This window comes from Klebsiella sp. 1SOBk10mer (assembly GCF_046602535.1).
Taxonomy (GTDB): Bacteria; Pseudomonadota; Gammaproteobacteria; order Enterobacterales; family Enterobacteriaceae; genus Klebsiella; species Klebsiella quasipneumoniae.
Genome location: NZ_JBKIUP010000011.1, coordinates 55,537 through 109,882 on the forward strand (window position 1 = coordinate 55,537; position 54,346 = coordinate 109,882).

A 54,346-nucleotide genomic window follows, 5' to 3' on the forward strand; every position below is an offset into this window, starting at 1 on the left:
CGGGGGAAGGGGCCAGGTGTTAGCGCGCGCGGGCAGCGCCAGCGCAGCAACCAGCGCGACCAGCGCCAGCATCAAGGGGAAACGGATTCTCATTACCATAACTCCAAAATATATAAGTGGTTATTTTTATATGAAAAAGGAGATGAGATTATGGCGTGAGTCTGTGTGGGGAAATCCAGGCGGATTGCAAAATGTTTGTAAAGATTGCCAGATATGTGGAAAGGGGGATACGGCGTAACGGCCATATCCCCCCGCGATCAGGCGACGGCGTTCTCTTCCAGCTGGCGCATGAACTGGCGAACCCAGTCCATCCGCGTCTTACGCTCCTCGAGATCCTGCATGAACTTCAGGCGCGTCGGCCCGTCCAGGCGGAAGTGCTGCGGCTGCTTCTGCAGCAGGCCAATTAACCACACCGGATTGACGTTGTTTTTCTCGTTAAATTCGATCACGCCGCCTTTTTCGTTACTTTCCAGTTTACGGATCCCCAGCTTCTGCGCCTGCTGACGTAGACGGGCGATATCCAGCAGGTTGCGGGCGGCGTCGGGCAGGCGACCAAAACGATCGATCAGCTCGACTTTGATCTCCTCCAGATCCTGTTCGTTTTTGGCGCTGGCAATGCGCTTATAGAACGACAGGCGGGTATTGACGTCGGGGATGAAATCGTCAGGCAGCAGGGAAGGCATGCGCAGTTCGACTTCGGTCTGCTGGCTGGTGAGATCCTCCAGCGACGGCTCGCGCCCGGCTTTCAGCGCATCCACCGCATTCTCCAGCAACTCCATATACAGGGAGAAGCCGATGGTCTCCATCTGACCGCTCTGATCTTCGCCCAGCAGTTCCCCGGCACCGCGGATCTCCAGATCGTGGGTGGCTAGCGCAAAGCCGGCACCGAGATCTTCCAGCGAGGCAATGGCTTCGAGGCGCTTTTGCGCATCGGTGGTCATCGCCTTTGGATGCGGCGTCAGCAGCCAGGCATAGGCCTGGTGATGGGAGCGGCCAACGCGGCCGCGCAGCTGGTGCAGCTGGGCGAGGCCAAAATGGTCGGCGCGTTCGATGATGATGGTGTTGGCGGTGGGAATGTCGATCCCGGTTTCGATGATGGTGGTGCACACCAGCACATTGAAGCGCTGGTGATGGAAGTCATTCATCACCCGCTCCAGCTCACGCTCCCGCATCTGACCGTGGCCGATGGCGATCCGCGCCTCAGGCACCAGCTCCGCCAGTTTGTCGGCGGCTTTCTGGATGTTCTCGACGTCATTAAACAGGTAGTAAACCTGGCCGCCGCGCAGCGTTTCACGCAGGATCGCCTCGCGCACCACCAGCGCATCGTATTCGCGAACGAAGGTCTTTACCGCCAGGCGGCGCGCCGGCGGCGTGGCGATGATCGACAGATCCCGCATCCCGCTCATCGCCATGTTCAGCGTTCGCGGGATCGGCGTGGCGGTGAGGGTCAGGATATCGACATCGGCGCGCATCGCTTTGATGCGCTCTTTATGCCGCACGCCAAACCGGTGCTCTTCGTCGACGATCAGCAGCCCCAGATCGCGCAGCTTCACCTCGCTTTGCAGCAGCTTGTGGGTGCCGATCAAGATGTCGATTTTGCCTTCCGCGGCCTGCTCGAGGATCTGCGCCTGCTCCTTAGCGCTGCGGAAACGGGAGAGCATTTCGATGCGTACCGGCCAGTTGGCGAAACGATCGCGGAAGTTGTCATAGTGCTGCTGAGCCAGCAGGGTGGTCGGCACCAGTACCGCCACCTGTTTGTGGTTCTCCACGGCGAGGAAGGCGGCGCGCATGGCCACTTCAGTTTTGCCGAAGCCCACATCGCCACACACCAGGCGGTCCATGGCCAGCGGCTGGCACATATCGCTGAGGACGGCGTTGATCGCCTGCGCCTGATCCGGCGTGGTTTCAAATGGGAAACCGTCGCAGAACAGCTGATACTGTTCGCGGTCGTGTTTAAAGGCAAACCCGGCTTTCGCTGCGCGCTGGGCGTAGATATCCAGCAATTCGGCCGCGACGTCGCGTACCTTCTCGGCCGCTTTTTGCCGCGCCCGGGTCCAGGCATCGCCGCCCAGCTTGTGCAGGGGCGCGTTCTCTTCCGCTCCGCCGGCGTAGCGGCTAATAAGATGCAGGGAGGAGACCGGAACGTATAATTTGGCATCGTTAGCGTAGGTCAGCATCAGGTATTCGCCGGTGATGCCGCCCGCCTCCAGGGTAGTCATGCCTGCGTAGCGGCCCACGCCGTGTTCCAGGTGAACGACCGGCTGGCCGATATGCAGTTCGGCAAGGTTGCGAATGAGTGTGTCAGGGTTAATGGTGCGACGGGAATCCTGACGACGGCGCGCGACGCGCTCGCCGAGCAGGTCGCTCTCGCAAATCAGCGCCAGGCCGCGCTGGCTGTCGATAAACCCGTGCTCGGCGGCGCCAATCATCAGATAGCGGCCGTTGCCGGTGGCTTCCTCCAGACGCAGCACGTGTTTTGGCGCAACTTTAATCCGCGCCAGCATTTCGCTCAGCGCTTCACGGCGACCCTCGCTTTCCACCGAGAAGATCACCGGGCCGGTAAACGCTTCGAGGAAGCGGCGCAGATTATCCAGCGGCGCTTTGTTTTGCGCCTGGACGGCGATGTCCGGCAGCGTCTGGTAGCCCAGATTTGTATTTGCCGCTTTGTCCGCCAGGCGCTCGGTTTTCAGCTGTACGCGCGGCCACTTTTTCAGTTCGCTAAACAGCTCATCGCTGCGCAGCCACAGCAGTTCCGGCGGCAGGAGCGGGCGCATCGGATCGACGCCGCGGTTTTCAAAACGGGCGCGGGCTTCATTCTGGAAACGCTCCGCGCTGGTCTCGAGATCGCCGGTGTTGACGATCAGCGTGCTGGACGGGAAATAGCTGAATAACGGCGGCAGCGGCTCGCTGAAGAACAGCGGCTGCCAGTATTCGATACCGGCAGGCAGCGTCCCTTTACTGACCTGCTGATAGATATGCTCGGCATCGCGTTTCACTTCAAAGCGGTCGCGCCACTGGCTGCGGAACAGCTCGATGGCGGTCTGGTCGGTGGGGAATTCGTGCGCCGGGAGCAGGTTAATGGCCGCCACTTCCTCCAGCGTGCGCTGGCTGTCGACGTCGAACAGGCGCAGGCTGTCGATTTCATCGTCAAAGAAATCGAGGCGGTAGGGCTGGTCGCTGCCCATCGGGAACAGATCGAGCAGCGCGCCGCGGGTAGCATATTCGCCATGCTCCATCACCTGATCGACATGGCGGTAGCCGGCCCCCTCGAGCTGATCGCGCAGCGCATCGCGCGACAGGCGCTGACCCTTTTTCATCACCAGCGCGTGGCCGTGAAGGAAGCTGTGCGGACAGACGCGCTGCATCAGCGTGCTGACCGGGACGATCAGCACGCCGCGCTGCATGGTGGGTAACTGGTAAAGGGTGGCAAGACGGGAGGAGATGATGTCCTGATGCGGTGAGAAGCTGTCATAAGGGAGCGTCTCCCAGTCCGCCAGCCCCATCACCATGCTGTCGGTGAACTGCCTGATCTCGTCGTTCAGACGCAGCGCGTTTTGCATGTCAGGCGCCACCAGCACCACCGGGCCCTTGTGGCGTTCGGCCATCTCCGCCACCAGGGTGGCGCAGGCTGCGCCGGTCAACTCGCCAAGCTGGCGCTGGTCACCGGCTTTCACCGGCAATGAGTATCGATATTGTTCAGGCATAGACGGTTTCATGGTCTCTTAGGGATTCGCTCTGCCGATATGGAGGGCAACTCGCTGATATTCAATAGTGAGATTATCCGCGATTGGTCTGGATTCGCCAACCCGAATTGCCATCGCGTGTTGGGTGAAGAAAGGTCAGCGCTGTCGATAAGCGTAAAGATAAATAAGTAAGTACTTATCTATCCGTTTGTATTTGCTTGGGTTTTAGGATTTTTGCTAATAAAGTCGTCAGGTATCAGTCATTTACGCTGCCCCTAATCGCTTATATACTCGGGAATCGGCTATCAGCAACCAGATGGATGACATGTATCAACCTGCCGCACTCTTTATCGGCCTGCGCTATATGCGTGGGCGAGCAGCCGACCGCTTCGGTCGCTTCGTCTCCTGGCTTTCCACCATCGGTATTACCCTCGGCGTCATGGCGCTGGTGACGGTCCTGTCGGTGATGAACGGCTTTGAACGCGAGCTGCAAAACAACATCCTGGGGCTGATGCCCCAGGCCATACTTAGCGCCAAACAGGGTTCGGTGAATCCCCAACAGCTGCCGGAGCGCGAGGCGAAACTCCAGGGCGTAACCCGGGTGGCGCCGATCACCACCGGCGACGTGGTGCTGCAGAGCGCGCGCAGCGTGGCGGTCGGGGTCATGCTGGGCATCGACCCGGCGCAGAACGATCCCCTGACCCCGTATCTGGTGAACGTCAAACAGAGCGATCTGCAGGCGGGTAAATATAACGTTATTCTCGGCGAGCAGCTGGCGGGTCAGCTGGGGGTTAATCGCGGCGATAAAATTCGCCTGATGGTTCCTTCCGCCAGCCAGTTTACGCCGATGGGCCGCGTGCCGAGCCAGCGCCTGTTTACGGTCATCGGCACCTTCGCTGCCAACAGCGAAGTCGATGGTTATCAGATGCTGACCAACATCGACGACGCTTCCCGTTTGATGCGCTATCCGCTGGGGAATATCACCGGCTGGCGCCTGTGGCTGGATAAACCGCTGCAAGTGGATACCCTCAGCCAGCAGACGCTGCCGCCGGGCACCCAGTGGCAGGACTGGCGCGAGCGCAAGGGTGAACTGTTCCAGGCGGTGCGCATGGAGAAAAATATGATGGGCCTGCTGCTCAGCCTGATCGTCGCCGTCGCGGCCTTCAACATTATTACCTCGCTGGGGATGATGGTGATGGAGAAGCAGGGCGAAGTGGCGATCCTGCAGACCCAGGGGCTGACGCCGCGGCAGATTATGGCCGTCTTCATGGTGCAGGGCGCCAGCGCAGGGATCGTCGGCGCGCTGCTGGGAGCGGTGCTTGGTGCGCTGCTGGCCAGCCAGTTGAATAATTTAATGCCGATCATCGGCGCCTTCCTTGACGGCGCGGCGCTGCCGGTGGCGATTGAGCCGCTGCAGGTCGTCGTTATCGCACTGGTGGCGATGGCGCTGGCATTGTTGTCTACGTTGTACCCTTCCTGGCGCGCTGCCGCCACTCAACCCGCTGAGGCTTTACGTTATGAATAAGATCCTGCTGCAATGCGACAACCTGTGCAAACGCTATCAGGAAGGCAATGTGCAAACCGATGTCCTGCACAATGTCAGCTTCAGCATTGATGAAGGCGAGATGATGGCCATCGTCGGTACCTCCGGCTCCGGCAAAAGTACCCTGCTGCATCTGCTGGGCGGCCTCGATACCCCCACCTCTGGCGACGTGATTTTCTCCGGCCAGCCGATGAGCAAGCTCTCCACCGCCGCGCGCGCCGACCTGCGTAACCGCGAGCTGGGCTTTATCTATCAGTTCCACCATCTGCTGCCGGACTTTAGCGCACTGGAGAACGTGGCGATGCCGCTGCTGATTGGCAAAAAGAAGCCGGCGGACATTGAACGTCAGGCGAAAGCGATGCTGCAGGCGGTCGGGCTTGAACACCGCAGCCATCACCGTCCGTCGGAACTCTCCGGTGGCGAACGCCAGCGGGTGGCGATTGCCCGCGCGCTGGTGAACAAACCGCGACTGGTATTGGCGGATGAGCCGACCGGTAACCTCGACGCTCGCAACGCCGACAGCATCTTCCAGCTGCTGGGCGAACTGAACCTCGCGCAGCGCACCGCGTTTCTGGTGGTGACCCACGACCTGCAGCTGGCGAAGCGGATGAGCCGCCAGCTGGAGATGCGCGATGGCCGCCTGACCGCCGACCTGACCCTGATGGGGGCCGAGTAATGGCCTCTCCGTTATCGTTACTGATTGCATTGCGTTTCAGCCGCGGCCGGCGGCGCGGCGGCATGGTGTCGCTGATCTCGGTGATCTCCACCATCGGTATTGCGCTGGGGGTGGCAGTGCTGATCGTCGGCCTCAGCGCGATGAACGGCTTTGAGCGCGAGCTGAATAACCGCGTGCTGGCGGTGGTGCCGCACGGTGAAATCGAACCCGTGAACCAGCCGTGGAATAACTGGCAGGAGGCGCTGGCTAAGGTGCAGAAAGTGAAGGGGATAGTCGCCGCGGCGCCCTATATTAACTTCACCGGCCTGGTGGAAAGCGGCAGCAATATGCGCGCCATCCAGGTGAAAGGGGTCGACCCGCAGCAGGAAACCCGGCTCAGCGCGCTGCCCACCTTTGTGCAGAATAACGCGTGGGCCGGCTTCAAGGCCGGTGAACAGCAGGTGATTCTGGGTAAAGGCGTCGCTGATGCGCTGCACGTGAAGCAGGGAGACTGGGTGTCGATCATGATCCCTAACGCCGACGCCGACCATCAGCTGCTGCAGCCGAAACGCGTCAGGCTGCATGTGACCGGTATTTTGCAGCTGAGCGGCCAGCTCGATCATAGTTTTGCCATGATCCCGATGCAGGATGCGCAGCAGTACCTGGAGATGGGCGGCAGCGTGACCGGTATCGCCATCAAGGTCACGGACGTTTTCCATGCTAACAAGCTGGTGCGCGACGCCGGCGAGGTGACCAACAGCTACGTCTATATCAAGAGCTGGATCGGCACCTACGGCTATATGTATCGCGATATCCAGATGATCCGCGCCATTATGTACCTGGCAATGGTGCTGGTGATCGGCGTGGCCTGCTTTAACATCGTCTCGACGCTGGTGATGGCGGTCAAAGACAAGAGCGGCGATATTGCGGTGCTGCGCACGCTTGGCGCAAAAGACGGCTTAATTCGCGCGATTTTCGTGTGGTATGGTTTATTAGCCGGATCGGTAGGCAGCCTGTTTGGGGTGGTGATCGGCGTGATCTGCGCGTTGAACCTGACGTCAATCATCAACGGCATCGAATACCTGATTGGGCATAAATTCCTCTCCGGCGACATCTATTTTATTGACTTCCTGCCGTCAGAACTGCACTGGCTGGACGTCTTTTATGTGCTGGTGACAGCACTGTTGCTGAGTTTGCTGGCCAGCTGGTATCCCGCCCGCCGCGCCAGCCGTATCGACCCGGCGAGGGTGCTGAGTGGCCAGTAATTTATCGTCATCGTCGGCCTGGCTGACGACACAAGAGGAATTGCTGAAATGTACTATGGATTTGACATTGGCGGCAGCAAGATAGCGCTGGGCGTATTTAATCAGGAGCGGCGGCTGCAGTGGGAAAAACGCGTCGCCACGCCGAAAAGCAGTTATGAGGATTTTCTCCAGGCGGTAGAGGCGCTGGTCCGCGAGGCCGATGAGCGCTTCGACCAGCAGGGGTCGGTTGGGATCGGTATCCCGGGGATGCCGGAAACGGCGGACGGCACGCTGTATGCCGCTAACGTGCCTGCCGCCAGCGGCCGGCCGCTGCGCGCCGACCTCAGCGCGCGGCTGGGGCGCGATGTGCGCCTCGATAATGACGCCAACTGCTTCGCGCTGTCGGAAGCGTGGGACGATGAGTTTACGCAATACCCGCTGGTGATGGGGCTGATCCTCGGCACCGGCGTGGGCGGCGGCCTGGTGTTGAACGGTAAATCGATTACCGGACATAGCTATATCACCGGCGAGTTTGGTCATATTCGTCTGCCGGTGGATGCCCTGGAGGTGGTCGGGCGTGATTTTCCGCTGCTTCGCTGCGGCTGCGGCCAGCTGGGCTGCATTGAAAATTATCTCTCCGGCCGCGGTTTTGCCTGGCTGTATGAACATTTTTATCAGCAACCGCTCACCTCGCCGGAGATTGTGGCGCAGTGGCAGCAGCACGATCCGCGCGCCCAGGCGCACGTAGAGCGCTATCTCGATCTGCTGGCGGTGTGTCTGGGGAATATACTGACCATTGTCGACCCGGATTTGCTGGTGCTCGGCGGTGGATTATCTAACTTTACGGCCATTAGCGAAGGGCTGGCGCAGCGATTACCGCGCCATCTTCTGCCGGTCGCCAGGGTACCGCGCATTGAGCGCGCGCGCCACGGCGATGCCGGGGGAATGCGCGGTGCGGCCTTCCTTCATCTGACTCATTAATCACAGAGGTAGCTATGCAGTCGCGCCGTTTACATCGATTGAGCCGTTTTCGTCGCAATAAACGTCAGTTGCGTGACCGTCTGCGTCAGCGGATTTTCTTTAGGGAGGACAGGATGAAGCCTGAAGCGATGGCCAAACCGAGAGTGGTGGTGTTAACCGGCGCGGGCATATCGGCGGAGTCGGGGATCAAAACTTTCCGCGCGGCCGATGGCCTGTGGGAAGAGCATCGGGTGGAAGATGTGGCGACGCCGGAAGGCTTCGCCCGCGACCCGGCGCTGGTGCAGGCGTTCTACAACGCCCGCCGTCGTCAGCTGCAGAGTCCGGAGATCGCGCCGAACGCGGCGCATCTGGCGCTGGCGCGTCTGGAGGATCTGCTGGGCGACCATTTTCTGCTGGTCACCCAGAATATCGATAATCTGCACGAACGCGCCGGCAACCGCCGGGTGATCCATATGCACGGCGAGCTGCTGAAGGTGCGCTGTTCGTGGAGTGGCCAGGTACTGGAGTGGACCGGCGACATCACCGCAGAGGACAAGTGCCACTGCTGCCAGTTCCCGGCGGCGCTGCGTCCCCACGTGGTCTGGTTTGGCGAAATGCCGCTGGGGATGGACGAGATCTACAGCGCGCTGGCCGAAGCGGATATCTTTATCGCCATCGGCACCTCCGGCCACGTTTATCCGGCGGCCGGCTTTGTGCACGAGGCGCGGCTGCACGGCGCCCACACCGTTGAACTGAACCTGGAGCCCAGCCAGGTGGGCAGTGAGTTTGCCGAAAAGCACTACGGACTGGCGAGCGAAGTGGTGCCCGCCTTTATCGATAAGCTGCTGCAGGAAAACGCGCTGTAAACTGAAGCAGCCTGCCGGGGACGAGGGCGACGCCCGCCGCCTCCGGCAGCGCTGCTGACAAGGGTGATACGTCATGACAGGAGTCAGACCATGCATAATCCCCTGGTCATTGAATCGATCGCCTTGATCGCGGCCATTCTCGTTGGCGTCTGGAGCCAGCGTGCTTTACCGCTACACGCCGACAGCCGACCGATCCTCTTCCTGCTGTGTCTGTTCGTCGGCACCGGCAGCGCATTGTGCCTGCTGCTGGATGGTTTAGCCCTGTTGCTAACCGGCCAGATAGCGACCGGCGGTGTGCGAATATACGGCCCGTTGCTGCTGCTGGTGGCGCTGTGGAAACCCCTCAACGGGGTTGTCGGCATCATGGAGGGTGTTTTGCAGCGGCGAGCCGCAAAAGGGAAGGGCAAAGGCCAGCGCGACGGCGGACGACGCTGATCCGCTTCCCCCTGAGACGCGCATAACTTTCTCCTGGCTACCGTCAGCCCCCGGCGGTCGCTCTGACGATATCGCCCGGACCGGCGCCGGGCAATGACCTCCATCCTGCCATTCTCGGCTTCTCCTTTCTGAGCGATTTCCTACTCTATTTTGTGCGTGACCGCTGATTTCTGTACGTTTTTTTGTGCATACCGGCAAATGTAGACCAGATTCAATAGGCGTCCGCACGTTCGCGCCGCGACCCTGTTCCCCCGCCCGGAAGTCTGCAAAGGAGACCCCGCCATGCCGTCACCGATGATTTATCAGGATCTCACCACCACCGCGCTGCTCAGCCATGCGGCGCAATACCACAGCGAGACCGAGATCGTCTCGGTGAGCGCTGGCGGTGAGAAGGAGCGCAGCAGCTGGGGGGAGGTGGCCTGCCGAGCTCAGCGGCTGGCGTCGGCGCTGGCATCATTGGGGCTGCCACCGGGCGCCCGCTGCGCCACCCTCGCATGGAACAACCGTCGCCACCTGGAGATCTATTTTGCCGTCGCCTCCGGCGGCTGGGTAACGCATACCGTCAATCCGCGGCTGTCGGTTGACCATCTACTGTATATCCTCAACGACGCTGCCGACGAAGTGCTGTTCTTTGATCAGACCTTTTTGCCGCTGGTAGCGCAGCTGCTGGCGCAGCTGCCGACGGTGAAACACGTCGTGCTGATGGAGCCGCGCAGCGAAGCGGCGCTCAGCCAGCTGCCCTCATTGCTGTTTTATGACGATCTGTTGCAGCAGGGGACAGTAGACTACCGCTGGCCGCAGTTGAATGAACTGACGCCGGCCTCGCTCTGCTATACCTCGGGAACCACTGGCCGGCCGAAAGGGGTGTTGAATACCCATCGTTCGCTGGTCCTGCACGCTTTGAGCGGCAATCAGCCGGACGCCGCCGGGATATCGGCCAGGGACAGCCTGTTGCCGGTGGTGCCGATGTTCCATGTCAACGCGTGGGGGACGCCGTTTATCGCCGCCATGGTCGGGGCGCGGCTGGTGCTGCCGGGGCCGCACCTCGATGGCGACAGCCTGCTGCAGCTGCTGGCTGCCGAGAAAGTAACCGTGGGGTTTGGCGTGCCGGTGATCTGGGCCGGCTTGCTGGCGGCGATGCGTCGGACAGACGTGAGAATGCCTGAATTCAAACGTGCGCTGGTTGGTGGCTCCGCGCTGCCGCCGTCGATGGCCGAGGCCTTTCAGCGCGATTACGGCATTGCGCTGACCCACGCCTGGGGAATGACCGAAACATCGCCTATCGGCACCATCAACACGCTGTTGAGCAAACATGACGCCCTCCCGGCACAGGAGCAGCAAAAGCAGCGTACCGGTCAGGGGCGGCCTATTTTTGGCATCGAGCTGCAGGTGGTCGACGTGGATGGCGAACCGTTGCCCCGGGATGGTCAAAGTCAGGGGTATCTGCAGGTGAGGGGGCACTGGGTGGTAGAGCAATACTATGGTCAGGACGACAGCGCCCTGACCGCGGCAGGCTGGTTTGATACCGGCGATATCGGTACGCTCGACGCCAATGGTTATCTGGTGATCAGCGATCGGGCAAAGGATATTATCAAGTCCGGTGGCGAGTGGATCTCCACCGTTGAGCTGGAGAATATTGCCATCGCGCATCCGGCGGTACGCAGCGCGGCGGCCATCGCCGCCCGCCACCCGCGCTGGGACGAACGGCCGGTGCTGCTGTGCGTCCGCGCGGAAGGGGGGGAAGTGGAGGAGAGCGATCTGCTGGCCTGGTTTGAGAAACGGGTGCCTAAATGGCAGATCCCGGACCGGGTGATATTTGTCGATGCGCTGCCGGTCAGCGCCACGGGTAAGGTGCTTAAAAACCAGCTGCGCCAGGCCTACGGGGAAATTTTAATGAGTGAGGGACAATGAGCCACGCGCGACCCGGTCTGACGACCTGCTCTCAGTATGACGCAGCGCTGCACGCCTTGTCGGCGGCGCGCCAGCGCTGGGCGGAAACCTCAGTGAACCGTCGTCTGGCGCTCCTGCGCCAGATCAAGGATGCCCTGGCCAGCATAGCGCCGGCGTGGGTGGAGGCGGCGGCGAGGGCTAAAGGGCTGCCGGCGGGGGATCCGCTGACGGGCGAAGAATGGCTGGCGGGCCCCTGCGCGCTAATGGTCGGCTGCAACGGGCTTATCGCCACCCTGGAGCAACTGGAGGAGAAAACCTTTCTGCGGCGGATCCCGCTGAGGACGCTGGCGGACGGCCGGCTGGCGCTGCGGGTGGTGCCCGGCACGCTCTGGGATCGGCTGCTGCTCTCCGGTATTCGCGCTGAAATTTGGATGCAGCCGGGAGTCACCCGGGCCAATCTCGATCGCTGCGCGGCAGCCGCATACGACATCCCGCCGGCCGCGCGGCAGGGCAAGCTGGCGCTGGTGCTCGGCGCCGGAAATGTGGCCTCTATCGCGCCGCTGGACGTGTTACACAAGCTGTTTATTGAAAATCAGGTCTGCCTGCTGAAGCTCAACCCGGTGAATGATTATCTGCACGATCTGCTGGCTCAGGCTCTGGCGCCGCTGATCGCCATGGATGCGCTCCGCATCGTCACCGGCGACGCTCGGGCGGGGGCGTGGCTGACCACCCATCCCGCTGTCGATGAGATCCATATCACCGGATCGCGGGAGAGCCATGACGCCATCGTCTGGGGCGACGGGGAGGCCGCTCGCCAGCGTCGGGCCGCCGGGATGCCGCTGAACCCGCGCCGGGTGACCTCAGAGCTGGGCGGGGTCAGCCCCACCATTATCGTCCCCGGGCCATGGAGCGAGGCGGATATCGCTTTTCAGGCGCAGCAGCTGGCGACGCAGAAAATGAACAACGGCGGGTTTAACTGCGTGGCCAGCCAGGTGCTGATCCTGCAGCAGGGCTGGGAGCCGGCGTCGGCCCTGCTTAACCAGCTGTACCGGCTGATCGCCGCCAATACCCGCCAGGACTATTACCCCGGTGCGGAAAACCGGTTGACTAACTTTCGCCTGCGCGCCCGCCAGCCGCTGGAGATAGCGCGCGGCGATGCGCTGCCGTTGATTGTGGCGAACACCGAGGATGACCCCGACTTCTGCCAGCAGGAGGTCTTTGGTCCGGGGCTGTCGATCACCCGCCTTGAGGCCGACAGCGCGGAAAGCTTTCTGCGTCAGGCGATCGGCTATGCCAATCAGCGGCTGCAGGGCACGCTGGGGGCCAATATTGTGATCCACCCGCGCACCCGTAAAGCGATAGGGCGTAAGCGTTTTAACGCGCTGATCGCCGAGCTGCGCTACGGCACGGTGGCGATCAACTGCTGGAGCGGGGTAGCCTTCCTGTTAGCCCCTTGCCCGTGGGGGGCGTTTCCTGGCCATACGCTCGACGATATTCAGAGCGGGCGGGGCAAGGTGCATAACAGCTTTATGCTGGAGAAAGCCGAGCGCACGGTGATTGAGGCGCCGTTTCGGCCGTTTCCGCGCAGTCTGTGGCATGGCGAACTGACGCTGATGCCTTTGCCGCCCTGGTTTATTACCCACCGGGGGCAGGAAGCGGTGGCGCAGCGGCTGGTGGATTTTTACCATCGGCCGCGCTGGCGCAAGCTGCCGGCGATCCTCTGGCGCGCGCTGAGAGGCTAAACTGAGGGGGAAAAAAAGGGCGGAACCGCGGTTCCGCCCTGCGGGATTAGCGGCCCGCTTTCAGCTTCTGGTAATACTCTTCATAAATGGCGCTGGCGCTGCCGACGTCATTCTGCCATTCGCCTTTTTCGATGGTGGCGGCGTCCGGATAGAGCGATTTATCGTTGGCCACTGCCGGGCTGAGCATTTTGCGCGCCGCCAGGTTTGGCGTGGGGTAGCCGATGGTTTCCGCGACCTGTTTGGCGACATCCGGGCGCAGCAGGAAGTTAATCAGCTTCAGCGCGCCGTCGACGTTCTTAGCATTTGCCGGAATCGACAGGCTGTCCATCCAGAAGATGCCGCCTTCTTTCGGCCAGATCACTTCCAGCGGAGTACCGGCCTGGCGTGCGACGTAAGCCGAGCCGTTCCATACCATCCCGAGGTTCACTTCGCCTTCCATATACGGGTTCGCCGGGTTATCGGAGTTAAACGCCGCGACGTTGGGCATCAGTTTTTTCAGCTCGTTATAGGCGGCTTCAATCTCTTTCGGGTCGGTCGTGTTGCCGGAATAACCCAGCTTACGCAGCGCCATCTGGAACACTTCGCGTGCGTCGTCGGTCAGCAGCAGGCTGCTTTTGTATTCCGGTTTCCACAGGTCGGCCCAGCTGGTGACGGTTTTCGGATCGATAGCGTCGCTGTTGACGCCGATGGCCGTCGCCCCCCAGATGTAGGGGATGGAGTAGTCGTTATTCGGGTCGAACGGTTTGTTCAGCATCTGCGGATCGAGGTTGCTGAAGTTAGTCAGCTTGCTCTTATCGATCTTCTGCAGCATGCCTTCTTTGCGCATCTTGTCGACGAAGTAGGTCGACGGGACGACCAGATCGTACGCTCCGTCTTTATAGGTCTTGAGCTTGGCGTACATGGTTTCGTTCGACTCGTAGGTCGAGTAAATAACCTTGATGCCGGTCTCTTTGGTGAACTGCTCCAGCAGGCCCGGCGGCACATATTCGGTCCAGTTGTAGAAGTAGAGTGTTTTGCTGTCGTCCGCGTGGGCAGCGCTCATGCCGATTGCCAGAGCGCCCGCCGCGAGCAGGTGGCGTGACCATTTTTTCATTTTAACGTCCCCTGAGTTTTATCACGTGCAATTAACTGACTGGCGATGACCATCACCAGCGACAGAACCAACAGTATCGTTGCCAGGGCGTTCACCTCTGGCGAAACGCCGACCTTCACCATCGAATAGATCTTCAGCGGCAGGATTTCATACCCCGGACCGGTGACGAACGAGGAGACCACCACGTCATCCATCGACAGCGTGAAGCTCAGCAGCCACCCGGCGGCCACCGCCGGCAGGGCCAGCGGTAGGATGATTTTACGCAGGATGGTCATCTCGCTGGCGCCCAGATCTTTCGCCGCCTCCAGCATCCGCACGTCAAAGCCTTTCAGCCGGGAGTATACGGTGACCACCACAAACGGCAGGCAAAAGGTGATATGCGAAAACAGCAGCGACCAGAAGCCAAGCTGGACGCCAATCAGCATAAACAGCACCAGCAGGGAGATAGCCATGACAATATCTGGCGACATCATCACTACAAACAGCATACCGCTAACGAACGGTTTGCCGCGAAAGCGATAGCGATACAGCGCCACGGCGGTCAGCGAGCCGATAAGGGTGGCGAAGGTCGCCGAAAGCACCGCCATGGTCAGCGAGTGCTGGGCGGCCTGCAGCAGGCTATCGTTGTTCATCAGCAGGCTATACCAGTCGGTGGTGAACCCCTGCCAGTTGATGCCGAAGCGCGACCGGTTAAACGAGTTAACGATCAGGATAATAATAGGGATGTAGAGATACGCGTAGATGGCGGTCATAAAGCCGCCGCGCAGCAGTCGACCGATCATTCCAGCTCCACCTTTTTATTCAGCAGGCGCGCCGCGCGCCAGTAAATCAACAGCATCAGGCCCATCACCAGGGTTAAGGTAATGCTGGTTGCCGCGCCGAACGGCCAGTCGCGAATATTGAGGAACTGGCTCTTGATCACGTTGCCGATCAGCAGGTTCTTGGCGCCGCCCATCAGGTCGGAAACGTAGAATAGCCCCATCGCCGGCAACATCACCAGCAGGCAGCCGGCGATAATCCCCGGCATGGTTAGCGGAATGATGATGCGGATAAACGTCTGCAGCTTGCTGGCGCCGAGATCTTTCGCCGCTTCCAGCAGCGGACGGTCCAGTTTCTCAATGCTGGAGTAAAGCGGCATCACCATAAACGGCAGCAGGATGTATACCAGACCGATAATCACCGCCGACGGGGTGAACATAATGCGTATCGGCGTGTCGATCACTCCCAGCCACAGGAGAAACTCGTTAAGGTAGCCTTTGGTGCTGAGGAAAATCTTCAGCCCGTAGATGCGGATCAACGAGTTGGTCCAGAAGGGAACGATCAGCAGGAACAGCAGCAGGGGGCGCACCTTCTGCGGCAGCCGGGCAAGGAACCACGCAAACGGGTAGCCCAGCGCCAGGCAGGCGAGGGTCGCCAGCAGCGCCATGTTCAGCGAATGCAGCAGCACGTCGTAATAGAGCGGATCCAGCAGCCGCGAGTAGTTGTCCAGCGTGAAGACCAGCTTGACGAAGTTAGCGTCGTCGCGGGTCAGGAAGCTGGTGGCGATGATCATCAGATTGGGCAGAAAGACAAACAGCACCAGCCAACCGACGATGGTGGCGATCACCACATTCTGGAATTTACTGGTGTTCTTCATCGGCCAGCACCACCTCCCAGCTCTCTACCCAATTGATAGACATTTTCTGATCAAGAGAGTGGTCGAAATCCGGGTCGTCTTCGTTAAAGAATTCGCTGACCATCACCATTTTGCCGTTTTCCAGCTCCACCACCGACTCGAGGGTCATGCCCTTATAGTTGCGCTCGCGGACATAGCCTATCAGGCCGTCGGCGTCGCTGTTGTGGTGGATCTCATCGACGCGCAGATCTTCCGGGCGCAGCAGGACATGCAGGCGCTGGCCGGCCTCCACCGCAAAATTGACGGTGATGTTGCATTCACGCCCTTCCACGCTGGCCCGCACGCGCTGTTCGTCTAGGCGTTCAATGACCGTGGCGTCGAAGATATTGATCTCGCCGATAAAGCTGGCGACGAACAGGTTTTTTGGCTCTTCGTAGATCTCGCGCGGGGTGCCGTCCTGCTCAATTTTGCCATCACGCATCACCACGATGCGATCGGACATGGTCAGGGCCTCTTCCTGGTCGTGAGTGACGAAGACGAAGGTGATGCCGAGCTTACGCTGCAGCGCTTTCAGTTCGTTCTGCATCTGCTTGCGCAGCTTGTAATCCAGCGCCGAAAGGGACTCATCGAGCAGCAGCAGGCGCGGTTTGTTGACCACCGCGCGGGCGATGGCCACGCGCTGCTGCTGGCCGCCGGAGAGCTGGTGCGGTTTGCGCTGGGCAAAGGCCTCCAGCTGCACCATCTTTAAGGCATCCATCACCCGCGGTGTGATTTCCGCCGCCGGGGTTTTCTGCATCCGCAGGCCAAAGGCGACGTTCTCGAACACCGTCATATGCGGAAACAGGGCGTAGCTTTGGAATACGGTATTAACGTGGCGGTTTTCCGCCGGAACATGAGTGATATCGTGATCTTCGAGATGGATCCGTCCGCTGTCGACGTTTTCCAGGCCGGCAATAAGGCGCAGAACGGTGGTTTTACCGCAGCCAGAGGGGCCAAGCAGGGTGAGAAACTCACCATTGTTGATGGTCAGGTTAAGGTTATCGATGACCGTTTTACCATCAAAGCTCTTGCGAATTCCCGCCAGATGCACCAGCGGCGAACGCGAACGCGGTTGTATATTCAATTTTTGACTCTGTCCCATGTAGACGCAACGGAAATTTCCGGCCGCTGCGGGGTTTGTGATTAACCACCTTTGGGGTTGCACGTTTTTAATAAGGGCCAGCATTCTACGGCAAACGAGGGTAATCGCCAATCCTTGATACGCCCGCATAGTCTACCTTTACACCATAACGTCGGTTCCGTTATTAAATTTCGCTTTACGGGCTAAAAATGACCTGACGCAATATTTGTCTTTTCTGGCTTATCAATAATGTTGTCACAAAAGAAGAGGGTGGCTACATGGATAAATTGCTTGAGCGTTTTTTGCAGTACGTTTCTTTGGACACGCAGTCGAAGCCTGGCGTTCGTCAGGTCCCCAGCACGGAAGGGCAGTGGAAGCTGTTACGCCTGTTGCAGGCGCAGCTGGAAGAAATGGGACTGGTCAAGGTAACGCTGAGTGAAAAAGGGACGGTAATGGGAACCCTGCCCGCCAACGTTGAGGGCGATATCCCGGCCATCGGCTTTATCTCTCACGTCGACACCTCCCCGGATTTCAGCGGCAAAAACGTTAACCCGCAGATTGTCGAAAACTATCGCGGCGGCGATATCGCGCTCGGCATTGGCGATGAGGTGCTCTCTCCGGTGATGTTCCCGGTTTTGCATCAGCTTTTGGGGCAGACGCTGATCACCACCGACGGGAAGACGCTGCTGGGGGCGGACGACAAGGCCGGCATCGCCGAAATCATGACCGCGCTGGCGACCCTGCAGGCGAAAAACATCCCCCACGGCGATATCCGCGTGGCCTTCACCCCCGATGAAGAGGTGGGAAAAGGGGCGAAGCATTTCGACGTCGAGGCCTTTGACGCCCGCTGGGCCTACACCGTAGATGGCGGCGGGGTCGGCGAACTGGAGTTTGAAAATTTCAATGCCGCCTCGGTGACCATTAAGATCGTCGGCAACAACGTGCACCCCGGCACCGCGAAAGGGGTGATGGTCAACGCGCTGTCGCTGGCCGCGCGCATTCATGCCGAAGTGCCGGCCGACGAGGCGCCGGAGACCACAGAAGGCTATGAAGGCTTTTATCACCTCACCAGCATCAAAGGCAGCGTCGATCGGGCCGAGATGCACTACATCATCCGCGATTTTGACCGCAAGCACTTTGAGGCGCGCAAGCGCAAGATGATGGAGATCGCCAAAAAGGTGGGCAAGGGGCTGCACCCGGACTGCTATATCGAGCTGGTGATCGAGGACAGTTATTACAACATGCATGAGCAGGTGATTGCCCACCCGCACGTGGTCGATATTGCCCGCCAGGCGATGGTGGACTGCGATATCGAACCGCAGATGAAACCGATCCGCGGCGGTACCGACGGCGCGCAGCTCTCGTTTATGGGACTGCCGTGCCCGAACCTGTTTACCGGCGGCTACAACTATCACGGCAAACATGAGTTTGTCACCCTGGAAGGGATGGAGAAAGCGGTGCAGGTGATCGTGCGTATCGCCGAGCTGACGGCGGCACGAACAGGGAAATAACCTTCGCAACCAGACCGGTCATTCTGCTTGTCGCATAAGATGCCGGATGGCGGCTTTGCCTTATCCGGCATACGGTCCAGCCGGTGACTGCAGAACCCGTAGGCCCGGCAAGCGCAGCGCCGCCGGGCAGGATGGAGACTCAGTCGCCAAAGAACCAGTAGCCGCTGTTGACCAGCGCCGCCAGCATGGCGAGGAAGGAAGGATCTTCCAGCGCATCGCCAAAATGGTCGGCGCGCAGCGTCAGGTGGGTAGCTAAGGCGTCCAGCGCCGGACGGTGCGGGGAGTTGATCTTCTCCCCATTGACGAACACCTCGCCGTCAATGCGCAGCACCCGCAGGCCGCCCAGGCGTTCCAGGGTATCGCCCTGCTGCAGGGCATCATAAATCTCGTCAGGCTGATACGGCGGCTCCGGCGGCGCGACGTCAAGTTCATGACGCGACTGGGTGATAAACTCGCCGAACCACTGCTTAAAGTGCTCCGGTTGGTTAATCAGCCCCAGCATCATCTCGCGCAGGCGGTCGAGTTCGGCCGGTAAAATATCCGCCGGATGGTCGCGCGACGGCACGTCCGGATCGGCGTAGCGCTGGCTGCCCAGTTCGCGCTGGAGAACGTAGTCGGCAAATCCGCTGAACAACTCGCGGGCATTCGGCGCGCGATAGCCGACCGAATAGTTGAGCGAGTTTTCCAGCGAATACCCCTCATGCGGGAATCCTGGCGGAATATAGAGAATATCCCCCGGCTCCATCTCTTCATCGATAATCGCCTCGAAGGGGTCAACCTGCAGCAGGTCCGGATGCGGGCAGTGCTGTTTCATCGGCACTTTTTCCCCGACGCGCCAGCGTCGACGACCGGTGCCCTGAATGATAAACACATCATACTGATCCAGATGCGGGCCGACGCCGCCGCCCGGTACTGAGAAGGAGATCATCAGGTCGTCGATACGCCAGTCCGGCAGGGCGCGGAACGGATGCATCAGCGCCGCAGACGGCTCATGCCAGTGGTTAACCGCCTGCACCAGCAGGGACCAGTTGTTTTCGCTCAGGTGATCGTAGCTTTCGAAGGGACCGTGACTGACCTGCCATTTTCCATCCTGATGGCTGACAAGGCGGCTATCGACCTCGCTCTCCATGGCCAGTCCAGCCAGTTCGTCCGGGCTCAGCGGGTCGATAAAATTGGCGAAGCCGCGCTTCAATACCACCGGCCGTTTTTGCCAGTAGCGTTCGATAAAGTCGGGCCAGTTAAGCGTTAATTGATAATCCATATTGATATTCCACTGCAGGTGTCTGACAGGGATTATAACGGATGCGGCGCCCCGGCGATGCAGGCGCCGTGAAAAAACTCAACGATTAACTCTCTTTATCTTCCATCAGCTGGCGGCCAAACACCACCTCCATGCAGGCGCCGCCGAGCAGGCTCTCGCCGGCGATGATCTCCCCGTCATATTGTTCGACGATTTCCCGGGCGACGGAGAGCCCCACCCCCTGGCCGGGACGCAGAGTATCCGCCCGCTGGCCGCGGTCGAAGACGGCGCGGCGCTGGCTCAGCGGGATCCCCGGCCCATCGTCTTCCACCAGGATGTGCAGATGGCTGTCGGTGGTCTGGCGCACGGAAACCTCCACGAACTCCAGGCAGTACTTACAGGCGTTATCGAGAACGTTGCCCATCACTTCCATAAAATCGTTCTGCTCGCCGACAAAACTGATCTCCGGCGAGATGTCGAGCGAGATATTGACCCCCTTGCGCTGATAGACCTTATTGAGGGCGGAGGTCAGGCTGTCGAGCAGAGGGGCGATCGGATGCAGCTCCCGGCTCAGCAGGGTGCCGCCGCTGCGCATGCTGGCGCGATGCAGATAGTAGCCAATTTGTTGCGAGATACGGCTGATCTGCTCCAGCATCACTGGCTCCGCCTCGTCGACGCTGATCTTCTCGCCGCGCAGCGAGCGCAACGTGCTCTGCATCACCGCCAGCGGCGTTTTCAGGCTGTGGGTGAGATCGGTGAGGGTGGTGCGGTATTTGTCATAGCGTTCACGCTCGCTGCGAACCAGCCGGTTAAGGTTGCTCACCAGTCGGGTCAGCTCGCGGGTGGTGTTGGGATTGAGCTTCTCGCGGTGATGTTCCTCCAGCTCGCGCACCTCTTTGGCCAGCGACTCGATGGGGCGCAGGCTCCACCAGGCGGCGACCCACAGCAGGGGGATCACCAGCAACAGGTTGGCGGCCAGCACGTAGATAAACCAGCTCCACACCATATAGCTGCGCTTGAGCTCCACCGGGATGGTGTCGACCACCACGATACTGAGCTGGGGCATTTTGCTGGTGGCTGGGTAGAAGTTGATCGCCACCGAGTGGGTCATCTCCGAATCGTCGCCCTGTTCGCGGATGGCGTCCAGCTGTTCCTGAACCTCATGGTTATTGCGCAACAGCATACTGCTGCTGTCGACATCGGCTTCAATTTCATGGAAGCCATTGCGTTTCAACCAATCCGGTTGAATGCGCTTCGTCAGCCAGGGGACATCGCGCTGCGCCCACAGTAGTTTGCCCTTCTCATCGTAAATAAGGGTCACCGTCGGGCTTTCCATATTCAGATTTTCCGGGATATCGACATCAATGGCGCCGTTCTCCCATTTGGCCAGCATATAAAAGAGATTGCTCTCGCCGCGTAGCAGACGGAAGGTGGTTTTATCGAAGCTGACGCTGTAGCCCACCAGCGCCACCATGCCATAGGCCAGGGAGAGCACCAGCACCACCCCGGCGGTCGCCAGCAGGAAGCGAACCCGTAATGACAGCGGGAAAATATGCCGCAACAGTCCCTTCATCAGCGCAGTTCGAACAGATAGCCCTGGCCGCGCACCGTGGTGATGACGTCCTGCGGGTATTCAGCCTGAATTTTCTTACGCAGCCGGCCCATCAGCACGTCGATGGTATGGCTTTCACGCAGTTCGGCATCCGGGTAAAGCTGGAGCATCAGGGAATCTTTACTGACCACTTTGCCGCGGTTGCGGATCAGGGTTTCCATAATCGTGTACTCAAAGGCCGTCAGCTTGATCGGCTGATCGTTCACCGACAGCTCGCGGCGGGAGAGGTCGACCTGAAACGGCGGCAGAGAGATCACCTGCGAGGCCAGGCCGCTGTTGCGGCGCAGCAGCGCCTGCATGCGGGCGGCAACCTCTTCAATATGGAAAGGCTTGGTGACGTAATCATCCGCCCCGGCGCTGAGCACTTCGACTTTATCCTGCCATCCTTCGCGGGCGGTCAGCACCAGCACCGGCAGCGACACGTCATGGCTGCGCCAGCGACGGATCAACGATAATCCATCTTCGTCCGGCAGGCCGAGATCGACGATGGCGATATCCGGGAGATGTTCGCCCAGATAGTAATCCGCTTCCTTGGCATCCTCTGCGGCATCGACCTGATGGCCCAGCTCCTGGAGCTGAACTTTGAGGTGGTGACGCAGCAGGGCATTATCCTCAACCACGAGTACGCGCATGGCTGTTCTCCCTTGCAATTTCGAAAGTAGTCTGACGTTTATTATATACGCAAAATATAAACAGCTGTTAAATAAAGCTTTTTATACAAACGGCGTGGAGCATCGCCGGGCAGGCCGGCGTTGAGCGGCGCCTTTTGCGCAGCGGGTATGGAACTCCTTCATTCTATGCGTAATTTCAGCAAACGCCCAGCGGCTGGGCGCGGCAGTGAGCGGGTTGGTGATGTTAATTTTTTGTGTAATAGTGCTCGAATCCTCCCTCAAGAACGCCGCAGGTTATTCATTATGTCTCAGCAGCAGAGCGCGGATTGGGTCAGGCTGGCGCAATCGCCCAGCCGCACGGAGCGCATCGAAGCCTTCTTCGGCGGCCACGGCTACGAGCCGCACCGGCATGATACCTACGCCATCGGCCAGACGATCGCCGGCGTGCAGAGCTTTCACTATCGCGGCGGGCTACAGCACAGTCTGCCCGGCGGGACGATGGTCCTTCACCCGGACGAAATACACGATGGCGAGGCGGGCACCGAGGCGGGGTTTCACTACCGCATGGTCTACATTGAGCCAGCGCTGATCCAGAAGATACTCGGCGGCAGGCCATTGCCGTTTATCCCCGGCGGCCTGTCGGCGGATCCACGGCTAGGTCGCGCCGTGCAGCCGCTGTTGAAAGCGGTCACGGATACCTTCGAGCCGCTGGAGGAAGAAGACGCCCTGTACGACCTGGCGCAGACCCTGGCCGTGGTCGGCGGGCAGCGTTCCCGTCGCCAGGCGTTTGATTATCAGGCGGCGGAGAGGGCTCGGGAGTATATCCATGCCTGTTTTATGCAGGATATGACCCTCGACACCCTGTCGCAGGTCAGCGGCCGGGACCGCTGGAGCCTGAGCCGTGATTTCAGAACGCTGTACGGCACCAGCCCGTGGCGCTACGTCATGATGCGCCGGCTCGATTTTTGTCGCCAGCGGATGCGCGCCGGGGAGCGTCTGGTGGATATTGCCGCTGACGCGGGGTTTGCCGACCAGAGCCACATGACGCGCCAGTTTATCAGCCGCTTTGGCCTCTCTCCGGGGCGCTGGCTGCGGGCGATCCGCGGCTAAGGCGGCGCAGGTTGCACAATCGTTCAAGCGTCAACGCGGCGAGGCGAACTATGCTGACTGCCTTTATCACAAGGAGACAGCCTATGTATCAACTCGTTAATCTTGCTCAGAAATTTTCCCTGTTCAGCGAACAATGGCAGCCCAAAGTGGTGGCCGAAATGAATGACTATCAGTTCAAGATCGTGCGCATCGCCGGCGACTTTATCTGGCACAGCCACCCGGAAACCGATGAGACGCTGATGGTGGTGGAGGGGGTATTGCGCGTGGACTTTCGCGACGGACATGTGCTGGTGAAGGCCGGGGAGATGATCGTCGTGCCGCGCGGGGTGGAACATAAGACCTCGACGGAGACGGAAGCGAAGCTGATGCTGATTGAACCGCGCGGGGTGTTGAATACCGGCCACGAGGGCGGCGAGCGGACGGCGGTGAACGACGTTTGGATCTGATCGCTTTCCGGCGATAAAACGCCCCTCTTTCCGGCGGAAAGAGGGGCAGGGCGATTACTTCAGCTCGTCAACCATGGTGATTGCCCGGCCGATATAGTTGGCCGGGGTCATCGCTTTGAGACGCACTTTTTCCTCTTCCGGCAGGGCGAGGCTGTCAATAAACTGCTTCATCCCTTCCGCGTCAACGCGTTTGCCGCGGGTCAGCTCTTTCAGCTTCTCGTACGGTTTTTCGATACCGTAACGACGCATCACGGTCTGGATCGGCTCAGCCAGTACTTCCCAGTTGTGATCCAGTTCATCCAGCAGGCGATCCTGGTTCAGCTCCAGCTTGCTGATCCCTTTGAGGGTGGACTGATAGGCGATCAGCGCATAGCCGATGCCCACGCCGAGGTTACGCAGAACGGTGGAGTCGGTCAGGTCGCGCTGCCAGCGGGAAACCGGCAGTTTGCTGGCCAGGTGCTGCATGACCGCATTGGCCAGGCCGAGGTTGCCTTCGGAGTTTTCGAAGTCAATCGGGTTCACCTTGTGCGGCATGGTGGAGGAGCCGATTTCCCCGGCGATGGTCTTCTGTTTGAAGTGGTTGAGCGCGATGTAGCCCCACACGTCGCGATCGAAGTCGATCAGAATGGTGTTAAAGCGCGCGATGCAGTCAAACAGCTCAGCGATATAGTCATGCGGCTCGATCTGCGTGGTGTACGGGTTCCACTGAATGCCCAGCGAAGTAACAAACTCTTCGCTGAACTGATGCCAGTCGACTTCCGGGTAAGCGGCGATGTGGGCGTTGTAGTTACCCACCGCGCCGTTGATTTTACCAAGGATTTCCACCTGGTTCAGCTGACGGTACTGGCGCTCCATACGGTAGGCGACGTTGGCCATCTCTTTACCCATGGTGGACGGTGTCGCTGGCTGGCCGTGGGTACGGGAGAGCAGCGGCACATCGCGGTACTGGGTCGCCAGATCTTTTACCGCGTCAATCAGTTTGCGCCAGTAAGGCAGAACCACTTCGTCGCGGGCGGTTTTCAGCATCAGCGCGTGGGAGAGGTTATTGATGTCTTCAGACGTACAGGCGAAGTGAATAAACTCCGACACGGCGTGCAGTTCGGCGATGTCAGCGACTTTCTCTTTCAGAAAGTACTCTACCGCTTTCACGTCGTGGTTAGTGGTGCGCTCGATGGTTTTGATGCGCTCGGCGTCTTCGACGCTGAAATCGGCAACGATTTTGTCAAGGAAACCGTTTGCGTCGGCAGCAAAAGCAGGAACTTCCTTGATCGCTGCGTGGGCGGCCAGTTTTTGCAGCCAACGTACTTCCACCTGAACGCGGAATTTCAGCAAACCGAATTCGCTGAAGATACCGCGCAGCGCGCTGACTTTATCGCCGTAGCGGCCGTCTACAGGGGAAACGGCGGTCAGTGAGGATAATTCCATAGATCACAACTCCGGGGTTAAATGAGCAAGAATTTGCTTTGCCTGGTTAACCAGACGATTACGGGAAAACATAAGCTGGAGACGTCCGCCGCCCACCTGATGCCAGAGCACCGCGGCGCGAATACCCGCCAGCAGCGCTGAGCGAACTTTCGCCTGCACCTGCGGGCTTTGCAGCACGGCAGGGGAGCCGGTCACCTGAATACGCGGGCCCAGCGGGCTTATCACGTCGACATAGATGCCCGCCATGGCGCTGAGCAGCGTTTCGGACTGCAGGTCAAAGTGCTCCAGCTGACGATGCAGGCCGGCGATGCGGTTGCCGAGCGTGTCCATCGCCCCTTTACTGGCGGCGAGCTTGCGCTCCAGCACCATCAGGCTCAGGGTATAGCGGGTGAGTTCCGCATTGAGGCCCTGGCGACTGCTGGTATTGAGCACCCCGAGCAGCGTTTCAAGGCCGAGGCGAAGATTGGCTTCACTGCCACCGAACACCGCCAGCGTCGACTCGGGATCGAGGTCGATGATGCTGTTCAGCGACACATGCAGGGCATCGCTGTCGCAATGTCCCTGATGCGCCAGTTGCTGAACCAGTCGCGCCGCCTGGCAAACGCCAGCCAGCGCCAGGGTGATGTCATAGTAATTCTTCGCCACACATACTCCTTGTCAGCCGCCGGGGCGGTTCGTCCCGGCGGAAATAACGCGCGTTCAGGACTGCAGAGGCAGTCGTTGTTCAATAATTCCGCCGCCGAGACACACTTCACCCAAATAGAATACCGCGGACTGGCCCGGTGTCACCGCCGCGACCGGCTCATCGAAGCGGACTTCGATACGGTCTTCATCCAGCGCGGTAACGGTGCAGGGGATATCGGTCTGGCGATAGCGGGTTTTCACCGTGCAGCGCAGGGTGCCCTGCAGCGGTTCACGGTTTACCCAGTGCAGCTGTTGGGCAATCAGACCGACGGACATCAGGCGCGGGTGGTCATGGCCCTGGGCGACGATAAGAATATTATTCTCAACGTCTTTATCGACCACGTACCATGGATCTTCGCTACCCTCTTTGGTGCCGCCGATACCCAGCCCTTTACGCTGGCCCAGGGTGTGGTACATCAACCCCTGATGGGTACCGATCTCCTCGCCGTCGACGGTGAGGATTTTGCCCGGCTGCGCCGGCAGGTAACGGCCAAGGAAATCGCGGAATTTACGCTCGCCGATAAAGCAGATGCCGGTGGAATCTTTTTTCTTCGCGGTGATCAGATCCAGCTCTTCGGCGATCTTACGCACCTGCGGTTTTTCCAGTTCACCCACCGGGAACAGGCTCTGGGCAATCTGCTCGTGGCTAAGGGTATAAAGGAAGTAGCTCTGATCTTTATTGCCGTCGAGTCCGCGCAGCAGCTGGCTTTTACCGTCTACATCGGCGCGGCGCACATAGTGCCCGGTGGCGATGTAGTCGGCGCCGAGGTCTTCGGCAGCAAACTCGAGGAAGGCTTTAAATTTGATCTCTTTATTGCACAGAATATCCGGGTTCGGCGTGCGGCCGGCTTTGTACTCTTCCAGGAAGAGCTCAAAGACGTTATCCCAATATTCGGCGGCAAAGTTAACGGTGTGCAGTTCAATGCCCAGCTTATCGCAGACCGCTTGCGCATCGGCAAGGTCGGCGGCGGCGGTGCAGTATTCCTCGCCGTCGTCTTCCTCCCAGTTCTTCATGAACAGGCCTTCCACCTTATACCCTTGCTGCAGCAACAGGTACGCGGAGACCGAGGAGTCGACGCCGCCGGACATGCCGACGATCACTTTTTTCTGGCTTTCTGACATGGAAATACTCGCTACATTGAACTTCGAGGCGGCGTATTCTAGCACGCGCTCACCGTTCATTCACCCCCTGTGAACGGCCAGTTAAAGGCGCCAATCAGCGACAGCGGCTGCCGCGGGTCCTGCAGGTAGCAGCGAATGCTTTCGGCAACCAGCGGCGAGCGCAGGTTTGGCGCGTTAAGAATTTCCTCAGCACTGAGCCACAGGCAGCGATCGATATCGCTGTCGTGCGGTTCAGTGGCGCACGGATCGCTAAGTTCGATAGCGAACAGGAAGCGCAGAAACGGGGTGTTATCGGGAGCCAGCCACTGATGCATGCGGATGAAGTGCTGCGGCGTGGCGCGAATGCCGGTCTCCTCCCACAGTTCACGTTCGGCGGCCTGCAGCAGCGTTTCATTGGCCTCGAGATGGCCCGCCGGCTGGTTCCACAGTGCTTTGCCGTTAATGGTTTCTTCGACGATGAGAAATTTATCCTGGGCGTGAACCACGCAGGCAACGGTGACATGAGGTTTAAACATCGCTTTTCCTTTTCAGTTATTCGGCTTTGCGCCAGTCGCCGTTGGCCAGTCCGTCGAGCGTATAGCCGCCCATGGCGTAGCGGATCAGACGCAGGGTGGGGAAGCCGACGTGGGCGGTCATCCGGCGCACCTGGCGGTTGCGTCCTTCGTAGAGCGTAATTTTCAGCCAGCGGGTGGGAATCGATTTGCGCTCACGAATCGGCGGGTTGCGCGGCCACAGCCAGACGGGTTCCTCCACAAGTTCTACGCCGGCAGGCAGGGTGGGGCCGTCGTTGAGGGTGACGCCGTCGCGCAGCGCGGCCAGCGCCTCGGGCGTGGGTTCGCCTTCCACCTGAACATAGTAGATCTTGCCGGTGCGCTTACCCGGCTGGGTCAGCTTCGCCTGCAGCGCGCCGTCGTTGGTCAGCACCAGCAGGCCTTCGCTGTCGCGATCGAGCCGACCGGCAGCATAGACGCCCGCCACCGGAATAAAATCTTTCAGCGTGCTGCGCCCGGCCTCGTCGGTAAATTGCGGCAACACATCATAGGGTTTATTGAACAAGATCACAGTTTTTGGCTGGCGTTCTTTACGTTGTCTGGTGACTTGTTGTGTGCTGAATCGCTCAACGCGATGTTTTCTAAATGAAGTTTTCTGCATGGTATTTTCAGGCTCTATCAATTGCCGCATTATAGCCTAATTACGAATGCCTTTCATGGACGCAAACATTCAGGTAGTATTGACATGCTCATTACAAATTATTAACAAAAAATTGCTCAAACCGATTCGCACTACAGGCAGGAAGGCGACACGGACGCGATAGCTCCGGTTAGCGGGAAGACCCGGTACTCCGAAGCTGGCCGACTCAGCCAACACCAGGCTCGCGTGAAGAGGGAAGAGCAGAACCAGAAGCGCTCGAAGGAGAGGTTAATGGAAAGCAAAGTAGTAGTTCCGGCGGAAGGTCAAAAAATCACCCTGCAAAACGGCAAACTGAACGTCCCTCACAATCCGATTATCCCGTTCATTGAAGGTGACGGTATCGGCGTTGACGTTACCCCAGCGATGCTGAAAGTGGTTGATGCCGCCGTTGAGAAAGCCTATAAGGGCGAGCGTAAAATTTCCTGGATGGAAGTTTACACCGGTGAGAAATCGACACACGTCTATGGCCAGGATGTCTGGCTGCCAGCTGAAACCCTCGATCTGATTCGTGACTACCGCGTTGCTATCAAAGGTCCTCTGACTACCCCAGTCGGCGGCGGCATTCGTTCCCTGAACGTGGCGCTGCGCCAGGAGCTGGATCTCTACGTCTGCCTGCGTCCGGTACGTTACTACCAGGGCACCCCGAGCCCGGTTAAGCACCCGGAACTGACCGACATGGTTATCTTCCGTGAAAACTCCGAAGATATCTATGCAGGCATCGAGTGGAAAGCCGACTCTGCTGAAGCAGACAAAGTGATCAAATTCCTGCGCGATGAGATGGGCGTGAAGAAAATTCGCTTCCCGGAACATTGCGGCATCGGCATCAAGCCGTGCTCTGAAGAAGGCACCAAACGTCTGGTTCGTGCAGCCATTGAGTATGCGATCACCAACGATCGTGATTCCGTCACTCTGGTGCACAAAGGCAACATTATGAAGTTCACCGAAGGCGCGTTCAAAGACTGGGGCTACCAGCTGGCTCGCGAAGAGTTCGGCGGCGAGCTGATCGACGGCGGCCCGTGGGTGAAAATCAAGAACCCGAACACCGGCAAAGAGATCGTGGTAAAAGACGTGATCGCCGACGCCTTCCTGCAGCAGATCCTGCTGCGTCCGGCGGAATACGACGTTATCGCCTGTATGAACCTCAACGGCGACTACATCTCTGACGCGCTGGCGGCACAGGTTGGCGGTATCGGTATCGCCCCGGGCGCCAACATCGGCGACGAGTGCGCGCTGTTCGAAGCGACTCACGGTACTGCGCCGAAGTATGCTGGCCAGGACAAAGTGAACCCGGGCTCCATCATCCTGTCCGCAGAAATGATGCTGCGCCACATGCAGTGGTTCGAAGCCGCAGACCTGATCGTTAAAGGCATGGAAGGCGCTATCGCCGCCAAGACCGTGACCTATGACTTCGAACGTCTGATGGAAGGCGCTAAACTGCTGAAATGTTCAGAGTTTGGCGACGCGATTATCGCGAACATGTAATCCCGTTAGTGGATTAAGTTAAAGCGGGAGCCGATGGGCTCCCGTTTTTTTATCGCATTCAGGCCGTTATTTTGCCGGACGCTCGCTGCGCGGTACCATGGTCGATTTCCCGCAACACAATGTCCATCAAAGCCATGCGCTTACAACAGGGCTAGCTCAGTTTACCGCGAGATCGCAAGTGGGTATGGATTGAACGCCAGGGGTCTTACTGATGGCCCGACCGGCTTAAACCGGTGCCGTTCGGCGAAAATGTGATGTAGCCTAAACTCAGGCTATCCACCCACCTTCAGATTAAACAGCCGGGACAGCGCCGCTCTGCCGCTATCCGTCACTTGCACTTCCCGATATCCCGGCGTGCGGGTGATCCATCCTTTCTGCTCAAACAGCGCCATCAGCGCCGATCCGGCGTCGCCTCCCAGATGAAAACGTCTTTCGCTCCAGTCAAGACAGGGGCAACAAGGCTTACGTCGCGGGCGAGCGTTAAGTACCGCGCCCAGGCTTTCAAGCTGGGTTTTACCGGCTGACGTCAGGGCCAGGCCATCGGCCGTCAGCCATTTTTCCCGCAGCATAAACTCATAAATCTTCACCGCCAGCTCGCCCGCCAGATGGTCGTAGCAGGTGCGAGCGTAGCGAAGTGTCACCGGCGTGCTGGTGGCCAGCGCCTTATGCGACTGCATTGAGACGCCCATCAGGTTTTCCAGCAGCCCGGCGATATGCGCGCCTGCCAGGCGGTAATAGCGGTGGCGCCCCTGCGCGAGACACACCACCAGCCCGTTGCTGAGCAGCCGGGCAAGATGTCCGCTGGTGGTGGAGGCGGAGACCTCGGCGACCGTGCTGAGCTCGGTCGCCGTCCATGCGCGCCCGTCCATCAGCGCGCAGAGAATGCTGACCCTTGACGGGTCGGAGAGGGCAGAGGCCACCATCGCCATCGCGGTTTCCAGTGCCGCCTCTGGCTCACTGTCTTGCTGCGTTTTCAGGAGATTCATTCAGAAAGTATGGCCCATTTTTTGGTCACTTCCGCTGCCCGGGTGTCATCATCGGTAAGAAGAATGAGCCGGTTACGGTGGTCGCTGTACTGTACCAGAATATTAATACCGTTGCGGGCAAGGGTGTCGGCAATGTCTCCCAGTTCCCCGGGGCGTTCCTGGGGTAACTTACGTATCAGAGGACGGCATACATCGCTGACCGTAAAGCCGGCCTCGGTCAGCACCCTGCGGGCTGTCTCACCGTCCTCCACCAGAAAATGCGCATGTCCGGCATCAGGCGTGGTGAATACCCCACCACCTTCGAGGCCCACACCGTTGTTGCCCAGCGCTATACCCATTGCGCCAAGCGAGCCCGGCGTGTTGTTGAGAATGATGTGAATATCATACATCTGGCTGTGCTCCCCGATCCGATGAGTAATCCCGGAACACGCGGGCAACGCGTATTCTGTAGTATGAAAAAATCGATGCTTTGCCTTCGCGCTGGGCAGCCAGATGCCGCTCATTTTGCTGCCAGTTGGCCACCGATGCTTCATCTTCCCACCAGGATAGCGAAAGGATTTTGCCGGGCGAATTCAGGCTCTGAAAACGCTCGATGGCAATAAACCCCGGCGTGTCTGAAAGCAAAGGCGTCAGCCCGGCCGCCAGCTGAAGATATCTTTCCTGTGCTTCCGGTAAGGCGTCGGCCTCAAAAAGTACTGCAATCATAAGTCTGCTCCGTGGTGAATGTCCGTGCAGTCTAATGACGACCAGAGCAGGATGCTTCGGCGTGCAGCGAAGTGTGGCTGAGGTTGGATACCCCAGCCACATTTCCTGCGCACCGGATGATCGCGCCAGAAACGAGTTACTCTGCGTTAAAGATAATAAATTCAGGCTGGTAGCTGACCGGGAAATTGACCGATCGGGCGATAAAACAGACGTGATGGATCTGCTGATGAAGGGCCGCGGCGGCGTCGAGATCGGTACCTGGTAATACGGTGATTTTCGGCCGGAGGGTAGCAGAAATAAAGCGACCCGCGCCCCCTTTTAATACTTCACCCGTTGCCACCGGCGAGTCCTGATATTCCATGACCGTAATGCCGGCATCTGAGGCCAGATGTAAGTACCACAGCATGTGACAGGCAGAGAGAGAAGAGAGCAGGAGATCTTCCGGGTTCATTTTGCCGGGATCGCCGCCCAGTAATGGATCATTTGAACAATGAATGGGTTCTTTTCCCTTTACCGCGATATCCCAGGTCCGGGCATAAGCCTTGTAACCCGAGGTACCCGTGCCCTGATTGCCGGTCCATGTGATATGACTGGTATAAGCATGTTCCATTGGTTTGCCTTTCTCTGTAGAGGGATGAATTTCTTCACTGCGGTATCGTCCAGTTGCATTGCCTGAACGAAGCCGCAGGTAGAATCGCAAGGTTGTCATGACGTTGGCTCGAATGGTATAATGGTATACCATTTATGAATGATGTAAAGAGAGCCAAATGAACGCTGCTACCCGTTCGACCGCCGATATCCTTGCCAGTGAGTTAAAAATCTTAATCAACAAGGGGGCATTGCGAGATGGCGACCGGCTTGTGGAGCGCGACCTGGCCTGCCAGTTTTCTGTCAGCCGTATCCCAATGAGAGAAGCGATACAGCAGCTTGAGCGCGAAGGTCTGGTTGAGATTTTCAGAAATCGTGGCGCGGTGGTGAAAACGCTGACGGCCGCAGATGTCGATGAAATTTATCAGCTGCGGGCACTCCTGGAAGGTGAAGCCATTTTTCATAGCCTGGAGAATATGGACCCGGAAACGCTTGCCCGGGCAGAGCTGGTGCATCAGCTGCTGAGTAGCGCTTCTGAACCCGAGCTGCAGGGGAGGTATAACCGCGAGTTTCATGAACTGCTGTATCGGAAGTGTAACAATCAGCGCCTGTTGAAGATGATCGGTGAATTGCGCGAGCAGATTGAAAGATATGAGCTTTTTCAGAACAGACTGCTGTCGGATACGCTGAAATTCCAGGATGAGCATCAGCAGATCCTGATGGCCTGCCAGCAAAATAATTCACAGGAGGCTCGGGCATATACTGTGAAACATATTCTTTCAGCAGGTGAAATCCTTCGCGCCTATATTGTAAGCCGTTAATGGTTGCGTAAAGCGGCTGCGTTGTTCACGCATAAATTGCCATCCGTCTCAGCTCAATGCTATAAGAAAAGAGCCGTTTTAATGGCGCTTATGTTTTATCTGTAAAGAATAAGTGAAGGTCAGATAATGATTACGTCAGTGCAGCCAACCACCACCGTCACCACCACGACCGTAACCTGCGGTGGTGTGGGCGTATCTGTGACCGGCTCCTGACAAACAGATCCTCACTCCCCGCCAATGTGGACGGGGAGAGACCTCTCCGTTCGTGACAGACTGAATGGAGACCCATCATGATTTCATCTGAGGATGCCCTGTTAATTATCGATATGCAGCAGGGGCTTTTCCGTGGCCCGGTTTCCCCGTATCAGGCCGATGCGCTTCTGGCGAACGTTTGCCTGCTGATTGAAAAAGCGAGACAGGCTGAGGTGCCCGTCTTCTTTGCCCGCCATACCGGAGCTGACGACTCTCCGTTCTCCGCGCAAAGTCCATTAACTCAACTGCTGCCTGAGATGGGTGTTAACGGCGAGCGGGATATCGTCTTTATTAAAAAGTACCCTTCCTGTTTTCAGCAAACTGACCTTGCGCATCAGCTCGCTCAGGCCGGCGTAAAACAGCTGGTTATTGCCGGGATGAAAACCGAATTCTGCGTGGACACGACCTGCCGAGCGGCATCGGCGCTGGGATTACGGACGGTGCTGATCTCAGATGCGCACTCAACCATGGATAACGAACGTTTATCAGCGCCTGACATCATTGGCCATCACAATGTCACCCTTGCCGGGCCATTTGTGACGCTGTCGACCGCCGCAGAGTGGCGCTTTTCGGCAGCGAAATAAGGATGAAGAAAGGGAGCCCGAGGGCTCCTTTACGCTACGCCTGCTCATCCGGTTTTACTGCCCATGGCGGCGCAGGGTGGAGGCGGGGTGGCGCCGGAGCGCCTCTTCGGGACGCACCGGACGCCGCACTAGTTCGCCGCCGCAGTTCGGGCAATGGCCGTTAAGCCGCGCCGTCATGCAGTCCTGGCAAAAGGTGCACTCGAACGAACAGATAAACGCTTCGCGTGAGTCTGGCGGCAGATCTTTATCACAGCATTCGCAATTCGGGCGTAACTCGAGCATGACCTTCTCCTGTGGTTAACGGCTGTATCAGCGACGGCCGGCCAGCGCATGCTGTTTTTATAGCACGGCGCAGACTGGCCTCCGAGGGATTTCGCTGCGTTAATCTCCGCCTCAAAGCGTTGCCTTTCCGGGCTGCATCCCCGGCACGAGGATCACTTTGCGGCATGCCTCTTCACGTTTCTCAAAGATCTGATAGCCGCGCGCGGCCTCCTCCAGAGGCATATGGTGAGTGACAATCTCCTCCGGGGTGAGCAACCCTTGCTCAATAAGCGCCAGTAGATCCGGCAACCAGGCATGGACGTGGGTTTGCCCCATTCTGAAGGTCAGCCCTTTATCAAAGGCATCGCCAAACATAAATCCGTGAATGAAACCGGCGTAAACCCCGGGTACGCTGACGATGCCGCCGCGGCGCACGGCAGCGATGCACTGGCGCAGCGCTTTCCCGCTGCTGCCCTCGATTTTCAGGGTGCTGAGGACGGTTTCCGTAAGGCTGCCTTTCGCCTCGAAGCCGACGGCGTCAATCACCGCATCGACGCCGCGATGGCCGGCGGTGTTGTCGATAATCCACTGCGCCGGATCGTCATGGTGGTCGAAGTTTATCGGGATCGTGCCATAGCGCCGCTGCGCGAAGTCGAGTCGGTAATCGTTATGATCGATGATAAATATCTGCTCTGCGCCATTGAGCCTGGCGCAGGAGGCACACAGCAGGCCAACCGGGCCGGCGCCAAAAATAGCCACGCTGCTGCCGGGTTTGACCTCGGCGTTTTTTACCGCCTGCCAGGCGGTAGGCAGAATATCTGACAGAAACAGCACCTTTTCATCGGGTAAGGTGTCCGGCACTTTAAACGGTCCGGTATTGGCTTTGGGAACCCGCACATATTCCGCCTGGCCGCCGGGGATCCCGCCGTACAAATCGCTGTAGCCGAACAGGGCCGCCGGTGGCGAAATGCCTTTTCGGTTGAGCGTCGCCCCCTGGCCGCTATTGGTGCTTTCGCAGGCGGCATATTGCTGCAGGCGACAAAAGAAGCAGTCTCCGCAGGCGATGACAAACGGGATAACCACCCGATCGCCTTTACGAACCGCGGTGACCTCGGAACCGGCTTCCACCACTTCCCCCATAAATTCATGGCCGAAAATATCACCATGGTGCGTGCCGGGGATCTTACCGCGGTAAAGGTGCAGATCGGAACCGCAGATCGCCGTCGCCGTGACGCGCAGAATAATATCGTCCGGCGCCTCAAGGGCCGGGTCGGGCATGGTGTCGACGCTGACATGATGGGGGCCATGATAAGTGAGTGCTTTCATAAAGTCTTCTCCTGGAGAGAATGGCTGATAGCAGCAGGCGAAAAGGCATTGTGACCTAACGTTATTGCCGCCGATAAACCACAGTAAAAATAAAGCGTAGAGTACTTATAATGGAACTGCGTGATATTCCACTCAGTGAATGTATTCCACGCTTCGCTTATTTAGCGGCTGGTTTGTTGAGGTTATTTGAGGTTATTTGCCTATTCCCCTTATGTATGCCAGGCTTAATCGGGCATGATATTCGCTCCGTTTTATTTTCCAGCCGCTTCCCCAGCGGCTTTTTTTTGCCTTAAAAAAAGAAAAAATCTGAATTTCAACCAGACTAAGGGCGTTACTGCCGCTTCGTTATATAACCCAACAGGAGTACTCCGCCGGTATAAATAATTCTTTGCCACAGTGGTGCTCTGTGTGCATTATTTCCCTGAACACAGTAAGTTAGCGGGAATGTACCGTCTGGTTATTTTTGATGTGTTTTGTAGAATTATTCCGAATTACTCCTAAAAGGCATCAAAAACACGGGATAATAATTTGACTAACCAGCATTACCCGCTAGATTTAAATATCGAACGACGAGTGATACGGAATATTTTCGTATCGTACTGACATAACCGATATACATGAGGTGAAATATGGCAGAGCATCGTGGTGGTTCCGGAAATTTTGCTGAAGACCGTGAAAAAGCTTCTGAAGCAGGTCGTAAAGGTGGTCAGCACAGCGGCGGGAACTTTAAAAATGATCCGCAGCGTGCGTCTGAGGCGGGTAAAAAAGGCGGACAAAACAGCCACGGTGGTGGCCGCAAGTCCGATAATTCCTGATTATCCTTTTCCTTGCACCCTGAAGTGAAAGTATCTCCTGCGAGTCTGTCACAGACTCGCAGTTATTTTCTGACTCCAGAAGGTATTTCTATGAATATGAAAAGCATTGAAGATGTATTTATTCACCTGCTCTCAGATACCTACAGCGCAGAGAAACAATTAACCCGCGGGCTGGCAAAACTGGCCAGAGCGGCGTCCAGTGAAAAACTCAGCGCGGCGTTCAATGCTCATCTTGAAGAAACCCAGGGCCAGATTGAACGTATCGACCAGATTATTGAGCAGGAATCTGGTCTGAAAATCAAACGCATGAAATGCGTGGCCATGGAAGGATTGATCGAAGAGGCCAATGAAGTCGTTGAGAGCACGGAAAAAAATGAGGTACGCGATGCCGCGTTAATTGCCGCTGCGCAAAAGGTCGAGCATTACGAAATTGCCAGTTACGGTACCCTGGTTACCCTGGCGGAACAGTTGGGTTATAAAAAAGCGGTCAAATTGCTGGCCGAAACCCTGGAAGAAGAAAAGCAAACCGATGTTAAATTAACCGACCTGGCGGTAGGTAATATTAATAAAAAAGCGGAAAAATAAACGCTCCCTGACACGAGGAAATCACGATGAATCACATTGAACATTATCATGACTGGCTACGAGATGCGCATGCCATGGAAAAACAGGCAGAATCCATGCTGGAATCAATGGCTGGCCGTATCGATAATTATCCGGATCTCCGTGCCAGAATCGAACAGCATATTAATGAGACCAAACGGCAAATTACCGTGCTGGAAGAGATCCTCGACCGCAACGACATTTCGCGCTCGGTGATTAAAGATTCGATGAGTAAAATGGCGGCTCTCGGCCAGTCCATTGGCGGAATGTTTCCTTCCGATGAAATCGTCAAAGGCTCGATCAGCGGGTACGTTTTCGAGCAGTTTGAGATCGCCTGCTATACCTCTCTGCTGGCGGCCGCTGAAAAAGCGGGCGATACCGCCTCCATCCCAGCCATTGAGGCCATCCTGGCGGAAGAGCGGGAAATGGCCGACTGGCTGATCAAACATATTCCTCAGACCACGGAGCAGTTTCTCCTGCGTTCAGATGCTGACGGCGTAGAAGCGAAAAAATAACCCAGGAGGCAGGCCTATGTTTCGTCATGTGAAACAACTGCAGTATACCGTGCGCGTTGCTGAACCCAACCCGGGGCTCGCGAATTTACTGCTCGAACAGTTTGGCGGCCCTCAGGGCGAGCTGGCCGCCGCGTGTCGTTATTTCACTCAGGGATTAAGCGATGACGATCCCGGCCGTAAAGACATGCTGATGGATATCGCGACAGAGGAGCTAAGCCATCTGGAGATCATTGGCACCCTGGTCGGCATGCTAAATAAAGGCGCCAAAGGGGCGCTGGCGGAGGGCACCGAGAGCGAGGCGGAACTCTATCGTTCGCTCACCGCCAACGGCAACGACAGCCATATTACGTCGCTGCTCTACGGCGGCGGTACTCCGCTGACCAACTCGGCGGGCGTGCCGTGGACAGCGGCCTACATTGATACTATCGGCGAACCCACCGCAGACCTGCGATCGAACGTCGCGGCGGAGGCGAGGGCGAAGATCGTCTATGAACGGCTGATCAACGTGACCGACGATCCCGGCGTGAAGGACGCGCTGGCGTTCCTGATGACTCGCGAAGCGGGGCATCAGCTCTCTTTTGAGAAAGCGCTGCAGTCGATTCGTAATAACTATCCACCGGGCAAACTGCCGCCCATTAGCGAGTACGCGAACACCTACTACAATATGTCTGAGGGTGGAGAAGTACGCGGCAGCTGGAACAGTGACAAACACTTCGATTATGTCAAGGATCCGCAGCCGGCCGTGGATGGCGGAGATGGCAGCGCCTCTGTCGGCCTGACGCCGGAGCAGGAAGCGCTGTGCAAAGCGATGCTGAAGCGAACACAGTCTGACCCGCAGGGTGATCCTTTGACCGGCGCCGAACTCGGCGCCGGTAAGCAAAACACGTCATCATCGGCTAAGTGATGTTCGCATAAGCCCCGGCTGCGGCCGGGGCGTTTCACAATGATGGTGCGGATTATGTTTGAATTTGACGCGTTTCATCTGGCCCGACTGCAATTTGCCTTTACCGTTTCCTTCCATATTCTGTTTCCGGCCATCACCATCGGTCTTGCCAGCTACCTTGTGGTGCTGGAGGGGATGTGGCTGAGAACCCGGGATAACGTCTGGCGCTCGCTCTACAACTTCTGGCTGAAAATTTTCGCCGTCAATTTTGGTATGGGCGTGGTTTCCGGATTAGTCATGTCCTATCAGTTCGGCACCAACTGGAGCGGATTCTCTCAATTTGCCGGCAGTATTACCGGCCCGCTGCTGCTGTATGAAGTGCTGACAGCCTTCTTCCTCGAAGCGGGATTCCTCGGCGTGATGCTGTTCGGCTGGAGCAAGGTGCCGCCAGCGCTGCATTTTTTTACCACCTGCATGGTAGCCCTTGGCACCCTGGTCTCCACCTTCTGGATCCTCGCCTCCAATAGCTGGATGCAGACGCCGCAGGGTTTTACCCTCGAAAATGGCCACCTCATCCCGCAGGACTGGCTGGCGATTATCTTTAATCCCTCGTTCCCGTATCGCTTATTCCATATGGCGATCGCCGCGTTTCTCAGTAGCGCCATGTTCGTCGGGGCCTCCGCCGCCTGGCATCTGCTGCGCGGCAACGACTCGCCGGCCATCCGCAAAATGCTGTCGATGGCGATGTGGATGGCGCTGCTGGTGGCGCCGATCCAGGCGGTGGTGGGTGATATGCACGGTCTTAATACCCTCGAACATCAGCCGGCGAAGATTGCGGCGATTGAGGGACACTGGGAAAACCGGCCCGGCGAGGCCACCCCGCTGCTGCTGTTTGGTCTGCCGGATATGGAGCAGGAGCGCACCCGCTATGGCCTGGAGATCCCGGCGCTCGGCAGCCTGATCCTCACCCATAGCCTGCATAAGCAGGTGCCGGCCCTGAAAGATTTCCCGAAAGAGGACCGGCCCTATTCGCCCGCCGTGTTCTGGTCGTTTCGCATTATGGTGGGGATGGGGGTGTTGATGATCGCCTTAGGGATCTGCAGCGCCTGGCTTCGCTATCGGCGGCGGCTGTACCATTCGCGTCCCTTCCAGTGGTTTGCGCTCTGTATGGGTCCCGCCGGTCTGATTGCGCTGGTCGCCGGGTGGGTGACCACCGAGATGGGCCGTCAGCCGTGGGTGATCTACGGTTTGCTGCGCACCCGGGACGCGGTGTCGTTGCACAGTACGCTGCAGATGGCTATTAGCCTGCTGGTGTTTATCGTGGTCTACTGCGCGGTGTTTGGCGTGGGGTATTACTATATCTTCCGGCTTATCAAAAAAGGGCCGCAGCCGGTGACGGAGCTGACCTCGCAAACCGCAGGCACCCCGGCGCGTCCGCTCTCGGCGGCAGAGCCGGTGCGGGATGAGGAGAACGCATCATGAGCATCGATATCTCGGTGATTTGGTTTGTCATCATTGTCTTCGCCACGTTGATGTATATCGTGATGGATGGTTTCGATTTAGGCATCGGAATGCTGTTCAGCGTGGTGCATGACGCCGAAGAGCGCGACGTGATGGTTAACAGCGTGGCGCCCGTCTGGGATGGTAACGAAACCTGGCTGGTGCTCGGCGGGGCAGGGCTGTTCGGCGCCTTTCCGTTGGCTTACGCGGTGATCACCGATGCGCTGGTTATCCCGCTGACGGCGATGCTCATCGGCCTGATTTTCCGCGGCGTGGCGTTTGAGTTTCGCTTTAAAGCGGTTCCCTCGCATCGCACCTTCTGGGACTATGCCTTCGCTGGCGGCTCGCTGCTGGCGACCTTCAGCCAGGGGATTGTCGTCGGTGCGTTTATCAACGGCTTTGCGGTGGCTGACCGCCGCTTCGCCGGCTCGACGCTGGACTGGCTTACCCCCTTCAATCTGTTCTGCGGTCTGGGGCTGGTAGTAGCCTATCTGCTGTTGGGCACCACGTGGCTGATCATGAAAAGCGAAGGCGCGTTGCAGCAACGGATGCGCGAGCTGACCCGCAAGGCGCTGCTGGCGTTAATGGCGGTGATCGCGGTGGTCAGCGTCTGGACGCCGTTGGGCTGGCGCTATGTGGCGGAACGCTGGTTTACGCTGCCCAATTTCTTCTGGTTTGTGCCGGTGCCGATCCTGGTGCTGACCCTGAGCTTGTGGATCTGGCGCCTGAGCGCGCGCCCCGCAAGCCATGCTCGTCCCTTTATCCTGACGCTGGGCCTGATATTCCTCGGCTTCAGCGGGCTGGGAATCAGCGTCTGGCCGAACATTATTCCGCCGCACATCTCCCTGTGGGATGCCGCCGCGCCGCCCTCCAGCCAGGTATTTATGCTGCCGGGGGCGCTGCTGATCATCCCGGTGATCCTGATGTATACCGCCTGGAGCTATTACGTCTTTCGCGGCAAAGTGTCCGGCAGCGAAGGCTATCACTGAGCGAGATACGCGCCGGCGGCCCGGGAATGAACCAGATAGTCGCGGGCAGACCGGCGATCCGTTCCCTCCTTGCTTGGGCAGGGTGTCAATATGGGGGCGCACCGGCAGCCCGAAGCCGTCGGTCAGGTCGGCGCTTAAGATACCGATCGTTATCTTCTCCACCCGGATCACCGCAGGGTCAAAAAGGGTTCCGGGCCTGGAGACGGCGGCAAAGCCCAACAGGCGCAAGGTGTCACCCGCCAACAGGAAAGCGTACCCACGCGATGGGCGTTCAATCAGGGGCAGGCTGTGACTTCCTGCGAGCCACAGAGCCCGCATGATGCTGGCCTGACGCCCGCCGGGGAAGGCGGGCAGAGGCTTACGCTTTTGGCGACTTGATCTTAATAATAAATCGCTCATTCACCCGGGTGATCCTCGCGCCAATGTCGCCAAACTCGGTGGCGATTTTAAAAAAATCGTCTGCGGCGACGTCAAAATCGAGTTCGATTTTCTGATGTTGTCCTGTCGCCAGTAACTCATAGAAATGGTCAAGGCTGCGGGCTTTTTCGCTGGGCATCGTATTTCTCCATGGTCAACCAATCAGCAGGGCGTTTATGACTTATAGCGCATTCCGGATTATTCAGCAGAATGGTAATGGCGCCTGATATAAGATTATGCAATGACAGTAAGAGTGAGGTAGGGCGATATTATTCCGTGTTGTTAAACCGTGCGGTCGCGCGTTTGCCGGCGATACCATGACGGCAGGAACCATCCTGCGGCGTCGGCTGATAATAGACATTGTTTGATGACAATTTGATGTCAGTAAAATGAACCTGCAAGGGCTCGGGATTTCATATCGCTAAATAATTTTTAATCTGTGGCTGTTAAGGTAGTTCTTAACTACCTTATGGTGATGGGGCTTTATTTTTATGGCCAACGGCGAGGGAACAACGATGCAATTACTTGATTTATTCGCAGGCTTATTGTGGTTAAGCAGCGTTATTTTCCTGCTGTTTGTTCTTGATGTAGTCATCACCCGTTATCTTTATCGTAAATAACCGACAGAGGCGACGGCGCTGGGCATAGGGTACCGCGCCGGAGGATGATAGTATAACGCCGGGACTGATTCAGGAAGGAATGTGCGGTGCTCGGGAGAATTGATTACGATATTGAAAAATACCAGTTTACCGAAGCCGGTGAAACGTCGCGGCTGCGGGAGCAGTGGCGAGAAGTCTATCAGGAGTGCCGTCAGCTGCAGGCCGGGGCAGAGGAGCGTCTGCGCATTGCGTTGCTGAACGTCGACTATGTCACCAGCTTCGAGCTGCCTTTTCGCCTGCTGCTGGTGCGCGCGCCGCAGCTGATCGCCGACGTCCGCGAGACGCTGCAGCTCAGTCGTAAAGCCGCCGTTTTCAACGGCAAACGTTACGGCTGCGTCTACAGTTTGAAGCAGGATTTACAGGCTGTACCGGAGAGCTTTCATTACCACCTGACAAACCGTATTCGTCGCGTCGAGGCGACGGGCCAGACGGCGGCGCCGTACCAGCAGATCGCCCGGGAGATTAAACCAGCCCGGGATCGACTCCGCCAGGCATTAATCGCCGGCCTGCCGGTTACCGCGCTTGATGCCCTGTTCTGGTTCGGCAGTCAGCGGGTGGCGGCGGACATTGCCCAGCTGCGCCGGTCCGGTATGGCTATTGTCACTGAGGAGGTGGAGGTCAGCGACACTCTGTTCAATACCACCCGGCGGGTACCGGTTTATCGTCTGACCAGCGCGTGAGCGGGTCTCGCTTCGCCCAGCCGCTGCCTCTGCAGGCAGTCGACCATTGCGCCATCAAACCAGACGCACAGCCCTCTGGCGGCATGCCGCGGAGCCGGTTCCAGCCACGCGCTGGCGCTGAGCATGACTAGCATCAGCGCCAGCGGAACCCCGTATATTCTTCTCACTACCCTTTTCCCACTTCGCCTCTTTTGCCAGTAAGATAGCGGGAAAATATGACGTTTCGTTGACCCGTCTGCCTGATTTATCGCCTGCAGACGGCGTGGCAGGCGGGCCGTGCCGGGTGATGCGTTATTGATCTTCGGCATAAAAATGCCAAAAACTGGCGGCTTGTTTTTTTCGGTTTTATTACTCCATGCTTTTTTCCCCGTAGGGAAAAAGCATGAAGCCGCAATGCCTGGTGATGGATTATTTTGTAACTGGCTGGTTTGAAACGATATTTTAATTTTGACTTAGGTGGGGATGACAGCGGTGGCAAATTTATATTAATTCACTTTACCGATCAATAAATTATATCTTGATAGCTTTTAGCTATCGAATGTTTCTTATCGATCATTTTAAACTATTTTTGTTGGCGGGAAATATATGACATGCTTTAACCCTTTCTTATTTCTGGTATTTTTTAAATGGTTAAAGAAAACGTGAAAAATACCTCTTATCGCTTCGTTCTGGAGCCCGCTATTAGCGATGATGGTGCCTACCACTCGTGGGAATTGCTCACTAAAGACATTATAGCACCCGCACAAAATAACACCTCCGCGCCCACGTTTTCTTTCTCCACGCTTACCGAACGCGACAAGCTTGCACTATTTACCCGGCAAATCGAATTGCTTTCCGTCTTTGATTTTTCCCAGGTCGATAATAAGCCGATCTCGCTGAATATTGATGATTTATTAAGCCATTTTATTCTGACCGACCGCTATCTGTGTGATTTTCTGCGCGCCAGTAAATACATCGCCTTGGAAATAAATGAGAATTTTCATGAGTTTATCGCCGGTCGCGAACTGACGGCGCTGAGCACGCTGGCGGCGCTTTGCCCGGTCTGGCTGGATGACTTTGGACGCGGACGAACGACTTTCCGGCTGCTGGAGCGATTTCGCTTCGATTGCGTCAAAGTGGATAAAGATTATTTCTGGGACAAAGAAAACGATCCCGCTTTGCCTGGGCTGTTACAGGCTATTCATACCCTGACCGGGCATGTGATTGTGGAGGGGATCGAAACCGAAAAGCAAAAACGGTTAATCACTGCGGCCGGGGATATCATTGGTCAGGGCCGTTACTGGAAGGATGAATATATCTTTCTCTGCTGCTGAGCCCCCACCGGGGCGAGGTTTCGGTGACCTGCCATTCTTTTCTTATCCAGTTTTAAACGAATGCTTTGTTACAGATAGGCTTTATTCCCGCGATGATAATCCCGTCTCTTTTACTTGCCTGAAGGATAACTCATTGTGAATACACGCTTGCGTAACACCCTGATCGCCATTGCGCTGACCACCTGCTTCACTGCCGCCAGCCAGGCGTCGACCTCGGCTGACGTGCCGTCTGTCTCGCAGGACCCGGTCGTCCAGCATCTGAAGCTGAGTGAGGAGCAGGTCGCCAAAATCCAGGCGCTGCGTCAGGGATTCGAAAACAATGTGAGCCAGATTAAAATCAGCGGCTATCAGGACGGCGCCCTGGCCGACGTTATTCACTCCGGGAAATGGGATGAAGCTAAAGTCAAACAGCAGCTGGCTGCTTTTGGCCAGCTGGATCAGCAGGTGCGCTACTATCGTGTGAAATACTACTTTGACGTCAGCCAGGTGCTGACTGCCGAGCAGCGTGAGCAGGTGAAAAAAGACCTCGCCGCGGCGATTAATTAACCCGGCCTTCGCCATCCGCTCCGGATGGCGCTGAATCGGGCGACAGACGCCGCGTGTCCGGCGCCAGTCGCCCAGCTTGACTGACTTACTGACCGTGGCCGTTTTCCAGACGGGCGAAATACTCCGGAGCAAACGGACGCGGGTCGACATCGGCAAACGGCGCACGCTCAAAGTGTGGCTTCAGCGCCCAGGGGACCGTGCAGTCAAAAATCGTCTTGCAGCTGATACCTTCCCCGCGGATCGACGGACTGTATTCCGGCGTCTGGGAAGGATCGAGCTGGTGACCGCGGATACCGGGGAGGGTGGTGATGCTGACATCCCCCTGCATGCGGGTGGTCATCGCCCACAGGATATCGTCGCTGTCAAAGATATCGACATCCTCATCAACCAGAATGATGTTTTTCAGTTCGGAATAGGTCGCCAGTGCCAGCAGCGCAGCCTGTCCCTGACGACCTTCGTCGGCGGGCTGACGTTTTTTCACCTGCAGGATCCCCAGAAATTTACCGCCGCCCGCGGTGTGGGCGTAGACATTTTGTAAGAAGCCCGGGATGGCAGCCTCGACGGCATTCCAGATACTGGCTTCCGTCGGCAGCCCAGCGAGGGTGGTATGCTCTTCCCCCGGTCCCACCAGCGTCTGCAGGATCGCATTGTGCCGCATGGTGACCGCTTTGACTTTGATCACCGGCAGCGACGGGTTGGCGCCGCCGCAGTAGCCGGGAAATTCCGGCATCGCGTGGCCGCTGTTGGTGTGCTGATCCTCTCTGACGCGCACGCCGGGCAGCAGTTCGCCTTCAATAACGATCTCGGCGCGGGCGATGGCTTTCTCCGGGACGCTGACGCCCTGCACCAGCTCCACCGGGCGCTGACGCAGCGCGCCGGCCACGCCCAGTTCGTTATAGCCAAACGGCGTGGTGGGGGCTTCGAAGCAGGCGCCAATATAGATGGCCGGGTCGAGACCCATATTGATGGTTATCGGCAGCGGTTTTCCGGCTGCCTCGGCTTTCTGGCGAAACACTTCGATATGGCGGCCGGCGGCAAGAAACATCGACAGCTCATCCCGGCCCTGCACGCACAAGCGGTGGATGGTGACGTCGGTGAGCGAGGCGTCGTCAGGATCGCTGGCCAGCGCCAGGCCCAGGCAGAAGAAGGGGCCGGCGTCGATCGGGGTGTTGGTAGGCGCCGGGAGCAGGGTGCGCAAATCAAAGTCCGGATCGTCGGCCAGAAAGATCTGCTCCTGACAGGGGGCGCTGTCGGCCGGGACCACTACCGGCGCGACCGGTGTTTTCACCGCTTTACCCACCTCCAGCGCCAGCTGCGAAGCTTCGCAGCCCAGCAGCAGCGCTGCCCGCTGGCGGCTGGCGTGCATGCCCACCAGAATGCGCGAATGCGGATAGCCCTTAATATTGTTAAACATCATCGCCGGGCCAATGCGGGTGGGGCGCTTCACGGTGCCGCCGGCGCCGATATGGCGATAGACGCCGGCCAGCTCGGCGTTAGGGTCCACCGGATGATTGGTTTCGAGGTACTGATTGTCATGCTGTTGCAGCAGCGCGATGGCGTCGCGCAGATCCTGAATCGGTGCGGTCATGATGTTCTCCTTAGCGTGTCGATGCGCACAGTATGCTTAGCAGGCTAATGGTTATCAATTGCATCATTCATGCTTTATTGATAACATTTTTATTATCAATCAAACCCACCGGAGTCCGGCCATGTCCTTGCGAGCGTTACGCCATTTTGTGGTCGTTGCCGAAGAGTTACATATGCACCGGGCGGCGGAGCGGTTGCATATCGCCCAGCCCGCCCTCAGCCAGCAGATCAAACAGCTCGAGCAGCGTCTGGGGGTGGTGCTCTTCTCCCGCGCTAACCGCCGTCTGACCCTGACCGCCGCGGGCGAGGCCTTTTGGCAGAAGACGCGGCTGGCGCTGGAGATGGTCGACCAGGCGGCACTGGACGCCCAGCGCACCGCGCGGGGCGAGCAGGGAAGACTGCATCTGGGGTATGTCTCCAGCGCGATGTACGACAGCAAACTGCCGGGGCTCCTGCGCGAGCTGCGCGCCGACTGGCCGGGGATTGAGCTGTCGCTGGTGCATGGCGATGTGCAAATGCTCTACGAAGCGCTGCGGGATCTGCGCCTGGATATCGCCATCATCCGCGCGCCGCTGGCCTCGCCGCCGGACGCGCTGGTGGTCAGGCCGTTTATGCGGGAAAAGCTCTGTCTGGCGCTCTATCAGCAGCATCCACTGGCAGGGGTAGGGGCGCTCAATCTGGCCTCATTGCGCGCGGATAACTGGATCTCTCTTAACGATCCGCAGGGCACCGGGCTGGAGCAGGTATTTATTGACGCCTGCCGCGTCGCGGGCTTTACGCCGCAGGTGGCGCAGCGGGTCAACGACGTCACCTCGATGATTAGCCTGGTCTCCGCCGGGGTCGGGGTGGCCCTGGTTCCGGTCTCGGCGCGGGCCTTACGCCTCGATAACGTGGTGTACATCGATCTTCAGGACCGGCTGGCGGAGAGTGAGCTGAGCATGGTTTACCACCGCCATATCCGTTCGGCGGTAGTACGGAAAGTCATCTCGCTGCTCAATGCGACTGAGCACTCACCCGGTTAACCGGTCTTCAGGCGGCCAAAGCTGACAATCCTTGAGCGGCCCAGCTCTTTCGCCCGGTACAGCGCAGCGTCCGCCGCGCGCAGCAGGCTGTCGCTTTGGGTATGCTGCGGATAGCTGGCGATACCAATCGACACATCCACCTGACCTATTTCGGTCAGACCATCGCGCAGCGTCATATTATGCACCTGGGTATAGATCTCGCTGGCGCACTGGTGCGCCTCGGCTTCGTCAATGCCGGGGAGCAGCACCAGAAACTCCTCGCCGCCGTAGCGGAAAGCCATGCCGATATCGCGCACCGCGCGCTGCACGATGGTGGCGACGCTCTTAATCACCAGATCCCCGGCCTCGTGGCCGTAGCGGTCATTGATGGCTTTAAAATGATCGATGTCGATCATCAGACAGCTCAGCGGGGTGTGGGTATGGACCGCCAGCGCCATCTGTGAATGCAGCGCTTCGTCAAGATGATGGCGATTACGCAGGCCGGTCAGGGAATCGAACAGCGCTTTTTCCAGCAGGGCGCTGCGTAAGCGCTGATTGGCCAGCGCCAGGCCCAGCGCTTCCGCCATCAGCTCAAGGTAGGCCCGGGAAGGGGCGTCACTGGCGGTAACGTTCTGAAAGGTCAGCAGCCCGATGGCTTCGCCCTGGGCGATAAGCGGTACGCAGAGCGACTGGCCGGCGTGCTCCTCCGGCAGATGATAGCAGGTGATATCGGGTTCGCCCTGCACCGGCGGATGGCTGAGTCCCCGACGTATCGCCCAGCAGTCGTCGGGTGAAAAGGGCGTCGTCTCCCCGGCGGGCGCCAGCCACTGCGCCACGCAGCGCATCTGCCAGGGATCGGTATCCAGAATATACAGTTTCCCGGGGATCGTCGGGGCGATATTCGGCGCAAACAGTTCCGCCACCTTAATCACATCCTCAATGGTTTCACAGCCCTGCAGCCGCTGGGTCATGCGCGCCAGCAGTTCGCGGATCGCCCAGTCGGCGTCGCGCTGCTGCTCCAGCTGCTGGCGAGCCAGGCCGTTCTCGCGAAAAATGCGGATGGCCTGGGCCATATCGCCAATCTCATCCACCTGAGTGAACTGCGGCGTCTCCACCGCATAGTCCTGGGAGGCGAGACGCTGCACCACGTCGCTCAGGCGAACCACCGGGTAGAGCACCCGGCGTTTGAGAATAAAGCCGAGGACGAACAAAAACATCAGGGCGGTCAGGCCGACCATGATTTCCGACAGGGTTCGCCAGATCCGCGAGCGGTCGGTGGCCTGGTCAATGGCAACGGCGGCGCGATTTTCGAGCATCTGGCGGAAGCGATCGATCTGCGTCTGCATACGTTCCAGCTCGGTCTCGTACGCTTTGCCATACAGTATCGCGATGGCCGCTGGCGCATCGCCGTTGGCGACATGCGCCAGGGCGGCCTGCTGTTCATCCTGAAGTTCAGCGGCAATCTGCAGGCCATCGTGCAGCAGCGCCAGCTCCTCGCGGTTGGCGCCGTTATCTTTCAATCTGGCCAGCCGCAGCTCAATGCTTTTGTCGCTCCGCTGCAGCTGCTGATACTGCTCCAGCGTCTCCGGCGAGGGCTTAACCACGTATAGCCGGGCGAGGTCAGACAACGCCCAGGCGTCGTTTTCCACCTCGTCGGAGAGGGTATCAAAGACCTGGCGCTGCTGTACCGCCTGGCGTTCGACGCGGTCAGCGCTGGAGGCCATGAGCATGGCGCTCCCGGATGCCAGCGTCAGGCCGACGGTGATCCCATAGGCCCAGTTGGTGATGGTGGCGATTCTCACCCTGTGTTTCCTTGCATGCAGATGAAGCGGTTTTAATTATAGAACCCGCCCCCGGTTATGACGGCGGCCCGCTTCAGGGGCGGTGCTCGCTGCGGGGGTGTTCAAGGGTCTGAAGAATGATGGCGTGTAGCGTTTCCGCATGGTGGCGTAAAACGAGAAAGACATCGCGATCCAGAGCGCCATTTATAACATCCGTTTCCATAATCTGTAAGGCCTCCTGCCAGGCCATCCCTTTACGATAAGGGCGATTTTCGGTCAGGGCGGTGAAAATATCGGCGATGGAGATAATCCGGTCGGCGAGGGTCAGGTGATCCTTTTCGAGATGCAGAGGGTAGCCGCTGCCGTCCAGTTTTTCATGATGATTCGAGGCCCAGTTGATAATGTCGCCAAGCTCGCTGTAGTCGCTCAGGAGATCTCCGGTCATGTAGCTGTGCTCGCGTACCTGACTCAGCTCGTCGTCATCCAGCTCCCCCTCTTTTTCCAGAATAGAAAGAGGGATATAAACCTTACCAATGTCATGCAGATAGCCGGCAACCTGTATTTGCTGGCAGGTGGGCTCTGGCAGCTGCATCCAATGGGCAAGCTGGCGGGCGATTTCCCCCACCATAATACTGTGGCTGGCGGTAAAGCTGCTGTAGGTGTCGACAATTTTGGCAATCAGCAGGCAGACATCTTTCAGACCGTCAATATCCAGATATAGCGTGTTGATGGGGGCAATAATTTCCAGCAGCCGTTGAATATGCCCGGGATGCAGGTGCTGCCAGAAGCTCGCATTTTCAGCGACCTCGCACAGGGTATCGCAGAGCAGCGGATCGATCTCCCGGTGCAGGGTGACGAACTGCTCCACCACTACCCGCGTGGGCCACGCGGCCACGCGGCTATCCGCCGGCAGCAGCCGTTCAAAGGCATCGGCGAAATAGACAATATGCTGTTCGCGGCTGCCGCGGTGCTCCGGGCTAAAGTGGTGGTCGCGAATAAAGGGGACGATGGGCTGGAAGGTTGCTAACCCCTCAAGCATCGCCGCCCCCTGGCGCTGATGCGGATCGTGGATATTATCGATGGCATCCAGCGAATGGATGGTGCGTCTATCACCCAGTACGCCGATATCGTGCAGCAGCGCGGCGCAAAAAATGGTCTGCTGACGCTCGGCAGGCAGCCCCAGCCTTTGCGCCAGCGTCAGCGCGATTAAGGCCGTTCGTTGCATATGCCGGTGCAGTTCAGGGTTAATGATCTGAATGACGTTGGTGGTCAGCATCAGGGCCGACTTCAGGGCAATGCGCATTTCTGTTCTCCGTTCGCGTCACCTGGCGGGCATAAATGACCTCGAGGGTGACGGAAGTGTCGATAATCTGATCGCAATGCGTGTTGTGTGTTGCTGAACGAGTAAAATCTCATAATGTATGGGGTCATGGCGCCTGCCCGGTTCAGATCCAGTCATGCACCAGATTTGGGCGATGTTGAGGCGAGAACCTTATTATTGTCTGATAGTTAACCATTTACCCCCCGTAAAAGATATCAATTCTGGCAAGCCCTTTGCATTAAGCAAGCGTAAGTTTGATTAATGTCTATGAAGGGAGTGACCTGTATGAATTTTAGAGCATTACTTGCCATTGCGTTACTGACGATAAGCAGCCTGGCGTTTAGCGAGACGCGTTTACCGCATATTGTCATTTTAGCCACCGGCGGGACGATTGCCGGCTCGGCGGCCAGCAATACCCAGACGACGGGCTATAAAGCCGGGGCAATTGGCGTGCAGACGCTGATTAACGCCGTGCCGGAAATCAGTAAAATTGCCCACGTCGAAGGTGAGCAGGTGGCGAATATCGGCAGTGAGAATATGACCAGCGATATTATTCTGCAGCTCTCGAAGCGGGTGAATGCGTTATTAGCCCGGGATGATGTCGATGGCGTGGTGATCACGCATGGCACCGACACCCTCGATGAAACCCCTTATTTCCTCAATCTGACGGTGAAAAGCAATAAACCGGTGGTCTTTACCGCCGCGATGCGTCCGGCGACGGCGATCAGCGCCGACGGGCCGATGAATCTGCTGGAAGCCGTCACCGTCGCCGCCGACCCGGATGCCCGCGGGCGCGGGGTAATGGTGGTGCTTAACGACCGCATCGGCGCGGCGCGCTTCGTCACCAAAACCAATGCCACCTCGCTGGATACTTTCCGGGCGTCGGAGGAGGGTTATCTTGGCGTCGTGGTGGGGGGAAAACCCCAGTTTGAAACGCGGGTGGATAAGATCCACACCCTGCGCTCGGTCTTCGATGTGCGTCAGCTGAAGGCCCTGCCGAAAGTGGTAATCATCTATGGTTACCAGGACGACCCGGAGTATATGTACGATGCGGCGATCGCCCATCATGCCGACGGTATTATTTACGCCGGCACGGGGGCAGGTTCGGTGTCGGTACGTAGCGCCGCCGGTATTAAAAAAGCGCAGCAGGCGGGCATCGTGGTGGTGCGCGCCTCCCGCACCGGCAGCGGCGTGGTGCCGCCGGACGACAGCCAGCCCGGGCTGGTGGCCGATTCCCTCAATCCAGCGAAAGCGCGTATTCTGCTGATGACGGCGCTGACGCAGACCAAAGATCCGCTGCTGATCCAGCAATATTTCCACACCTACTGATCCTCTGCCGCCGGGGCGTCCATCACGTCTTCGCTGCGGTTTGCCCTACAGTGACCCGATGTCGGGTCACTGTCCGCGCTAAACACGGTGCTTTATGCCGGTAAGGCGTAAAGAAATATTTTTTAAGCGGCGGGTAAGGGCGGTATTAACGCGCAAACAATTGCCAGGGCGCTTATTTTTAAAGCATCTTTAAATAAGTCTATTCTTAATTATTCCCTTAAGGCGATTTTAATATTCCTTATGCTGACGGATAAAAAATGAGTCACGCTGAAGGAGGAACCCTTTTATTTTTTCGCGGCACAGACGAAGAGCTTGGAGACGCGGGCAGGCTGCGGGCCGTGTGGCTGAGCGGGCATCAGACCCCGGCAGACAAGGCGTTCTCGCGTCGGGTTTCGATTATGTCCGGTAGTAACGCTGATGATTAGCGTGAAAATGATATGCACGATGAATATATTAAGAAGAGGATAAGATTTAAGTTTACATTTAGTAACATTTGTGCCGCAATTATGTTTTTTTGTCAGCACGTTGTTTTTTACTTGCCGGAGGGAATTTCAGCGGATTAGTATTGTCCTACTTGCTGTACGTACCGCCTAATGATGATAAATGGATTCTGTTTTCCTTAAGCGTTACCACATAATTAATGTTTACAGGAAAAATCATGGCCTGCGTATTTAATAAACAACTTTTACACCCGCGCAACTGGCTGACCTGGTTTGGGCTCGGCATCCTCTGGTTGATTGTACAACTGCCTTATCCGCTGCTGCATTTTATCGGCACCAGTGCGGGTCGTCTTTCCCGACGTTTTCTCAAACGCCGCGAACATATCGCCCGGCGCAATATTGAACTCTGCTTCCCGGAGATGTCGCCGGCGGCGCGCGAGACCCTGATCGATCAAAACTTTATGTCGCTGGGAATGGGGCTGATTGAAACCGGCATGGCCTGGTTCTGGAGCGACGAACGGGTCAAAAAATGGTTTGATGTCGAGGGCTTTGCCAATCTTAATCATGCGCTTAGCGGCGGGAAAGGGGTGATGGTCGTCGGCGTGCACTTTATGTCGCTGGAGCTGGGCGGACGCGCCATGGGGCTGTGTCGTCCAATGATGGCCACCTATCGTCCGCATAACAGTCCGCTGATGGAGTGGGTGCAAACCCGCGGTCGCCTGCGCTCGAACAAAGCGATGATCGATCGTAACAACCTGACCGGCCTGGTACATGCCTTAAAATCAGGCGAAGCGGTATGGTTTGCTCCGGACCAGGATTACGGCCCCAAGGGCAGCGTGTTTGCGCCGTTTTTCTCCGTCCCGCAGGCGGCAACCACCAACGGCACCTATGTGCTTTCCCGCTTATCGGGGGCGAAAATGCTGAGCATCAGCATGGTGCGCAAGCTGGATCGCCAGGGCTACAGCTTGCACATTAGCGAAGTGATGAATGACTATCCGGGTGAGGATAAGCAGATCGCCGCCGGCTATATCAACAAGGTGATTGAGCGCGAGATCCTCCGCGCCCCTGAGCAGTATCTGTGGGTGCATCGCCGTTTTAAAACCCGCCCGCTGGGTGAACCTTCCGTCTATTAACCTTCCCGCACAGGCTGCGCTTTCAAAATCCCGACAGTTGGGGTAACGTGAGCTGGATCATGTTTTAGTCGTGCGCGAAGGAGTGCAGAGTGTTCGCTGAGTTTGGTGTTCTGAATTATTTGACTTACCTGGTCGGGGCGGTGTTTATCATCCTCGTCCCTGGCCCTAATACGTTTTTTGTGCTGAAGACGGGCATTGCCCACGGCGTGAAGAAAGGCTATCTGGCGGCGGCGGGCGTCTTTATTGGCGACGCGGTGCTGATGTTTCTGGCCTTTGCCGGCGTGGCGACGCTGATTAAGACCACGCCGGTGCTGTTTAACGTCGTCCGTTATCTCGGGGCGATTTACCTGCTGTGGCTGGGGGGCAAAATGCTCTATGCGGTGCTGACCCAGCGTGACGGCCAGGCCGACGCCAGCGCAGAGCCGGCGAGCGCGATCCTCAAGCGTTCCCTGACCCTGAGCCTGACCAACCCGAAAGCGATTCTGTTTTATGTGTCGTTTTTCGTGCAGTTTATCGATGTCAACGCCAAAGCCCCCGGGGTGGCGTTCTTTATTCTGGCGCTGACCCTTGAGGTGATTAGCTTCTGCTATATGAGCTTTTTGATCCTCTCCGGCTCGTTTGTCACCCGCTACGTCAAAACCCGCAAGAAGCTGGCTAAACTTGGCAACAGCCTGATTGGCCTGGTTTTCGTTGGGTTCGCCGCGCGCCTGGCTACCCTGCAGTCCTGATCCCCACGGGCCGGTTACCCACAGACCGGCCCGCCGCCTCTTATTCTGTCCTGTAACAAAAACCCTTCATTTTTTATTGCATTGGTGTTACATATACAGCCGTTTATCGCTCAGCAAAAAGGAAGCCCGGATGATTCTGCAAAAACTCCTCAGCAATAAAAACTGCAAAAAATACTGTCTGTCGCTCGCGGCGGTGTTTGCTATCGCGCTGGCGGTGGTGGGACGGGCGACCTTTGGCGGCGTGGTGAGCGAGTACAATATGCCGTACTCGGAGTGGACGACGTCTATGTTCTTCCTGCAGGGGGCGATGGTGACAGTTTACAGCATCGTCTTTACCGCGCTCTTCGCTATTCCGCTCGGCTTTATTTTCCTCGGCGACGAGCGTCAGGATTAAGCGTCAACGGGCGAACCGCGGTTCGCCCTGTCTTATCGGCTCATCAACAGCGTGAAGCATTAATCATCGTCATGATAATGGTGATGGTGGTGGTGGCGATGGTGGTGATACCCATCGTCAACAATGCATCCCGATAACAGCGTGCACAGCGCGATAATCAACGGTAACACGATCGGCTTTTTCATCCTTACTTCTCCCGCTATTTTTCTTTCCCCGTGGCCGAGAATGCCGCGGCGGATAACGTGAGTGTAAAGCGTTAACTTATTGATGGGATAGGATAACTCCGCAATATCGTCGCGGCGATCACCACCAGCCGAACTGGGCGCCGGCCACCGCCACGATGGCGACAACCAGCATAATAATGGTGCTTTTTTTCATTATGCCCCGCCCGGCGCCGCATAGCCGCCGACAAAAAACCAGCCGAGAAAGACGACGGCGATGATAAAGATCGCCACCGGGAAAAGAATACCCAATTTCATGATAGTGTCCCTGTACCCACGAATGATGCCCTGCATGATACTGGATATCGCGTGACTTTAGTCAATATGAATAAAATTCTCCTGCCGGCGAGACTTCTTATCCTGATACATCGCCTCATCGGCAGCGCGTAAGGCCGCTTCAACATCGATACTCTGCGGATCGCAGATGACCACCCCGAAGCTGGCGCCCTCATAGTTGATACGCTGTTCGCCGAGGAAGTAGACCCCGCACAGGGCCTGGCGCAGGGTGGTGACATACGCCTGCTGCGCTGCAGGTGGCTGGGCGCTACCGACGATCAAAAACTCATCGCCGCCAAGGCGGCCAACGATATCTTCACGGCGCGCGACGGCGGTGAGTCGTTCACCGACCTGCACCAGAAAGCTGTCGCCGCACGGATGGCCGAACCGATCGTTAATGGCTTTGAAACCG

At 57.9% G+C, this 54,346-nt stretch carries 58 protein-coding genes and 1 pseudogene (2 of these 59 running past the window's edge); 30 read left to right on the forward strand and 29 right to left on the reverse strand.

Annotated features, from left to right (window positions below; genetic code table 11):
• Together ACLH1I_RS22055 and mfd are read right to left on the reverse strand one after the other, a co-directional pair.
• On the reverse strand, nucleotides 1-93 hold the 5' end (the start) of the coding sequence (locus ACLH1I_RS22055; RefSeq protein ID WP_017898955.1) for a L,D-transpeptidase family protein. The gene continues 861 nt to the left of window position 1, outside the view; 93 of the gene's 954 nt are visible here — the first part of the coding sequence; the start codon lies at nucleotides 91-93; the stop codon falls past the left edge of the window.
• Between the two features lie 164 nt (nucleotides 94-257).
• A complete protein-coding gene (gene mfd, locus ACLH1I_RS22060; protein WP_043519500.1) occupies nucleotides 258-3,704 on the reverse strand; it encodes a transcription-repair coupling factor in 3,447 nt (1,148 codons plus the stop codon).
• A 39-nt stretch (nucleotides 3,705-3,743) separates the two neighbouring features.
• On the opposite strand from mfd, the gene ACLH1I_RS22065 reads away from it, so the two are divergent.
• From ACLH1I_RS22065 to ACLH1I_RS22105, 9 genes are all read left to right on the forward strand, one after another.
• Nucleotides 3,744-3,875 (forward strand): hypothetical protein, encoded by a 132-nt coding sequence (locus ACLH1I_RS22065; RefSeq protein WP_004140630.1) that lies wholly within the window; start codon nucleotides 3,744-3,746, stop codon nucleotides 3,873-3,875.
• 133 nt (nucleotides 3,876-4,008) lie between these two features.
• Entirely contained in the window at nucleotides 4,009-5,208 is a 1,200-nt protein-coding gene (gene lolC / locus ACLH1I_RS22070; RefSeq protein ID WP_004204582.1) for a lipoprotein-releasing ABC transporter permease subunit LolC, read from the forward strand.
• A complete protein-coding gene (lolD, locus tag ACLH1I_RS22075) occupies nucleotides 5,201-5,902 on the forward strand; it encodes a lipoprotein-releasing ABC transporter ATP-binding protein LolD (RefSeq protein ID WP_004204584.1) in 702 nt (233 codons plus the stop codon). The genes lolC and lolD overlap by 8 nt, the downstream gene beginning before the upstream one ends.
• Nucleotides 5,902-7,146, forward strand: a complete 1,245-nt coding sequence (gene lolE, locus ACLH1I_RS22080) for a lipoprotein-releasing ABC transporter permease subunit LolE (protein ID WP_008806005.1) — start codon at nucleotides 5,902-5,904, stop codon at nucleotides 7,144-7,146. The genes lolD and lolE overlap by 1 nt, the downstream gene beginning before the upstream one ends.
• 48 nt (nucleotides 7,147-7,194) lie before the next feature.
• Nucleotides 7,195-8,106 (forward strand): N-acetylglucosamine kinase, encoded by a 912-nt coding sequence (gene nagK / locus ACLH1I_RS22085; RefSeq protein WP_032455829.1) that lies wholly within the window; start codon nucleotides 7,195-7,197, stop codon nucleotides 8,104-8,106.
• A gap of 14 nt (nucleotides 8,107-8,120) precedes the next feature.
• The gene (gene cobB / locus ACLH1I_RS22090) at nucleotides 8,121-8,951 is read left to right on the forward strand and encodes a Sir2 family NAD+-dependent deacetylase (RefSeq protein WP_048323680.1); all 831 of its coding nucleotides are present in this window, start codon (nucleotides 8,121-8,123) and stop codon (nucleotides 8,949-8,951) included.
• Nucleotides 8,952-9,041: 90 nt separating this feature from the next.
• On the forward strand, nucleotides 9,042-9,386 hold the full coding sequence (locus tag ACLH1I_RS22095) for a hypothetical protein (protein ID WP_023317922.1): 345 nt from the start codon (nucleotides 9,042-9,044) through the stop codon (nucleotides 9,384-9,386).
• Between the two features lie 282 nt (nucleotides 9,387-9,668).
• Nucleotides 9,669-11,297 carry a long-chain fatty acid--CoA ligase gene (locus ACLH1I_RS22100; protein WP_096833963.1) on the forward strand — a complete coding sequence of 543 codons (1,629 nt, stop codon included), beginning with the start codon at nucleotides 9,669-9,671 and terminating at the stop codon, nucleotides 11,295-11,297.
• Nucleotides 11,294-13,018 carry an aldehyde dehydrogenase family protein gene (locus ACLH1I_RS22105; protein WP_096833962.1) on the forward strand — a complete coding sequence of 575 codons (1,725 nt, stop codon included), beginning with the start codon at nucleotides 11,294-11,296 and terminating at the stop codon, nucleotides 13,016-13,018. Before ACLH1I_RS22100 ends, ACLH1I_RS22105 begins: the two co-directional genes overlap by 4 nt.
• A 46-nt stretch (nucleotides 13,019-13,064) precedes the next feature.
• On the opposite strand, the gene potD is transcribed toward ACLH1I_RS22105, so the two are convergent.
• The 4 genes from potD to potA are packed head-to-tail and all read right to left on the reverse strand — an operon-like array spanning nucleotide 13,065 to nucleotide 16,867.
• Entirely contained in the window at nucleotides 13,065-14,111 is a 1,047-nt protein-coding gene (gene potD / locus ACLH1I_RS22110; RefSeq protein ID WP_004206631.1) for a spermidine/putrescine ABC transporter substrate-binding protein PotD, read from the reverse strand.
• Nucleotides 14,108-14,893, reverse strand: a complete 786-nt coding sequence (gene potC, locus ACLH1I_RS22115) for a spermidine/putrescine ABC transporter permease PotC (RefSeq protein ID WP_004150813.1) — start codon at nucleotides 14,891-14,893, stop codon at nucleotides 14,108-14,110. The genes potD and potC overlap by 4 nt, the downstream gene beginning before the upstream one ends.
• Nucleotides 14,890-15,747, reverse strand: coding sequence for a spermidine/putrescine ABC transporter permease PotB (gene potB / locus ACLH1I_RS22120; RefSeq protein ID WP_004150812.1), 858 nt, complete (start codon nucleotides 15,745-15,747; stop codon nucleotides 14,890-14,892). Before potB ends, potC begins: the two co-directional genes overlap by 4 nt.
• Nucleotides 15,731-16,867 carry a spermidine/putrescine ABC transporter ATP-binding protein PotA gene (potA, locus tag ACLH1I_RS22125; RefSeq protein WP_004150811.1) on the reverse strand — a complete coding sequence of 379 codons (1,137 nt, stop codon included), beginning with the start codon at nucleotides 16,865-16,867 and terminating at the stop codon, nucleotides 15,731-15,733. Before potA ends, potB begins: the two co-directional genes overlap by 17 nt.
• A gap of 257 nt (nucleotides 16,868-17,124) precedes the next feature.
• Here potA and pepT point away from each other — a divergent pair, with 257 nt between their 5' ends.
• The gene (pepT, locus tag ACLH1I_RS22130; RefSeq protein WP_004206633.1) at nucleotides 17,125-18,357 is read left to right on the forward strand and encodes a peptidase T; all 1,233 of its coding nucleotides are present in this window, start codon (nucleotides 17,125-17,127) and stop codon (nucleotides 18,355-18,357) included.
• Nucleotides 18,358-18,496: 139 nt separating this feature from the next.
• On the opposite strand, the gene ACLH1I_RS22135 is transcribed toward pepT, so the two are convergent.
• The 3 genes from ACLH1I_RS22135 to phoP all read right to left on the reverse strand — a co-directional run bounded on the left by ACLH1I_RS22135 (nucleotide 18,497) and on the right by phoP (nucleotide 21,841).
• Complete coding sequence (locus ACLH1I_RS22135; RefSeq protein WP_004206634.1) at nucleotides 18,497-19,618, reverse strand: cupin domain-containing protein; 1,122 nt, start codon at nucleotides 19,616-19,618, stop codon at nucleotides 18,497-18,499.
• 85 nt (nucleotides 19,619-19,703) lie between these two features.
• The gene (gene phoQ / locus ACLH1I_RS22140; RefSeq protein WP_023317928.1) at nucleotides 19,704-21,170 is read right to left on the reverse strand and encodes a two-component system sensor histidine kinase PhoQ; all 1,467 of its coding nucleotides are present in this window, start codon (nucleotides 21,168-21,170) and stop codon (nucleotides 19,704-19,706) included.
• Entirely contained in the window at nucleotides 21,170-21,841 is a 672-nt protein-coding gene (gene phoP / locus ACLH1I_RS22145; RefSeq protein WP_004206636.1) for a two-component system response regulator PhoP, read from the reverse strand. Before phoP ends, phoQ begins: the two co-directional genes overlap by 1 nt.
• Nucleotides 21,842-22,123: 282 nt before the next feature.
• Between phoP and ACLH1I_RS22150 the strand changes: the two genes are divergently transcribed.
• Both ACLH1I_RS22150 and ACLH1I_RS22155 read left to right on the forward strand, forming a co-directional pair.
• Nucleotides 22,124-22,930: an AraC family transcriptional regulator gene (locus ACLH1I_RS22150; protein ID WP_004206637.1), complete on the forward strand. Its 807-nt coding sequence runs from the start codon at nucleotides 22,124-22,126 to the stop codon at nucleotides 22,928-22,930.
• Between the two features lie 83 nt (nucleotides 22,931-23,013).
• A complete protein-coding gene (locus ACLH1I_RS22155; protein ID WP_004206638.1) occupies nucleotides 23,014-23,376 on the forward strand; it encodes a cupin domain-containing protein in 363 nt (120 codons plus the stop codon).
• A gap of 54 nt (nucleotides 23,377-23,430) precedes the next feature.
• Here ACLH1I_RS22155 and purB read toward each other — a convergent pair whose 3' ends face one another.
• From purB to rluE, 5 genes are read right to left on the reverse strand one after another with little or no spacing between them, the layout of a single operon-like run.
• Entirely contained in the window at nucleotides 23,431-24,801 is a 1,371-nt protein-coding gene (gene purB / locus ACLH1I_RS22160; protein ID WP_156234814.1) for an adenylosuccinate lyase, read from the reverse strand.
• 3 nt (nucleotides 24,802-24,804) lie between these two features.
• Nucleotides 24,805-25,446 (reverse strand): high frequency lysogenization protein HflD, encoded by a 642-nt coding sequence (gene hflD, locus ACLH1I_RS22165; protein ID WP_004140557.1) that lies wholly within the window; start codon nucleotides 25,444-25,446, stop codon nucleotides 24,805-24,807.
• Nucleotides 25,447-25,500: 54 nt separating this feature from the next.
• Nucleotides 25,501-26,607: a tRNA 2-thiouridine(34) synthase MnmA gene (gene mnmA, locus ACLH1I_RS22170; protein WP_004150803.1), complete on the reverse strand. Its 1,107-nt coding sequence runs from the start codon at nucleotides 26,605-26,607 to the stop codon at nucleotides 25,501-25,503.
• A 56-nt stretch (nucleotides 26,608-26,663) separates the two neighbouring features.
• Nucleotides 26,664-27,122, reverse strand: coding sequence for an NUDIX hydrolase (locus ACLH1I_RS22175; protein ID WP_004206639.1), 459 nt, complete (start codon nucleotides 27,120-27,122; stop codon nucleotides 26,664-26,666).
• A gap of 16 nt (nucleotides 27,123-27,138) precedes the next feature.
• Nucleotides 27,139-27,789, reverse strand: a complete 651-nt coding sequence (gene rluE, locus ACLH1I_RS22180) for a 23S rRNA pseudouridine(2457) synthase RluE (protein WP_023317931.1) — start codon at nucleotides 27,787-27,789, stop codon at nucleotides 27,139-27,141.
• Between the two features lie 240 nt (nucleotides 27,790-28,029).
• Here rluE and icd point away from each other — a divergent pair, with 240 nt between their 5' ends.
• Entirely contained in the window at nucleotides 28,030-29,280 is a 1,251-nt protein-coding gene (icd, locus tag ACLH1I_RS22185) for an NADP-dependent isocitrate dehydrogenase (RefSeq protein ID WP_004150800.1), read from the forward strand.
• 272 nt (nucleotides 29,281-29,552) lie between these two features.
• Here icd and ACLH1I_RS22190 read toward each other — a convergent pair whose 3' ends face one another.
• The 4 genes from ACLH1I_RS22190 to ACLH1I_RS22205 form a co-directional block, all read right to left on the reverse strand.
• Entirely contained in the window at nucleotides 29,553-30,266 is a 714-nt protein-coding gene (locus ACLH1I_RS22190; RefSeq protein ID WP_064794397.1) for an ArsR/SmtB family transcription factor, read from the reverse strand.
• Complete coding sequence (locus ACLH1I_RS22195; RefSeq protein ID WP_064794396.1) at nucleotides 30,263-30,655, reverse strand: hypothetical protein; 393 nt, start codon at nucleotides 30,653-30,655, stop codon at nucleotides 30,263-30,265. The genes ACLH1I_RS22190 and ACLH1I_RS22195 overlap by 4 nt, the downstream gene beginning before the upstream one ends.
• Entirely contained in the window at nucleotides 30,648-30,971 is a 324-nt protein-coding gene (locus ACLH1I_RS22200) for an antibiotic biosynthesis monooxygenase family protein (RefSeq protein ID WP_004203706.1), read from the reverse strand. Before ACLH1I_RS22200 ends, ACLH1I_RS22195 begins: the two co-directional genes overlap by 8 nt.
• A gap of 136 nt (nucleotides 30,972-31,107) precedes the next feature.
• Nucleotides 31,108-31,581, reverse strand: a complete 474-nt coding sequence (locus ACLH1I_RS22205) for an OsmC family protein (RefSeq protein ID WP_004203707.1) — start codon at nucleotides 31,579-31,581, stop codon at nucleotides 31,108-31,110.
• 157 nt (nucleotides 31,582-31,738) lie between these two features.
• Between ACLH1I_RS22205 and ACLH1I_RS22210 the strand changes: the two genes are divergently transcribed.
• Together ACLH1I_RS22210 and ACLH1I_RS22215 are read left to right on the forward strand one after the other, a co-directional pair.
• Complete coding sequence (locus ACLH1I_RS22210) at nucleotides 31,739-32,380, forward strand: GntR family transcriptional regulator (RefSeq protein WP_064794395.1); 642 nt, start codon at nucleotides 31,739-31,741, stop codon at nucleotides 32,378-32,380.
• Nucleotides 32,381-32,670: 290 nt separating this feature from the next.
• Nucleotides 32,671-33,216: a cysteine hydrolase family protein gene (locus ACLH1I_RS22215; protein ID WP_048323823.1), complete on the forward strand. Its 546-nt coding sequence runs from the start codon at nucleotides 32,671-32,673 to the stop codon at nucleotides 33,214-33,216.
• A 54-nt stretch (nucleotides 33,217-33,270) separates the two neighbouring features.
• Here the strand turns inward: ACLH1I_RS22215 and ACLH1I_RS22220 are convergent, their stop codons facing one another.
• Nucleotides 33,271-33,498, reverse strand: a complete 228-nt coding sequence (locus tag ACLH1I_RS22220) for a DUF1272 domain-containing protein (protein WP_004203710.1) — start codon at nucleotides 33,496-33,498, stop codon at nucleotides 33,271-33,273.
• A gap of 111 nt (nucleotides 33,499-33,609) precedes the next feature.
• Nucleotides 33,610-34,803, reverse strand: a complete 1,194-nt coding sequence (locus ACLH1I_RS22225; RefSeq protein ID WP_053810557.1) for a zinc-dependent alcohol dehydrogenase — start codon at nucleotides 34,801-34,803, stop codon at nucleotides 33,610-33,612.
• Nucleotides 34,804-35,432: 629 nt separating this feature from the next.
• On the opposite strand from ACLH1I_RS22225, the gene ACLH1I_RS22230 reads away from it, so the two are divergent.
• The 6 genes from ACLH1I_RS22230 to cydB all read left to right on the forward strand — a co-directional run bounded on the left by ACLH1I_RS22230 (nucleotide 35,433) and on the right by cydB (nucleotide 40,108).
• Nucleotides 35,433-35,618, forward strand: a complete 186-nt coding sequence (locus ACLH1I_RS22230) for a general stress protein (RefSeq protein WP_004150795.1) — start codon at nucleotides 35,433-35,435, stop codon at nucleotides 35,616-35,618.
• A 90-nt stretch (nucleotides 35,619-35,708) separates the two neighbouring features.
• A complete protein-coding gene (locus tag ACLH1I_RS22235; RefSeq protein WP_008807707.1) occupies nucleotides 35,709-36,203 on the forward strand; it encodes a ferritin-like domain-containing protein in 495 nt (164 codons plus the stop codon).
• A 26-nt stretch (nucleotides 36,204-36,229) separates the two neighbouring features.
• Nucleotides 36,230-36,736, forward strand: coding sequence for a ferritin-like domain-containing protein (locus tag ACLH1I_RS22240; protein WP_004203713.1), 507 nt, complete (start codon nucleotides 36,230-36,232; stop codon nucleotides 36,734-36,736).
• Between the two features lie 16 nt (nucleotides 36,737-36,752).
• The gene (locus ACLH1I_RS22245) at nucleotides 36,753-37,640 is read left to right on the forward strand and encodes a manganese catalase family protein (protein ID WP_198080084.1); all 888 of its coding nucleotides are present in this window, start codon (nucleotides 36,753-36,755) and stop codon (nucleotides 37,638-37,640) included.
• Nucleotides 37,641-37,694: 54 nt separating this feature from the next.
• Nucleotides 37,695-39,101 (forward strand): cytochrome ubiquinol oxidase subunit I, encoded by a 1,407-nt coding sequence (locus tag ACLH1I_RS22250; RefSeq protein ID WP_004203714.1) that lies wholly within the window; start codon nucleotides 37,695-37,697, stop codon nucleotides 39,099-39,101.
• On the forward strand, nucleotides 39,098-40,108 hold the full coding sequence (gene cydB, locus ACLH1I_RS22255) for a cytochrome d ubiquinol oxidase subunit II (RefSeq protein ID WP_023317966.1): 1,011 nt from the start codon (nucleotides 39,098-39,100) through the stop codon (nucleotides 40,106-40,108). The genes ACLH1I_RS22250 and cydB overlap by 4 nt, the downstream gene beginning before the upstream one ends.
• 132 nt (nucleotides 40,109-40,240) lie before the next feature.
• Here cydB and ACLH1I_RS22260 read toward each other — a convergent pair.
• Both ACLH1I_RS22260 and ACLH1I_RS22265 read right to left on the reverse strand, forming a co-directional pair.
• A pseudogene (locus ACLH1I_RS22260) lies at nucleotides 40,241-40,507 on the reverse strand (FUSC family protein); the annotation flags it as partial.
• Nucleotides 40,467-40,664, reverse strand: coding sequence for a hypothetical protein (locus tag ACLH1I_RS22265; protein WP_004203716.1), 198 nt, complete (start codon nucleotides 40,662-40,664; stop codon nucleotides 40,467-40,469). The pseudogene ACLH1I_RS22260 and the gene ACLH1I_RS22265, both read right to left, overlap by 41 nt.
• Before the next feature lie 567 nt (nucleotides 40,665-41,231).
• Here ACLH1I_RS22265 and ACLH1I_RS22270 point away from each other — a divergent pair.
• The 4 genes from ACLH1I_RS22270 (at nucleotide 41,232) to ACLH1I_RS22285 (ending at nucleotide 43,723) form a co-directional block, all read left to right on the forward strand.
• A complete protein-coding gene (locus ACLH1I_RS22270) occupies nucleotides 41,232-41,864 on the forward strand; it encodes a helix-turn-helix domain-containing protein (RefSeq protein ID WP_064794394.1) in 633 nt (210 codons plus the stop codon).
• Nucleotides 41,865-41,909: 45 nt separating this feature from the next.
• Nucleotides 41,910-42,065 carry a hypothetical protein gene (locus ACLH1I_RS22275; RefSeq protein WP_167878475.1) on the forward strand — a complete coding sequence of 52 codons (156 nt, stop codon included), beginning with the start codon at nucleotides 41,910-41,912 and terminating at the stop codon, nucleotides 42,063-42,065.
• Nucleotides 42,066-42,490: 425 nt separating this feature from the next.
• Nucleotides 42,491-43,177, forward strand: coding sequence for an EAL domain-containing protein (locus tag ACLH1I_RS22280; protein WP_004203719.1), 687 nt, complete (start codon nucleotides 42,491-42,493; stop codon nucleotides 43,175-43,177).
• A gap of 135 nt (nucleotides 43,178-43,312) precedes the next feature.
• Nucleotides 43,313-43,723 (forward strand): Spy/CpxP family protein refolding chaperone, encoded by a 411-nt coding sequence (locus tag ACLH1I_RS22285; RefSeq protein ID WP_017898654.1) that lies wholly within the window; start codon nucleotides 43,313-43,315, stop codon nucleotides 43,721-43,723.
• Between the two features lie 85 nt (nucleotides 43,724-43,808).
• On the opposite strand, the gene ACLH1I_RS22290 is transcribed toward ACLH1I_RS22285, so the two are convergent.
• Nucleotides 43,809-45,311, reverse strand: a complete 1,503-nt coding sequence (locus ACLH1I_RS22290) for a UbiD family decarboxylase (protein ID WP_004203721.1) — start codon at nucleotides 45,309-45,311, stop codon at nucleotides 43,809-43,811.
• 121 nt (nucleotides 45,312-45,432) lie between these two features.
• On the opposite strand from ACLH1I_RS22290, the gene ACLH1I_RS22295 reads away from it, so the two are divergent.
• The gene (locus ACLH1I_RS22295) at nucleotides 45,433-46,332 is read left to right on the forward strand and encodes a LysR substrate-binding domain-containing protein (protein WP_064794393.1); all 900 of its coding nucleotides are present in this window, start codon (nucleotides 45,433-45,435) and stop codon (nucleotides 46,330-46,332) included.
• On the opposite strand, the gene ACLH1I_RS22300 is transcribed toward ACLH1I_RS22295, so the two are convergent.
• Nucleotides 46,329-48,113 (reverse strand): sensor domain-containing diguanylate cyclase, encoded by a 1,785-nt coding sequence (locus ACLH1I_RS22300; RefSeq protein ID WP_048323831.1) that lies wholly within the window; start codon nucleotides 48,111-48,113, stop codon nucleotides 46,329-46,331. The two genes, ACLH1I_RS22295 and ACLH1I_RS22300, sit on opposite strands and share 4 nt — an antisense overlap.
• Before the next feature lie 73 nt (nucleotides 48,114-48,186).
• On the reverse strand, nucleotides 48,187-49,395 hold the full coding sequence (locus tag ACLH1I_RS22305; protein ID WP_411302906.1) for an HD domain-containing phosphohydrolase: 1,209 nt from the start codon (nucleotides 49,393-49,395) through the stop codon (nucleotides 48,187-48,189).
• Nucleotides 49,396-49,698: 303 nt separating this feature from the next.
• On the opposite strand from ACLH1I_RS22305, the gene fraE reads away from it, so the two are divergent.
• The 4 genes from fraE to ACLH1I_RS22325 all read left to right on the forward strand — a co-directional run bounded on the left by fraE (nucleotide 49,699) and on the right by ACLH1I_RS22325 (nucleotide 53,437).
• Nucleotides 49,699-50,742, forward strand: coding sequence for a fructose-asparagine asparaginase (gene fraE, locus ACLH1I_RS22310; RefSeq protein WP_043519431.1), 1,044 nt, complete (start codon nucleotides 49,699-49,701; stop codon nucleotides 50,740-50,742).
• Between the two features lie 658 nt (nucleotides 50,743-51,400).
• The gene (gene lpxP / locus ACLH1I_RS22315) at nucleotides 51,401-52,315 is read left to right on the forward strand and encodes a kdo(2)-lipid IV(A) palmitoleoyltransferase (RefSeq protein ID WP_017898648.1); all 915 of its coding nucleotides are present in this window, start codon (nucleotides 51,401-51,403) and stop codon (nucleotides 52,313-52,315) included.
• An 89-nt stretch (nucleotides 52,316-52,404) separates the two neighbouring features.
• Entirely contained in the window at nucleotides 52,405-53,043 is a 639-nt protein-coding gene (leuE, locus tag ACLH1I_RS22320; RefSeq protein ID WP_004203730.1) for a leucine efflux protein LeuE, read from the forward strand.
• A gap of 130 nt (nucleotides 53,044-53,173) precedes the next feature.
• Complete coding sequence (locus tag ACLH1I_RS22325; RefSeq protein WP_004203731.1) at nucleotides 53,174-53,437, forward strand: DUF2534 family protein; 264 nt, start codon at nucleotides 53,174-53,176, stop codon at nucleotides 53,435-53,437.
• A 59-nt stretch (nucleotides 53,438-53,496) separates the two neighbouring features.
• On the opposite strand, the gene ACLH1I_RS22330 is transcribed toward ACLH1I_RS22325, so the two are convergent.
• From ACLH1I_RS22330 to ACLH1I_RS22345, 4 genes are all read right to left on the reverse strand, one after another.
• Complete coding sequence (locus tag ACLH1I_RS22330) at nucleotides 53,497-53,622, reverse strand: hypothetical protein (protein ID WP_004203733.1); 126 nt, start codon at nucleotides 53,620-53,622, stop codon at nucleotides 53,497-53,499.
• Nucleotides 53,623-53,740: 118 nt separating this feature from the next.
• On the reverse strand, nucleotides 53,741-53,815 hold the full coding sequence (yoaJ, locus tag ACLH1I_RS22335) for a protein YoaJ (RefSeq protein WP_137910537.1): 75 nt from the start codon (nucleotides 53,813-53,815) through the stop codon (nucleotides 53,741-53,743).
• Nucleotides 53,815-53,916 (reverse strand): YoaK family small membrane protein, encoded by a 102-nt coding sequence (locus ACLH1I_RS22340; protein ID WP_004150782.1) that lies wholly within the window; start codon nucleotides 53,914-53,916, stop codon nucleotides 53,815-53,817. Before ACLH1I_RS22340 ends, yoaJ begins: the two co-directional genes overlap by 1 nt.
• A gap of 57 nt (nucleotides 53,917-53,973) precedes the next feature.
• On the reverse strand, nucleotides 53,974-54,346 hold the 3' portion of the coding sequence (locus ACLH1I_RS22345; RefSeq protein ID WP_017898645.1) for a sensor domain-containing diguanylate cyclase. The gene runs 641 nt beyond the window's last position; the window shows 373 of its 1,014 coding nt (coding positions 642-1,014); the start codon falls outside the window, past its right edge; its stop codon occupies nucleotides 53,974-53,976.

What these genes read in the sequence shown, in the direction of transcription:
- mfd (WP_043519500.1), bottom strand. Translation starts at nt 3,704, where the DNA reads ATGCCTGAACAATATCGATACTCATTGCCGGTGAAAGCCGGTGACCAG.
- ACLH1I_RS22065 (WP_004140630.1), top strand. Translation starts at nt 3,744, where the DNA reads ATGGAGGGCAACTCGCTGATATTCAATAGTGAGATTATCCGCGATTGG.
- lolC (WP_004204582.1), top strand. Translation starts at nt 4,009, where the DNA reads ATGTATCAACCTGCCGCACTCTTTATCGGCCTGCGCTATATGCGTGGG.
- lolD (WP_004204584.1), top strand. Translation starts at nt 5,201, where the DNA reads ATGAATAAGATCCTGCTGCAATGCGACAACCTGTGCAAACGCTATCAG.
- lolE (WP_008806005.1), top strand. Translation starts at nt 5,902, where the DNA reads ATGGCCTCTCCGTTATCGTTACTGATTGCATTGCGTTTCAGCCGCGGC.
- nagK (WP_032455829.1), top strand. Translation starts at nt 7,195, where the DNA reads ATGTACTATGGATTTGACATTGGCGGCAGCAAGATAGCGCTGGGCGTA.
- cobB (WP_048323680.1), top strand. Translation starts at nt 8,121, where the DNA reads ATGCAGTCGCGCCGTTTACATCGATTGAGCCGTTTTCGTCGCAATAAA.
- ACLH1I_RS22095 (WP_023317922.1), top strand. Translation starts at nt 9,042, where the DNA reads ATGCATAATCCCCTGGTCATTGAATCGATCGCCTTGATCGCGGCCATT.
- ACLH1I_RS22100 (WP_096833963.1), top strand. Translation starts at nt 9,669, where the DNA reads ATGCCGTCACCGATGATTTATCAGGATCTCACCACCACCGCGCTGCTC.
- ACLH1I_RS22105 (WP_096833962.1), top strand. Translation starts at nt 11,294, where the DNA reads ATGAGCCACGCGCGACCCGGTCTGACGACCTGCTCTCAGTATGACGCA.
- potD (WP_004206631.1), bottom strand. Translation starts at nt 14,111, where the DNA reads ATGAAAAAATGGTCACGCCACCTGCTCGCGGCGGGCGCTCTGGCAATC.
- potC (WP_004150813.1), bottom strand. Translation starts at nt 14,893, where the DNA reads ATGATCGGTCGACTGCTGCGCGGCGGCTTTATGACCGCCATCTACGCG.
- potB (WP_004150812.1), bottom strand. Translation starts at nt 15,747, where the DNA reads ATGAAGAACACCAGTAAATTCCAGAATGTGGTGATCGCCACCATCGTC.
- potA (WP_004150811.1), bottom strand. Translation starts at nt 16,867, where the DNA reads ATGGGACAGAGTCAAAAATTGAATATACAACCGCGTTCGCGTTCGCCG.
- pepT (WP_004206633.1), top strand. Translation starts at nt 17,125, where the DNA reads ATGGATAAATTGCTTGAGCGTTTTTTGCAGTACGTTTCTTTGGACACG.
- ACLH1I_RS22135 (WP_004206634.1), bottom strand. Translation starts at nt 19,618, where the DNA reads ATGGATTATCAATTAACGCTTAACTGGCCCGACTTTATCGAACGCTAC.
- phoQ (WP_023317928.1), bottom strand. Translation starts at nt 21,170, where the DNA reads ATGAAGGGACTGTTGCGGCATATTTTCCCGCTGTCATTACGGGTTCGC.
- phoP (WP_004206636.1), bottom strand. Translation starts at nt 21,841, where the DNA reads ATGCGCGTACTCGTGGTTGAGGATAATGCCCTGCTGCGTCACCACCTC.
- ACLH1I_RS22150 (WP_004206637.1), top strand. Translation starts at nt 22,124, where the DNA reads ATGTCTCAGCAGCAGAGCGCGGATTGGGTCAGGCTGGCGCAATCGCCC.
- ACLH1I_RS22155 (WP_004206638.1), top strand. Translation starts at nt 23,014, where the DNA reads ATGTATCAACTCGTTAATCTTGCTCAGAAATTTTCCCTGTTCAGCGAA.
- purB (WP_156234814.1), bottom strand. Translation starts at nt 24,801, where the DNA reads ATGGAATTATCCTCACTGACCGCCGTTTCCCCTGTAGACGGCCGCTAC.
- mnmA (WP_004150803.1), bottom strand. Translation starts at nt 26,607, where the DNA reads ATGTCAGAAAGCCAGAAAAAAGTGATCGTCGGCATGTCCGGCGGCGTC.
- ACLH1I_RS22175 (WP_004206639.1), bottom strand. Translation starts at nt 27,122, where the DNA reads ATGTTTAAACCTCATGTCACCGTTGCCTGCGTGGTTCACGCCCAGGAT.
- rluE (WP_023317931.1), bottom strand. Translation starts at nt 27,789, where the DNA reads ATGCGGCAATTGATAGAGCCTGAAAATACCATGCAGAAAACTTCATTT.
- icd (WP_004150800.1), top strand. Translation starts at nt 28,030, where the DNA reads ATGGAAAGCAAAGTAGTAGTTCCGGCGGAAGGTCAAAAAATCACCCTG.
- ACLH1I_RS22190 (WP_064794397.1), bottom strand. Translation starts at nt 30,266, where the DNA reads ATGAATCTCCTGAAAACGCAGCAAGACAGTGAGCCAGAGGCGGCACTG.
- ACLH1I_RS22195 (WP_064794396.1), bottom strand. Translation starts at nt 30,655, where the DNA reads ATGTATGATATTCACATCATTCTCAACAACACGCCGGGCTCGCTTGGC.
- ACLH1I_RS22200 (WP_004203706.1), bottom strand. Translation starts at nt 30,971, where the DNA reads ATGATTGCAGTACTTTTTGAGGCCGACGCCTTACCGGAAGCACAGGAA.
- ACLH1I_RS22205 (WP_004203707.1), bottom strand. Translation starts at nt 31,581, where the DNA reads ATGGAACATGCTTATACCAGTCATATCACATGGACCGGCAATCAGGGC.
- ACLH1I_RS22210 (WP_064794395.1), top strand. Translation starts at nt 31,739, where the DNA reads ATGAACGCTGCTACCCGTTCGACCGCCGATATCCTTGCCAGTGAGTTA.
- ACLH1I_RS22215 (WP_048323823.1), top strand. Translation starts at nt 32,671, where the DNA reads ATGATTTCATCTGAGGATGCCCTGTTAATTATCGATATGCAGCAGGGG.
- ACLH1I_RS22220 (WP_004203710.1), bottom strand. Translation starts at nt 33,498, where the DNA reads ATGCTCGAGTTACGCCCGAATTGCGAATGCTGTGATAAAGATCTGCCG.
- ACLH1I_RS22225 (WP_053810557.1), bottom strand. Translation starts at nt 34,803, where the DNA reads ATGAAAGCACTCACTTATCATGGCCCCCATCATGTCAGCGTCGACACC.
- ACLH1I_RS22230 (WP_004150795.1), top strand. Translation starts at nt 35,433, where the DNA reads ATGGCAGAGCATCGTGGTGGTTCCGGAAATTTTGCTGAAGACCGTGAA.
- ACLH1I_RS22235 (WP_008807707.1), top strand. Translation starts at nt 35,709, where the DNA reads ATGAATATGAAAAGCATTGAAGATGTATTTATTCACCTGCTCTCAGAT.
- ACLH1I_RS22240 (WP_004203713.1), top strand. Translation starts at nt 36,230, where the DNA reads ATGAATCACATTGAACATTATCATGACTGGCTACGAGATGCGCATGCC.
- ACLH1I_RS22245 (WP_198080084.1), top strand. Translation starts at nt 36,753, where the DNA reads ATGTTTCGTCATGTGAAACAACTGCAGTATACCGTGCGCGTTGCTGAA.
- ACLH1I_RS22250 (WP_004203714.1), top strand. Translation starts at nt 37,695, where the DNA reads ATGTTTGAATTTGACGCGTTTCATCTGGCCCGACTGCAATTTGCCTTT.
- cydB (WP_023317966.1), top strand. Translation starts at nt 39,098, where the DNA reads ATGAGCATCGATATCTCGGTGATTTGGTTTGTCATCATTGTCTTCGCC.
- ACLH1I_RS22265 (WP_004203716.1), bottom strand. Translation starts at nt 40,664, where the DNA reads ATGCCCAGCGAAAAAGCCCGCAGCCTTGACCATTTCTATGAGTTACTG.
- ACLH1I_RS22280 (WP_004203719.1), top strand. Translation starts at nt 42,491, where the DNA reads ATGGTTAAAGAAAACGTGAAAAATACCTCTTATCGCTTCGTTCTGGAG.
- ACLH1I_RS22290 (WP_004203721.1), bottom strand. Translation starts at nt 45,311, where the DNA reads ATGACCGCACCGATTCAGGATCTGCGCGACGCCATCGCGCTGCTGCAA.
- ACLH1I_RS22295 (WP_064794393.1), top strand. Translation starts at nt 45,433, where the DNA reads ATGTCCTTGCGAGCGTTACGCCATTTTGTGGTCGTTGCCGAAGAGTTA.
- ACLH1I_RS22305 (WP_411302906.1), bottom strand. Translation starts at nt 49,395, where the DNA reads ATGCGCATTGCCCTGAAGTCGGCCCTGATGCTGACCACCAACGTCATT.
- fraE (WP_043519431.1), top strand. Translation starts at nt 49,699, where the DNA reads ATGAATTTTAGAGCATTACTTGCCATTGCGTTACTGACGATAAGCAGC.
- lpxP (WP_017898648.1), top strand. Translation starts at nt 51,401, where the DNA reads ATGGCCTGCGTATTTAATAAACAACTTTTACACCCGCGCAACTGGCTG.
- ACLH1I_RS22325 (WP_004203731.1), top strand. Translation starts at nt 53,174, where the DNA reads ATGATTCTGCAAAAACTCCTCAGCAATAAAAACTGCAAAAAATACTGT.
- ACLH1I_RS22330 (WP_004203733.1), bottom strand. Translation starts at nt 53,622, where the DNA reads ATGAAAAAGCCGATCGTGTTACCGTTGATTATCGCGCTGTGCACGCTG.
- ACLH1I_RS22340 (WP_004150782.1), bottom strand. Translation starts at nt 53,916, where the DNA reads ATGAAATTGGGTATTCTTTTCCCGGTGGCGATCTTTATCATCGCCGTC.